This is a genomic window from Streptomyces sp. NPDC079020 (assembly GCF_044542225.1).
Taxonomy (GTDB): Bacteria; Actinomycetota; Actinomycetes; order Streptomycetales; family Streptomycetaceae; genus Streptomyces.
The window spans coordinates 47802-91819 of the sequence record NZ_JBITUB010000024.1; the positions used below are offsets into that span (position 1 = coordinate 47802).

The window sequence follows — 44018 nt, forward strand, 5'->3', positions numbered from 1 at the left end:
CGTTGATGACCGTGGCGGCGACCGTGGTGGCCGTTCGTTCGAGCGTCGTGACAACGACCGCCCGTCGTTCAGCCGTGACCGTCGTGACGACCGCCCCTCGGGCGGCTTCCGCTCCGGTGGCGGCGACCGTCGTGATGACCGTGGCGGCGACCGTGGTGGCCGTTCGTTCGAGCGTCGTGACAACGACCGCCCGTCGTTCAGCCGTGACCGTCGTGACGACCGCCCCTCCGGTGGCTTCCGCTCCGGCGGCAGCGACCGTCCGTTCAACCGCGACCGTCGTGACGACCGCCCCTCGGGCGGCTTCCGCTCCGGCGGCAGCGACCGTCCGACCGGCCGTCGTGATGACCACCGTGGTGCCAACACCGGCACCAACACCGGTTCGTTCGGCCGCCGCGACGACAAGCCGCGCTGGAAGCGCAACGGCTGATCGCGTAACGCCGACCTGTTGAGCAGCGGCTCGACGGCTCGGCCGACCTGCTGAAGCGGGCCCGTCCTTCACGGACGGGCCCGCTTTCTTTTCCTTTCCCATGCAAGCGGAACAGCCGTTAATAGCCGACGACTGTGGGGAAGCGCGGACACGGCACGCGAAGTCGGGCCGGGGGCCGGGCGCACGCGGTACGCATGTCATGCCCCCGGTGAGGGAATCGCTGGGGGCATGACAAACGACTCACCCGCGCCACAGACGGGACCACCGGGACCGTCCACGTCATCCGCCTCGTCCGGACCGCTCGCACCGTCCGCGTCGCCGCCCCCGTCCGGACCGTCGCCCTCTCCCGGATCGGACGAGGCGCGGCTGGCCGAACTCGGCTACACCCAGGTCCTGGCCCGCCGGATGTCGGCCTTCTCCAACTACGCCGTCTCGTTCACGATCATCTCGGTGCTCTCCGGCTGTCTGACGCTGTATCTGTTCGGGATGAACACCGGCGGACCCGCCGTCATCACCTGGGGCTGGGTCGGGGTCGGCCTGATGACGCTGTTCGTGGGGCTGGCGATGGCGGAGATCTGTTCGGCGTACCCGACCTCAGCGGGCCTGTACTTCTGGGCCCACCGCCTCGCCCCGCCGCGCTCGGCGGCGGCCTGGGCGTGGTTCACGGGCTGGTTCAACGTGCTCGGCCAGGTCGCGGTCACCGCCGGGATCGACTTCGGGGCGGCGTCCTTCCTCGGGGCGTATCTGAACCTCCAGTTCGGCTTCGAGGTCACGCCCGGCCGGACGATCCTGCTCTTCGCCGCGATCCTGGTGCTGCACGGCCTGCTCAACACGTTCGGCGTCGGCATCGTGGCGTTCCTCAACAGCGTCAGCGTCTGGTGGCACGTCGTCGGGGTGGCCGTCATCGTCGGCGCCCTGACCTTCGTACCGGACTCGCACCAGTCGGCGTCGTACGTGTTCACCGAGTTCGTCAACAACACGGGGTGGGGCAGCGGCTTCTACGTCGTGATGATCGGCCTGCTGATGGCCCAGTACACCTTCACCGGCTACGACGCCTCGGCGCACATGACGGAGGAGACGCACGACGCCGCCGTGGCGGGGCCGCGCGGCATCGTCCAGTCCATCTGGACCTCCTGGATCGCCGGGTTCGTCCTCCTGCTCGGCTTCACCTTCGCCATCCAGTCGTACGAGGGCGCCCTGACGTCCCCGACCGGCGCACCGCCCGCCCAGATCCTGCTGGACGCCCTCGGCGCCACCACCGGCAAGCTCCTGCTGCTGGTCGTGATCGGGGCCCAGCTCTTCTGCGGCATGGCCTCGGTCACCGCGAACAGCCGCATGATCTACGCCTTCTCCCGCGACGGCGCCCTCCCCTTCTCGCGCGTCTGGCACACGGTCAGCCCGCGCACCCGGACCCCCGTCGCGGCGGTCTGGCTGGCCGCACTGGGAGCCCTGGCCCTCGGCCTCCCGTACCTGATCAACGTCACCGCGTACGCCGCCGTCACCTCCATCGCGGTGATCGGCCTCTACATCGCGTACGTCATCCCCACCCTGCTCCGCCTCCTGCGCGGCGACGACTTCGCCCGGGGCCCCTGGCACCTCGGCCGCTGGTCCCGCCCGATCGGCATCGTCGCGGTGGCCTGGGTCGTGATCATCACGGTGCTGTTCATGCTGCCCCAGGTGTCCCCGGTCACCTGGGAGACCTTCAACTACGCCCCGATCGCCGTCCTGGTGGTGCTCGGCTTCGCGGCGACCTGGTGGCTGGCTTCGGCCAGGCGCTGGTTCCTGAAACCCGCCGACGCCACCGGGCCCTCCGCCACCACCGGCAGCACCGCCGCCCCCGCCACCCCCGAGCGCCCCGACGCCTCGGAAACCACCGGCAGCGCCGACACCTCGGACCACCAGCGCACGATCCCCCACGAATCCCCGCAGTGACCGCATCCTGACCGCCCTCCGACCGGGACGACAGCCCCCGGCACCCGATACCGGATCGGCCGCCGGGCTCCCGGGGGCTATGCTCGGGGGTGATGTGCCAGGGGCCGTTAGCTCAATTGGTCAGAGCAGCGGACTTTTAATCCGTTGGTTGTGGGTTCGAGTCCCACACGGCCTACCGAGTGCAGCTGGAGGCAGACTCCTCTGACCTGCACCGGAGCGCCTCAACCAGATTCTTCTGGCTGAGGCGCTCCGTCGTTTCCGGCCGCCCGGCGCGAGCGAAGTGTGAGCGCGAGGGTCACCAGGCCTCGGAAGACCGCCCTGGAGGGGCTGGCTCGCCTCTGGACTGGACGTGTGATCGCCGAGTCTTGGGCCGGGCCCAGAGCCTGAGCCACTGCGGTGCCAGTGGCGACGGCCGGGTGGGCGATGTTCAGCAGTCGGATGGGCGCTGCTTGCCGCCCGGCCGAACCTGCTGCGTCCTGGAACTCCCGACGGAGACGAACTACGCGCGGCCCTTCCCGTGGTGTTGGATGGCCGGGAGCTGTCGGCTCGGTCGCGCCGGGAGCTGAAAGGCATCCGGTACGCGATTCGCCTTGCCGAGGCGGAACTGGAGTGCCTGCTCCAGGGCATCGAGTACCGGTCGCAGGGGTACGAGAACGCTCAGCGGTGGATCGACAACAGCCGCGGCCGCCTGGTCACCGAGACCGCGAACCGGCTGGCCGATGAGCTTCTGTCGCAGGGAACCATTGACTGGCTGCGCACCGCCCTGGGCGAGAGCACGGGGTAACCCGCGGTCCCTGAGAGCCTGGCTCAGGACGCACGTCACCGCCCCTCCCGCGCGCCGCGGGAGGGGCGTGGTTCATGAGGGCGGGGTCGGTCGGCAGCCCAGACACAGTCGGGGACGGCGAGGAGTCCGGGGTGTTCGGTGCGTTGTCGCGGCGGCACCGGGGCATCCGGATCACTTGGCGGTGGCTGATCCGGTGGGTCGGACGATGCTGTGCGGTGGGCGCCGGCCCTGGTGCTCGCCCCTATCCCCTTGCGGCCCGGGGCGATTGGCTGTTCGTCCGACCGGGCAAGGCCACTTCCGCCGGATACGCTGACCGATCCGACCGACCTGTCGAAGGAGACGCATGGAAATATTGGTGACCGTAGTTCTCGGTGTCCTCGGAGCGGCGGCCTACCTCCTGCCGTCCCTGATCGCCTTCAACCGCCGGACGGACAACCGGTGGTTGGTCCTGGTCATCAACGTGATCTTCGGCGCGACCTTCCTGGGCTGGGTGCTGGCCCTCGTCCTGGCCCTGCGCAAGGCCAAGGAGCCCACTACGGCGTGAGTTCGGTGCTCAGCGGTTCCATCGGCGACGGGGCCGTGCCGTGGCCGAACTCCGGTGCTGTGGTGCCCCTTTCCGTCGTTCCCGGTCGCGCCGCCGTCGTATCTCCGCCGGTCCGGTGCAGCCCCGCCGCCCTTGGGGGGGACGGGAGCAGCCCTTCCCGCAGGTTCGGGAGGGGCTGTTCTCTTTGCGTCTGGGGTGAGTTGAGTGTCCTTGGGTGTCCGGAATCCGTCCCTGCCGCCGCCTCCCGGCCCTATGCTTCTACAGGCGTGTAGATGAAGTCCGGGACGGCTCGGACTTCCGGCTTCGCCGTGCCCGCGAGCAGGCGTTCCGGTGCGCGGGACGCCCGGCGGCCGGCGCCCGGTGGCCAGTGGTCTCCGGCCGACGGGCGCCGGTCGATCGTCGGCCGATCGCCGTTCCGGAACCGTCGCACGCACCATCCATCCGAATTCCGTAGGAGGACCGTCATGGCTTCGATCGACCTGGACAAGGTGCTGGACAAGGCGTGGGCGGACAAGGGCCTGCCGGAGATCCTCGCCGCCCCCGTGTCCGCCCTGAAGGGCGTCTCGGACCGGGACGGCGAGCTGCTTCAGGAGGCGTTCGGCGTCACGTCGGTCGCCGACCTGGCCGACCTGAAGTACGCGCACTGGGCGCAGGCGCTGGCCGCACTGGACACGGCCTCCAAGTAGGCGGCGCGGGAAACCGCACGCGGAGAAAGAAGGAGTGAACGCCACGATGGTGTTCAAACGGCTGCTCGGCTCGCTCGGTGTGGGCGGGCCCACGGTGGACACGGTTCTCGACCCCGGCGCGGTGCTGCCCGGCGGCAGCCTTGCCGGGCAGGTCCACCTCAGGGGCGGCGACGCCGACTTCACCATTGAGCAGATCACCCTGGAGCTGGTGGCCAGGGTGGAGGCCGAGCACGAGGACGGTGAGCGCGAGGGCGTGGTGGTCTTCGACCGCGTCGCCGTCGGCGGGAACTTCCGCCTCGCCGCGGGGGAGGAGCGCAGTGTTCCCTTCGGCATGACGCTGCCGTGGGAGACACCCGTCACCGAACTCCACGGTCAGCAGCTCGGGGTCGTCCTCGGTGTGCGGACCGAACTGTCGGTGGCGGGGGCCAGGGACAAGGGCGACCTGGACCCGCTCGCGGTGCGCCCGCTGCCGGTGCAGGAGGCCGTACTCGAAGCCTTCGGGCAGAGCGGTTTCGGCTTCAGGTCCGCCGATCTGGAGCTGGGGCGGATCCGCGGTACCGGCCAGCAGCTCCCCTTCTACCAGGAGGTCGAGCTCACGCCCTCGGCGCGCTACGCGCACGCGGTCAATGAGATCGAGGTGACCTTCCTCGCGCACCCGGGCGGCATGGAGGTGGTCCTGGAGGCGGACAAGCGCGGCGGCCTCTTCACCGAGGGACAGGACGTGATCACCCGGTTCACCGTGAGCCACCAGGACGTCGGCCACCGTGACTGGAACGCCGAGATCGACGCCTGGATGAGCCGGCTGGTGGAGCGCCGGGACTCGTACGGTTCCCACGGGGCGTACGGGCACCAGGACCCCTACCGGGGCGGCCACGTCGGCGACGCCGGGCATCAGCACGGTGGGCATCACCATGGCGAGGAGCACGGTCGGCGCTCCGGACCCGGTATGGGCACCGTCGTGGCGGCGGGGGCGGCCGGACTCGCCGTCGGCGTCGTCGGCGGAATGGTCGCGGCCGAGGTCGTCGACGAGGTCGGCGACTTCTTCGAAGGCGACGAGGAAGAGGGCGACGAGGGCTGAGGCCGTTTCGTCACCCCTGATAGCTTCTACGTAAATGTAGAAAAACCGGTCGTCCGGGCGCTCCATCCGGTCCGGACGGCCCTACACATACGGAGTTCTCATGGCCCTGTGGGACCGTTTCAAGGAATCTGCGTCGACGATGCAGACCCAGCTCATGGCGAAGAAGAACGACCTGAAGAGCGGTGCGTTCCGGGACGCGAGCATGGCGATGTGCGCGCTGGTTTCCGCCGCCGACGGCTCCGTCGACCCGTCCGAGCGGCAGCGCGTCGCCCAGCTCATCGCGTCCAACGAGGTGCTCCAGAACTTCGCCGCGGACGACCTCCAGCGCCGCTTCGACGACAACCTCAACAAGCTCGCCGCCGACTTCGCCTTCGGCAAGGTCAGCGTGATGCAGGAGATCGCCAAGGCGAAGAAGAAGCCGGCGGAGGCGCGTGCCGTCATCCAGATCGGCATTGTCATCGGCGGCGCCGACGGCGACTTCGACAAGGACGAGCAGGCGATCGTCCGCGAGGCGTGCTTCGCGCTCGACCTGCCGCCGCACGAGTTCGACCTGTAGGCACCGGAGAGCCCGGGAGGCGCTGGAGCCCGGGGAGGTGCAGGAGCCCGGGAGGTGCAGGAGTCCGGGGAGCCCGGGGAGTCCGGGGTCCTGGAGGCGCCGGGGCCGGGTCCGGGAGGCCGGAAGGCCCAGGGTCGCGGAAGGCCCAGGGTCCCGGAAGGCTGGAAGGCCCGGGAGCCTCGGAGGCCCAGGGCCCCGGGAGGCCCCTGCGGCCCGGCAGGTCCGTACTGGCCGCCGCGCCGTCCGCTCCGGCCCCGCACCACCGGTTACACCGGTTACATCGGTGTCGCCGCGTGCAGGACGAGATAGAGCGTGATCGCCGAATTCGCGGAGGACAGCGCCGATACGGTCGTGCCCGCCGCGGCTCCCCAGGCAGCCAGCCCCACCGTGGTGAACACGGAGGGCCATACGCGTGCGGCGGGGGCCGGCCCGAGCAGGGCCGCCATCCGCCGCGGCACCGGCCCGACCGCCGCGAAACCCGCCAGCGTGGCGATGGGCGCGCCGCGTGAGATCAGGGCCGTCTTGCCGATCGCGCGGGCCACGGTGCGCCGGCTGCCGACCGCCGCGGCCGCGTCCTCGTCCGCCCACCGTTCCGCTGTGTAGATCACGGCGGTACGCAGCGGCCGCAGGAACGGGTTGGCCCGCGCGGCGATCTGCACGGCCAGCAGGAAGCGGTGGTGGCGGCCGGACAGATGAGCACGTTCATGGGCGAAGAGGGCCCGGCGCTCCGGGGCGTTCAGGCCGGCCAGCATGCCGGTCGTCACGACGATCCGGTCGCGCCGTCCGCCCGGCAGCGCGTACGCGTACGGCGTCTCGTCCGGCAGCACCGCCACCGGCCGCGGGGGCAGCCACGCCAGCGCCCGGCCGGCCCGGCGCCGTACGCGATGGTGCCGCCACACCGTCCGCGCGCACGAGGCGAGCACGGCGATCAGGGCGGGGATGGCCACCTTGCCCGCCACCTCGTCGTACGGCAGTGCCTCGCGCACCTCCGGATCCGACCAGGCGTCCGGCAACGGGTTGCCCGGCAGCTGCGCCGTGCCGACGACCATCAGCAGCGCCAGGCACAGCGTGCTGCACACAGCGAGGACGGCGGCGACCGCCGTCAGCAGAACGGTGGCGGCGCGCGGATGCAGATGCTGCTCGGCCAGGCGCGCGATGGGCCACGCGCTCAGGGGCAGGACGAGCGGCAGGAAGACGAACACGCCCATGTCGGTCAGTCTTCCGCGTCGTCGGCCGTCTCGGCGAGCAGGCCGCGCAGCAGCTCCTCGTCCCCCGGGGACAGGGTGGTGACGAAACTGGCCAGGACCGCCTCGCGGTCCGACTCCCCGTCCAGCACCTTGCGCATCCGCAGCGCCGCGAGGCCGGCCTCGTCGGCGGCCGGGGTCCAGGCGAAGGACCGGCCGGTCCGCTCACGGGCCACCGCGCCCTTGGCGTGCAGACGCGTGAGGATGGTGATCACCGTGGTGTACGCGAGGTCGCCGGTGAGCCGTTCCTGTACCCAGGCGGCGTTCACCGGGCCCGGTGCCTGCCGCAGCGCCGCCAGCACCAGCGATTCCAGCTCTCCCTGGCCACGGCGGCGGGGATGCCGGGCGGCACCGTCCTGGTTCTGGTCGGTCATGCCGTCTCCCTCCCGCCTCGTGGCCCGCACACCGCTGCGGGGCGGTTCATCGTACTGGCCGGAAGCACCCGGTACGGCCCGATCGGCCCTCCCCCTGCTTTCTACAGTCCTGTAGATTTTGAGACTGTTACCGGGACCCGGGCAACGGACCCGGATCCTTTGCACGGCACATACGCGGGATAGGGGTACGACATGGGTGTCAGCCTGGCCAAGGGCGGCAACGTCTCGCTCACCAAGGAGGCCCCGGGGCTGACGGCCGTACTGGTCGGTCTCGGCTGGGACGTCCGCACGACCACCGGCACCGGCTACGACCTCGACGCCAGCGCCCTGCTCGTCGACGAGGCCGGGAAGGTCCTCTCCGACCAGCACTTCGTCTTCTTCAACAACCTCGCCAGCCCGGACGGCTCGGTCGAGCACACCGGCGACAACCTGACCGGCGAGGGCGAGGGTGACGACGAGGTCGTCAAGGTCAACCTGGCCGCCGTACCCGCCGATGTGGCGAGGATCGTCTTCCCGGTGTCGATCCATGACGCCGAGAGCCGCGGCCACAGCTTCGGCCAGGTGCGCAACGCCTTCATCCGCGTGGTCAACCAGGCGGGCGGCGCCGAACTCGCCCGCTACGACCTGTCCGAGGACGCCGCCACCGAGACCGCCATGGTCTTCGGCGAGCTGTACCGCAACGGCGCCGAGTGGAAGTTCCGCGCCGTCGGCCAGGGGTACGCGAGCGGGCTCGCCGGTATCGCCAAGGACTTCGGCGTCAATGTCTGACCTGTTGTAGCGGGGCAGCGAGCCGAAGGGCGCGGGGCGCCGGACGCGGGGTGCGGGCCCACGCTTCCGGCGCCCTCCGTTCCGTACGCCCCGGCCCCTTGTGCCCCCAAGCCCCAAGCCCCATGCGTCTCGTGCGTCTCGCGCGCCTTGCACGCCTCGTGTGTCTCGTCCTTCACGGCCACTTCAAGAGAGCGGATCCCGGTGTTCGGACTCAGCGAACTCGCCATACTCCTGATCGTCGTCCTGATCGTCATCGGCGCGAAGAAACTCCCGGACCTGGCCCGAAACGCGGGCAAGGCGGCGCGCATCCTCAAGAGCGAGGCCAAGGCGATGAAGTCCGAGGGCTCCGCCGCCGCGCAGCCGCAGCAGACAGCCCCCGGCGTCATCCGGGCCCAGCCGGTGGACAGCACCGGTGTGCGGCCGGGTGACGGCACGGGCGGTGTCACGGACGGCGGACCTGCCCGGCCCGTCTGAACCCGTCAGCATCACCCGTACGAATAATTCCCTGCGTAATGTACGAAGCCCATCCGAACCAAGGAAGAGGCGGCACATGTCCGTAAACCTGACCAAGGGCCAGCAGATCAGCCTCAGCAAGTCCGACGGCGGCGCACTGACCGTCGTACGGATGGGACTGGGCTGGAAGGCCGCGGCACGCAAGGGGTTCCTCGCCCGGCTCACCGCCCGCGAGATCGACCTGGACGCCTCGGCGGTGCTCTTCGCCGACAAGCAGCCGGTGGACGTCGTCTTTTTCCAGCATCTGGTGAGTGACGACGGTTCCGTACGCCACACCGGGGACAACCGCGTCGGCGGCGCGGGGCAGGGCGGCGACGACGAGTCGATCGTCGTGGACCTTCAGCGCGTCCCCGTCCACATCGACCAGATCGTCTTCACCGTGAACTCCTTCACCGGCCAGACCTTCGAGGAGGTCGACAACGCCTTCTGCCGGCTGATCGACGAGACCAACGGCCAGGAACTGGCCCGCTACACCCTCACCGGAGGCGGCCGTCACACCGCCCAGATCATGGCCAAGGTGCGGCGCAGCGGCACCGGTTGGGAGATGGCGGCCATCGGAAGCCCGGCGGACGGCCGCACCTTCCAGGACCTCATGCCTTCCCTCACCCCGCACCTCTGACAACACCCGCACCACTGTCAGGTGTCCGTAGCTGATCCTGGTTGTCCTTTTGCAGACCACAGCTTGATCCGTAGTGCTGTGTTCTGATCCGAAGCAAGAAGCGAACTGTGTGGGGGAACGGTGTCCTTCGATCAGGAATGGGCCGCGCACCAGAAGAGGCGTCGTGCGACTTCAGCAAGGTCGACGACGCCGACCGGGGCGCGCAGCTCGCGCTGACGAAGGCCGCCGTGGGTCAAGACCGGTCCGGAGGAGATCCTGCCGGGCTCGGCGCAGCACGGCTTCAACAGCACCGCTGTCGGGGACATCGTGGTCTACGAGGCGCGCGAGGCGAAAGTCGTACGCCGACAAGGTTCTCGGCGGCGACAGGCTCTCTGCGGAGGACCGCGCGAACCGGCAGCGGCTGAACCGCGACAACGCCGATAAAGCAGACAACGCCGGCACCACGGTCTACAGCCAGACCCTGCTGAACTCCCTCGGCTCCGAGGACACCATGAAGCTGGACAACAGGCTGCCCGACCTCGGTCACTTCGACGACACCGGCAAATAAGAAGGACACTGCGGTGATCAACATGCGTGACGAGGCGTCGCAGTCGCACATCACGTCCCGCACGACCGCACTCTCGGTGCTGGGCAGGGACTGAACCATATGGCGGAGAACGGATCGCTTCACGACGGATCGCGTCACGACGGCACGCCCCCGCCCCGGGGCGGGCGGCGTCGGCGGGTGATCTGGGCGTCGGCGGGTGTTGTCGCGCTCGCACCTCACCGATACGCGCGGTACGGACGGGGTGTACTGGACCACGGCGGACTGCCCGGACGGCGAAGCGCTCTACGCCGTCGAAACCGTCCGGGACGAGGAGGCCGGTGACTTCCGGGCCGCCGACCCGAAGCTCCAGCGGGCAGCGCTGAAGACCTTCGCCGCGAACTCGGCCCGCCGTCACGGCTGTCCGGCCCCGGTGCCCCTGGCCGCGCAGTAGGGCGGCGGTCCCGTCAGGCCGGGGCCACCCGGTTGCGGAGCGTTCCGATGCCCTCCACCTCCACCTCCACCACGTCGCCGGGGCGCAGGAAGCTGTCGGAGAACACCCCGGCGCCGCTCGGCGAACCGGTGCAGATCACATCGCCCGGTTCGAGGGTCAGATAGTGCGAGAGGTACGAGATCAGCTCGGGCAGCCGGTGGATGAAGCTGCTGGTCCGGTCGTCCTGGCGGGGTTCGCCGTTGACCCGGGTGCGCAGCCGCAGGTCGAGCGGCTCGTCGAACTCGTCCGGGGTCACCAGGCACGGGCCGAGGGGCTTGAACGTGTCGAAGCTCTTGGCGACGCCGATGGAGGCGGTCGGGTCCCCCGACATCGCGCGGCGCTGGATGTCGCGGGCGGTCACGTCGTTGGTGATCGTCAGACCCGCGAGATGCTGTCCGGCGTCGGCGGCGGACACGGCTGTCGCGGTGCGTCCGATGACCGCCGCCACCTCGCCCTCGTAATCGACCCGGGTCGCCGCGACCGCCGGGAGCACGATGTCCGCGCCGGGCGCGATCACGGCGGAGCCCGCCACGACCTGGAAGTTCGGTTCCTCGGGGAGGGGGAGGGGGCCCCGCCCCATGGAGGCGATCATCTCCAGCGCCTCGGTCGCGTGGCTGCGGTAGTTGAGGCCGACGATGAGCACCTTGCCCGGCCTGCCCACCGGTGCGTTCACCCTCACCCGGTCGAGCGGGGTGCGGCCGGTGACCGGCGCCGACCCGGCCGCTTCGACGCCGGGGCCCCGCAGGAGCGTGTCCAGGTCCGCGAAGGGCAGATCGAGCAGGGACAGCTCTCCGGGACTGTCCTCCCTGGCGATGCCCAGATCGGTGCGGTACAGACGCATCACGAACCCCTTTGTCCGGCCGGCCGATACTCTTGTTTCGAAAGCAAGAGTCTTCTTGTTTCAGAGTCAAGATGATGGGCGTCCGCTCGTCAAGAGGTGTTCACCGGCGGTGACCGGTGGGCCGGGTATTCGGCATAGGCTCTTCGGCATGCCACGTAACCGACAGCAGATCCCCAGGGCCGAGCGCGAGGCCGCCATGGTCGAGCACGCGTGGGAGCTCTTCGCGGCCAAGGGGTACAAGGCGACCAGCGTGGCCGAGGTGGGCCGGGCGGCCGGGGTCGCGGCCAATGCCGTGCGCTGGTACTTCCCGACCAAGGACGACCTGTTCGCGGCGGCGATCGACCGCTTCTTCGCGCAGGTGTGCGCCCGGGTGGAGGCGGACCCCGGGATCGGCGGCGATCCGCAGCGCGAGCTGGTGGCCCTGCTGGCCGAGATGGAGCCCTATCGGGGGCTGCATCGTGAGGCGTACGAGCGGATAGTCGAGTCGAAGGCGCTCGGCGAGACCTATGCCCGGATGCAGGAGTGGCTGGAGGAACGTCTGCTCGCGGCCATCGCGACCCGGCTGCCCGAGGGTGCCGACGTCGGGCTCGTCGCCGACACCGCGCATGTGCTGTTCGAGGGGCTGCTGGTCAGCGTGCGCAGGAGCGACCGTGGGACCGGTGAACTCGTCGAGCTGCTGACCGAGGCGCTGGTGGCGGCGGCCGCCGCCCGCACCGTGAGCTGACCCGCCCGCGCTGGGCTCCGCCGCTGCTTGCGTCGTGAGCTGACCTGTCCCGCGCTGGGCTCCGCCCACGCGTGCTGTGGGCTGGCCTGCCCCGCGCTGGGCTCCGCCCGCGCGTGCTGTGGGCTGACCCGCCCCGCGCTGGGCTCCGCCGCTGCTCGCACCGTGAGCTGACCCGTCCCGCGCGCCGGTCCTGAGCATCGGTATCGGGTGTCGGGTTCTGGGTGCCGGATGCCCCGGTGGGGTCGGGTGTCGTACGCCCTGGTGAGGCCAGGGCCCGGGTGCCGTTTGCCCCGAGGGGCCAGGTGCCGTACGTGCCCGGTGATGCCGGGGGCTCGGCCGCTTTCCGTACGCCGTCATCCATACTCCGCACGTCGTGAACGCCGTGAATGCCGCGACCGCCCCCGGCGGCCGGTGACCGGCGGCTTTCGCGCGTCCGCGGGGGCCCCTGCCCACTTCTCTTGACTGTCGCACAAGAGCGTCCCTATGCTCCTCTTGTATGGCAGCCAAGAAGGCTGTTTCTGCCCTCGATGAGGAGGTTGCTGTCATGGCTTCTCCAGGCAAACTCGCCCACATCGTTTTCCGGACCGGTCAGGTTCCAGCGATGACGGAGTGGTACGTACGGGTCCTCGAAGGCCGCGTCACGTTCTCCAACGGCTTCATCGCCTTCCTCACCTACGACGAGGAGCACCATCGGATCGCGCTCGTGGGCACCGGGGCCTCGGAGCGGCCGGGTGAGTCGCACACCGGTCTGCACCACGCGGCCTTCACCTACGACACGCTGGGTGACCTGCTGGGCACCTACCGGCGCCTGAAGGCGGACGGGGTGCATCCGTTCTGGTGCATCAACCACGGGCCGACCACGTCGATGTACTTCGCCGACCCCGACGGCAACCACATCGAGCTGCAGATCGACAACTTCGCCACGGAGGCGGAGCTCGACGACTGGTTCCGTTCCGGGGCCTTCGCCGACAATCCGATCGGGGTCGAATTCGATCCGGACGAACTGGTCCGCCGCTTCGAATCGGGTGAGCCCTTCGAGGAACTGGTCAAGCAGTCATGACCGTGACCGACACGCCCGTGGTCATCGTCGGGGCCGGCCCCGTGGGGCTGGCCACCGCGCTGGTGCTGGGCCGGCACGGCGTACGCAGCGTCGTGTGCGAGCGGTACTCCGGCGTCAACCCGCACCCCCGGGCCCACGTAGTCAACACCCGGTCCATGGAGCTGCTGCGGGCCTGGGGCATCACGGACGCGGTGCTCAGGGACGCGGTCGACCCGGAGTGGACGCACAACATCCGGTGGAAACAGACCCTGTCCGGGCGCGACCTCGGCCGCATCAATCTGGCCGACGGTCCCGCCGAGGACATCCTGCGCCGCATCGACGCCTCCCCCGAGGTGCTCACCTCCTGCGCCCAGGACCGCGTGCAGCAGCACCTCCTGGACGCGGTGGTCGCCCAGGGCATGGCCACGCTCCGCTACGACACCACCGTCCTCGACGTGACCGACCGGGGCGGCGACGTCGAGGTGGCGGTCGAGAGCGGGCAGCGGCACGAGACGATCCGGGCGCGTTACGCGGTCGCGGCCGACGGGGCGACCGGCGTGATCCGTGACGCGCTCGGGATCGGGCTCGAAGGTCCGCCGGTACTGGGCCACCAGCTCAACATCTACTTCCACGCGGACCTGTCCCCCTGGACGAGCCGCGATCCCGCGCTGCTGATCTGGGCGATCAACTCGGTCTCCCCCGGTGTCTTCATCGGGATGGACGGCGACCGCCGGTGGACCTTCCAGCGGAGCTTCGACCCGGCCACCGAGTCACTGGCCGACTATCCGCCGGAGCGGTGCGCGCAGATCATCCGCGACGCGGTCGGCGTCGACGAACTCGACGTGGAGATCCGGGCCGTGGGGCCGTGGATCATGGCGGCGCGGACCGCGAAGCGCTACCGCAGCGGCCGTGTGTTCCTGACGGGCGATGCCGCGCACCAGTTCCCCCCGACGGGCGGGCTGGGCATGAACACCGGCCTCGCCGACGCGGACAACCTCGCCTGGAAGCTCGCCGCGGTGATCAACGGGTGGGCGCCCGAGGACCTGCTCGACAGCTACGAGAGCGAACGCCGCCCGGTCGCCATGGACAACGCACGCCACAGCGTGAGCAACGCGCTCAAGATGGCCGACGCGGGAATCGGACCGGACACCGGCAGCATCGCCGCGCGCCTCGAAAGCCCGGACCCGGAGGTGGCGGCCGAAGAGCGCAGGCGGCTCGCGGCGGCCATCCCGGTCCAGCGGCCGCACTTCGACGCGCTCAACCAGGAGATCGGTTACGTCTACGGGCCCGTCCGGCCCGGGAACGGAGCGAGCGACACCCCGCCCTCCGCGACCGACTTCCGCCCGTCCGCGGTGCGCGGCGCCCGGCTCCCGCACGCCTGGGTCGAACGTGCCGACGCCCGGGTGTCGACGCTGGACCTCGTGATCCCCGGCTTCACGCTGATCGTCGGCCCCGCCGGCGGGGTCTGGGCCGACGCCTTTGCGGCGGTGGCCGAAAGCGTGCCGTCGCACACCGTCGTGGTCGGCCGGGACGTCGTCAGCACCGACGGCACCGGACTGGAACAGCTCGGCATCCCGGCGGACGGAGCCGTCCTCGTCCGGCCCGACGGCCACATCGCGTGGAGCAGCGCCGAGGGAACCGGCGAGGACTCCCTGAGCGCGGCGCTGTACGAGCTGCTGACCGCGAGCCGGGCCGCGGTCTGAGCCGGGCCGCGGCCTGAACCGGCCGCAGGCCCCGGCCACCCCGGGCCGGAGCCTGGGCCGGCCGGGGCCCGGGGTGGCCGCCCGTTCAGCAGCACACAGCTGTATTCCGGTACGAAACGTGCACAGGGGCCCGGCAGGCGGTGAGTACGCCGTCCGCCGGGCCCCCTCTCGCACGGCCCGTACGCCGTTGACCGCCGATGTCATCGCGGGAGGAAAGCACATGGACCACAAGGACGAGAAGGACAAGAAGGACCCCACGGACCCCTCGGACCACGCGGATCACGCCGGTCCCGACGACCGTACGGAGAAACCGAAAGCCGCGCGTCCGTCGCTTCAGGACCGGTACGTGCGCGAGGAGGGAAGCCTCCACCTCACGGGTATCCAGGCGCTCGCCCGGCTGACCCTCGACCTGCGCCGGGCGGACCGCCGGGCCGGGCGCCGTACCGCCGCCTTCGTGTCCGGTTACGAGGGCTCGCCCCTGGCCGGCTACGACATGGAGCTGGAGCGCTGCCGGGAACTGCTCGACGAGTACGACGTCGTCCTGCGGCCCGGTGTCAACGAGGAACTGGCGGCCACGGCCGTCCAGGGGACGCAGCTCGCGGCCATGCAGCCGGACAAGCGCGTCGACGGCATCACGGGCATCTGGTACGGCAAGTCGCCCGGCCTGGACCGGGCTTCGGACGCCCTGCGGCACAACAACCTGATGGGTACGCACCCCGACGGCGGTGCGCTCGCCCTGGTCGGCGACGACCCCGCCGCGAAGTCCTCGACCGTGCCCGGTGCCTCCGAACTGCTCCTGGCCGACCTCGGGATTCCCACGCTCTACCCGTCCGACCCGCAGGAGGCGCTCGACTTCGGGCTCCATGGCGTCGCCATGTCGCGGGTCAGCGGACTGTGGGTCGCGCTGAAGATCGTGACCGCCGTCGCCGACGGTTCCGGCACGGTCGACGTGGGCGCCGGGCGCGTCTCCCCGGTCGTACCGGATCTCTACGTCGACGGCACCCCGGTCCGGCACACCGTGGCCTCCCGGATGGTGCAGCCGGCCCTCGGCGAACTGGAACGGAGCAGGGACGGCGCCCGCCTGGAGATCGCCCGGCGCTACGCCGCCGTCAACGGCCTCAACCGGATCACCCGCACAGGACCGGACGACCGCGTCGGGATCATCGCCCCCGGCAAGACCTATCTCGATCTGCGCCAGGCGCTGACCGGCATGGGACTCGACGACGCCGGACTCGCCCGGCACGGCGTCCGCCTGCTGCACCTCGGCATGATCCATCCCCTCGAACCGACGGTGGTCGAACGGTTCGCGGCCGGGCTGCGCCACATCGTCGTGGTCGAGGAGAAGCGCCCGCTGATCGAGACGGCGGTCAAGGACCTGCTCTACGGCACCGAGGCCATGCCGACGGTCTCCGGCAAACGGGCCGCGGACGGCAGTGCCCTGTTCCCGCTGGACGGAGAGCTCGACCCCGACACGATCGCCGCACGGCTCGCCCCCACGCTGGCGGCCCTCGGCGTGCGGGCCGCGGGCACGCGGACCGGGGATGCGCGGTCCAAGGACACGCTGTTCGCGGGAGCCGCGGGAGCCGCGGGAGCCGCGGGAGCCGCGGGAGCCGCGGGAGCCGGGGGAGCCAAGGGAGCGCGTCCGCTCCTGTCGCTCCTGCCGCTGGTGACCCGTACCCCGTACTTCTGCTCCGGCTGCCCCCACAACCTGTCGACCAAGGCTCCGAAGGGGTCGACCGTCGGCGCCGGTATCGGCTGCCACGCCATGGTCACGCTCATGGACCCGGCCCAGGCCGGAGACGTGATCGGCATGACGCAGATGGGCGGCGAGGGTGCCCAGTGGATCGGCATGGAACCGTTCCTGGAGCGGAACCACCTGATCCAGAACCTCGGTGACGGCACTTTCCACCACTCCGGGAGCCTCGCCGTCCGGGCGGCGGTGGCGGCCGGGGTGAACGTCACGTACAAGCTGCTGTACAACTCGGCGGTCGCCATGACCGGCGGTCAGCAGCCGGCCGGTGTGATGACGGTGCCCGCCATCGCCGGGGGACTCCTCGCGGAGGGGGTCGCCCGGATCATCATCACGACCGAGGACGTGAAGCGGTACCGGAAGGTGAAGCTCCCCAAGGGGGTACGGGTCTGGCACCGTGACCGGCTGACCGAGGCGCAGGAGACCCTCGCGGCCGTCCCGGGCGTCACCCTGCTGATCCACGACCAGGAGTGCGCCACCGAACTCCGCCGCAAGCGCAAGCGCGGACTCGCCCCCGATCCCGTGGAACGGATCATGATCAACGAGCGGGTGTGCGAGGGGTGCGGCGACTGCGGCCGCAAGTCCAACTGCCTGTCGGTCCAGCCCGTCGAGACGGAGTTCGGCCGCAAGACGCGCATCGACCAGTCCTCGTGCAACAAGGACTTCTCGTGCCTGGCCGGCGACTGCCCCTCGTTCCTCACCGTCGTCCCGGCCAAGAAGAAGTCCGGCGCGGCTCCTGGAAGGCCGGGTGCGGCCCCGGGCACGTCCGGTGCGGCTGCGGGGAGGCCGGGCGCGGCTCCGGCGGCCCGGACCGTCCCGATGCCTGACGCCGCCGACCTGCCGGAGCCCGCGCACCGGCCCACCGCGTCGCACACCACACGCATCACCGGAGTGGGCGGTTCCGGTGTGGTCACCCTGGCGCAGATCCTGAGCACCGCCGCCGCACTCGCCGGACGCCATGTCAGGGCCCTGGACCAGACCGGGCTCGCGCAGAAGGGGGGCGCGGTCGTCTCCGACATCAAGATCACCGAGGAGCCCGCCCTGCAGGCCGGCAAGGCGGCCGAGGCGGAGTGCGACCTCTACCTCGGCTGCGACCTGCTCGTCGCGGCGGACGCCGGGAACCTCGCGGCGGCGGCCCCCTCCCGTACGGTCGCCGTCGTCTCCACGGCGGAGGTCCCCACCGGGCAGATGGTGATCGACCCGCGGGCGTCGTTCCCGGCCGCCGGACCGATCAGGGACCGTATCCGCGGGGCCACGCGCACGGCCGTGTTCCTCGACGCCCGGCACCTGGCCAACACCCTGCTCGGGGCGGACCAGTACGCCAACCTGCTGCTCACCGGTGCTGCCCACCAGTCCGGCGCACTGCCCCTGCCCGCCGAGGCCGTCGAGGAGGCGATCACCCTCAACGGGGTGAAGGTCGAGGAGAACCTGAAGGCCTTCCGCTACGGCCGTCTGGCCGTCGCGGACCCTGCGGGGTTCGCCGAGGTCCTGGCGGCGGCGGAAGGGCCGAAGGCTCCCCCGCAGTCCGTGTCCGCCGTCGCGGCCGGGCTGATCGCCCGGGTCGGCGCGGCACCGGGCTCGGAGCTGGCCCGGCTGCTCGGCATCCGGGTGCCCGACCTCATCGCGTACCAGAACGCCGCCTACGCCACCCGCTACGCACGGTTCGTCGAGCGCGTGCGGCGGACCGAGGAGGAGAAGGTCCCCGGCTCGGCGGAACTCACCGGGACCGTGGCCCGGCATCTGTACAAGCTGATGGCGTACAAGGACGAGTACGAGGTGGCGCGGCTCTCGCTGGACCCCGCCGTGGAGCAGGAGGTGAAGGACCGCTTCGGGGAGGGCGCGCGAATGTCCTACCGTCTCCACCCGCCGGCGCTCCGGGCGCTGGGCATGGAACGGAAGATCGTGCTCGGCCCGTGGTTCAAGCCGGCGTTCCGGCTCCTCGCCGCGATGCGCCATGTCCGGGGCACCCGGCTCGACCTGTTCGGCGCGGCGTCCGTCCGTCGTACGGAGCGGGCGCTGATCACCGAGTACGAGGCGATGATCACGGAGATCTGCCGCACGCTGAGCCCGGCGGACCTCCCGCTGGCCGTGGAGGTCGCGGCACTGCCCGACGTGGTGCGCGGGTACGAGGGCATCAAGATGGAGTCGGTCGGGGAGTACCGCGCGAAGGCGGACGAACTGATGGGCCGTTTCGCCGGACGGGATTCCGCCCCGGCGCACGCGGGCACTCGCTGACGCCCTGCGCGTTCAGCCGGGTGAGCGGGGGACTTGCCCCCGCTCACCCGGCCGCTGTCGCCGGCTCACCTGCCCGTACGGTGCCGACCGCACCTGCTCGTACGTGTCGGCTCACCTGCTCCTGCGGTGTCGGCTCATCTGCCGTACGGTGCTCGGCTCAGCCGGCCGGTTCGATGTTCTGGTTGGCGTGGAACAGGTTGTGCGGGTCGTACGTGTGCTTGATCTCCGCGAGCCGGTCGTAGTGGTCGCGGTAGGTGGCCCGGACGCGCTCCTGGCCTTCCCCCGCGCCGATGAAGTTCACGTACGCACCGCCCATGGAGTACGGGTGCAGTTCCTCCCAGTAGTCCACCGCCCACTGCCGGATCGCCGAGGCGTTGGCCGGGTCGGGGTCGATACCGCCGATGACCCCGGACCAGACGGCGTCGCGGTAGGCCCACGCGGTGTCGTCCGGGGGGACGCGGCCGGCCGCCGCGTCGACCGGATAGAGGTGCATGGTCGTCAGATCGGTGGGGAGATTCTGGGCGTACTTGGCGTGCACGTCGATCGCCTCCTCCGTGATCCGGTCGAAGAACGCGCCGCGCCAGTACCACTGGAGCCCCTTCGGGATCAGCTCGTCGAACATGGTCTGGAGCGCGGGGTAGGGCATCGGCGTCGTGAAGTGGAAGACGGGCGGGCCCGGTTCGTTCACGGCGGTCAGGGCCTCGTCGAGTCCGTCGGGGTCGCCGGTCGAGCACCAGACGACACCGCACATCGGCAGACCGTGGATCTCCTCGGGGAAGGGCGGGCCGGGCGGGACGGTCAGCGTGGCGAAGAAACCGTTCAGTTCGTCCGGTGCCGCAGGCAGGAACTCGCGGTACCACCGCAGCACTTCGTGCAACAGGTCGAGCGGCCACAGCGTGACCGCGACGCCGACGGTGTCCACCGGGTGCAGCCGGAAGCCGAACGAGGTGACGATGCCGAAGTTCCCGCCTCCGCCGCGCAGCGCCCAGAACAGGTCGGCGTTCTCGGTCCCGCTCGCGGTGACGAAGCTGCCGTCGGCGAGCACCACGTCGGCGGAGAGCAGACTGTCCACGGTCAGCCCGTACGCACGGGTGAGGTGGCCGTGCCCGCCGCCGAGCGTGAGGCCGCCGACGCCGGTCGTCGACATGATGCCCGCCGGGGTGGCGAGGCCGAAGGCGTGGGCGGCGTGGTCGAGGTCGCCGAGCTGGGCGCCGCCGCCGACCTGTGCCGTCCTCGCGGCCGGGTCGACGCGCACGCCGCGCATCGGCGAGAGGTCGATGGTGACCCCGTCGTCCACCAGGCACAGGCCCGCACCGCTGTGTCCGCCGCCCATGACGGCCGCTTCGAGACCGTGTTCCCGTACGAAGTCCACCGCGGCCATGACGTCGGCCGCGTCGGAGCACCGCACGACGGCCGAGGGCCGACGGTCGATCATGGCGTTGTAGATGGTGCGCGCCTGCGTGTAGTCCGGGTCCTCGGGGCCGATCACCGGTCCGCGCAACGCGGTTCTCATGGTTTCGAGCGTGGCACCGTCCATGGCCTTCTCCTCGGTGTGGCGCGGACCGCGACACACACCCGGCTCCTTCCCCCGCCGTCTGTCGCTGATCGGCCGGACGTACGCCGGCGATTCGGCACCCCGGGAGCCGCGGGTGCGGTCGGACACCGCAAGGCTGTATCACCAGCCTCTCGCCGGTCCACGGGTCCCGCAATTCTCCGGCCCCCCGGGCACGGCGATCACCCCGGCACGGCCGATCACCCCGGGCGGTGGCGGCACATGGACGTCCGGCGCACTGGGCGCGCGCACGGCGAGGTCCGCGGCGAGGGCCGCGGCGAGGGGGTCGTGCCGGAGGTCCGAAGTGCCAGGTGGTCAGGAGCGCGTCCGGCATGCCGTAGAGTTGCATTCAACGACGCGGGGTGGAGCAGCTCGGTAGCTCGCTGGGCTCATAACCCAGAGGTCGCAGGTTCAAATCCTGTCCCCGCTACTGAAGGACCGGGCCCGGTACGCATACAGCGTGCCGGGCCCGAGTCGTTTCCGGACCCGTGTGCCGTATCCGGGTCCGTGCGTGCCGCATCCGCCGGGTCCGTGCTGCGTATCCGCCGGCTTCGAGCGTGCCGCGTCCTCCGGCTTGACCTTGACGCAACGTAAGGATCTAGCTTTTCCCGCATGGAGTGGTCCATCCAGGAAATCGCCAGAAAGGCCGGCACCACGAGCCGCACGCTCCGGCATTACGGGGACCTCGGTCTCCTCATGCCGAGCAGGGTCGGGAGCAACGGCTACCGCTACTACGACCAGGACGCCCTCGTCCGGCTCCAGCGCATCCTGCTGCTGAGGCAGCTGGGGCTGCCGTTGCCCGCGATCAAGGACGTGCTGGAGGGGCAGCGGGACACGGCCGTGGCTCTGCGGACGCATCTGAGGCTGCTGGAGCAGGAACGGGAGCGCATCGGGCGGCAGATCGCGTCGGTGCGGACCACTCTCCACAAGACGGAGGAGGGGAGGGAACTCATGGCGGAAGAAGTGCTCGACGGCTTCGATCACACCGTCCACGAGCAGGAGGTGACCGAGCGCTGGGGCCGTGACGCGTACGAGCGCGGCGACCGGTGGTGGCGCTCGCTGGGCGCGGCGGGGCGGAAGGCGCACCTGGCGGAGCACGAGTCCATCGCCCGGGACTACGGGCGGGCCAGGGAGGACGGCCTCGCCGCCGGCAGCGGGGCGGTGCAGGACATCGCGCGGCGGCACTGCGCCTGGCTGGCGGATGCGGAAGCGCCCGGCAGGGCGTATGTGAAGGGGCTGGGCGAGATGTATGCCGCCGATCCGCGTTTCGCGAAGAACTACGATCGGTACGGGGACGGCACCGCCGCCTTCGTACGGGATGCGCTGACGATCTACGCGGAACACCGGCTCTCCGACTGACCTCCGGAGGCCCCGGCCCCGCACGCTCCCCCCTTTGGCCGATGAGGAGTCGCCGCACGGCGCGGCTCCGGCAAGCCTGGACGGGGCGCGGTACGGTCCGCAGCCGTGGATGGACCGGGCAGGAGTGCACAGGTGGGGAAGCGGGACAGGCGGCGCGGGAGACCTGTCGGGCTGCCCGGCGCCCGGAGCCGTTGGCGTTCGGCCTTTCCGGTGCGCGGGCGCGTGCTCCCCTCCTTCGGTTTCCCGGCCCGCGGTGGTGGCCGGGGGCCGGCCGGGGGCGTCGGGGCTCGCCGGTTCGTCCGCGCGCTGCCCGCCCTGATGATCGGCGGCGGGCTGCTCTTCGACGTCGGGACCCCGCCGACCTTCACCGCCGTACCGCTGTTCGTGGCGGCGCCGCTGATGGCCGCCCCGTTCTTCAGCCTGGCCAGCACCGTCCGGACCGGCGTGGCCTCGGTCCTGGCCGTCCTCGTGCTGCACCTGTACGCGGGGACGCTGACCCGGGCCGCTCCGGTCACCGAGCTGATCACCGTGCTCACCGCCTCGGTGCTCGCCCTCGTCATCAACGGTGTCGTGCGGCGCGGCAACGAGCAGCTGGCCTCGGCGCGCTTCATCGCGGAGACCGCCATGCGGGCCGTGCTGCCGACACCGGACGACCGCATCGGCGGACTGCATGTCGCCGCACGGTACGAGGCGGCCCAGGCGGACGAGTTCGTCGGCGGTGACCTGTTCGCCGTGGCGGACACCCCGCACGGCGTACGTCTGGTGCTCGGGGACGTACGGGGCAAGGGGCTCGACGCGGTCGAGGCGGTGGCGGTGATCATCGGCGCGTTCCGGGAGGCCGCCGAGCAGGAGCGTTCGCTGGAGGGGGTCGCCCAGCGGCTGGAACGGGCGCTGGCGCGGGAAGGCACCCGGCGCGGCGGGCTCGACGCGATGGAAGGGTTCATCACGGCGGTGCTCGTCGAGATTCCGCGCGGCTCCCTCTCCTTGCGCATCGTCAACCGGGGGCACCCCGAACCGATCCTGCTCCACGCGGACGGGGCGCTGGAGGTGCTGTCGCCGACCGTGCCCGCGCTGCCGCTCGGGATGAACCTGGGTGCGTGGCCGGACCGGGCCGACGAGTGGGGGCTGCCGCCGGGGGCGACCCTGCTGCTGTTCACGGACGGCCTCTCCGAGGCGCGGGACGCGTCCGGGGCCTTCTACGACCCGGCGGCCCGGCTGCGGGGCCGGATCTTCCCCGGGCCCGAGGAGCTGCTCTCCGCGCTCACCGACGACGTCCGGCTGCACACCGGCGGCCGGTCCACTGACGACATGGCACTTCTCGCGGTGGGAAGGCCCGCTGAGGGACAGCCGGAACGCCGGACGACCGTGAGGATCGTGGGCCGGGGCGATGAATGAGCGGGGCATGCGGACGGGACGCGGGGGCGGGTCCTGTGGGCGTGACATGCGGACGGGACGCGGGGACGGGCGCGCGCCGGTTGCCGGGCGATACCACGGTGCGTAGTCGAAGGACGCCGCTCCGCATAACATTTGACGCAATGTCAGAAACCAAGTAGTGATCCAATCGTGCTCTACTCGTCCGATTCGAGCCGGTTGCACCCTGTAAGTCCATGCCAAAGTCGCGAACGATCAACGGGAAGAGCTTGGAATAGGAGCCGTCCGTCTATTAACGTTCGATAACGCAGCGCGGTCGTCCCAGTCGTCGCAAGAGGCGGCACCGTGCGCGAGCGCCGAATCCCGCAAGGGAACCGGGGAACCACCTACATGGGGTGAATCGGACACCTGTGTCTCGTCAGAGACGGAGGGGCCCGTAGGAGACCTTCCTGCTCCGAACCCGTCAGCTAACCCGGTAGGCGAGAAGGAAGGAAAGGAGTGCGCCCACGTGGCGTCCAACAAGCCTGCCCCCGAGGCCCCGTCACCCTTCGCCACCGGCAACTTCGGTGACCCGGACAGGACCTGGGAGGAATGGAATCCCACCGAGGAGTCCATCCGGCCCGTGCGCGGCAGGCACCGCGTAGCCAAGCAGCGGGGACTCGCCCGTAGCTCCACCGTCCTCGGGGTCGGTGTCATCGCGGCCGTCGGAGCGGGCGGCATGGCCACCGCGCAGAGCAAGCCGCCGGTCTCCATATCTCTTCCCGATTCCCTCGCGGCCAGTCTCCCCGACGCCAAGTCCCTTCCCGGCGTGGGTTCCTTCCTCTCCGACGAGGAGGACAAGAAGCCGGTCGCGACCGCGCCGCTCACCTCCGCAGGCATCACCGACGCCGAGGCGGAGCAGGGCGCGACCGACCCGGGCGAGGCACTCCGCGCCCGCATCCTCCAGCAGGCCGAGCAGCAGCAGGCCAGCGCCGACGCCGAGGCCAAGGCCGCGGAGGAGAGGGCGGCAGCCGAGAAGGCCGCCGCCGAGGCCAAGAAGCAGCAGGACAAGGCCGAGGCCAAGGTCGCCGCCGAGAAGAAGAAGGCGGAGGAAGCGGCGAAGAAGAAGGCGGAGGCCGAGCGCCTCGCCAAGCTCGCCGCCAGCTACGCGCTGCCGACCTCCTCGTACAGCATCACCTCGACCTACGGTCAGTCCGGCACGATGTGGTCCTCCGGCCACCACACCGGGCTCGACTTCGCGGCGCAGAGCGGCACCCCGGTCAAGGCCGTGCACAGCGGCACGGTGAAGTCCGCCGGATACTCCGGCGCGTACGGCTACCGCACGGTCCTGGTGCTCGATGACGGTACGGAGGTCTGGTACTGCCACCAGTCCTCGATGAACGTGTCGGCCGGTCAGAAGGTCAGCACGGGCGACACCATCGGCCGTGTCGGCGCCACCGGCAACGTCACCGGCGCCCACCTCCACCTGGAGGTCCACACCCCGGGCGGCTCGGCCATCGACCCGATGAGCTGGCTGCGCAGCAAGGGACTCACGGTCTGAGGACCCGTTGGGTGACCTCCGGTCGGAGGTCGCCCGGCAGGCTCCGGGCCCCGTCCCCGCTTCCGCCCCCGCATCGCTCTCCCACCGCGCCCTCACCGGGCGCCCCCGAACCCCGGCAGCCCTGACGCACACCCCCCGACGTCAGGGCTGCCGGTCCGTTGTCGTGGAATAGCGTCACAGGGTGCTCTCGTTGAACTCTGCATGACTTCTGTGACGTCTCTTCGCCCGCTCGGTTCCTCCGGCCTTCAGGTCTTCCCCCTCGCCCTCGGCGGCAATGTCTTCGGCTGGACGGCGGACGAGGCACAGTCCTTCGCGGTGCTGGACGCGTACGCCGCGGCCGGCGGCAACTTCATCGACACCGCCGACTCCTACTCCGCCTGGGTCCCCGGCAACGAGGGCGGCGAGTCGGAGACCGTCATCGGCAAGTGGCTCGCCTCGCGTGCCAACCGGTCCGACATCGTCGTCGCCACCAAGGTCGGCGCCCACCCCTCGTACAAGGGGCTCTCCGCCACCACCGTCAAGGCCGCCGCCGAGGAGTCGCTGCGCCGGCTCGGCACCGACCACATCGACCTGTACTACACGCACTTCGATGACGAGACCGTCCCGGTCGAGGAGATCATCACGGCCCTCGACCAGCTGGTGAAGGACGGCAAGGTGCGCGAGATCGCCGCCTCCAACATCAGCCCGGAGCGGCTCCGGGCGTCCCTGGACTTCTCCGAGCGCGAGGGCCTGGCCCGTTACGTCGCCCTCCAGCCGCACTACAACCTGGTCTCCCGCGACACCTACGAGGGCGCCCTCCAGGACACCGCCGCCCGCGCCGGGCTCGCCGCCGTCCCGTACTTCGCCCTGGCCTCGGGCTTCCTCACCGGAAAGTACCGTCCGGGTACGTCGGTCGACAGCCCGCGGGCCGAGGGCGCGGGGCGGCACCTGGAGTCGGAACAGGGCCGCAGGGTGCTGGCGGCGCTCGACACGATCGCGCGGGAGCGCGAGGCCGAGATCGCGACGGTCGCCCTGGCCTGGCTGGCCGCGCGGTCGACCGTCGTCGCACCGATCGCCTCCGCCCGCACGGTCGAGCAGCTGCCCGCACTGGTCGCGGTGGCCGGCCTGCACCTGACGGACCAGGAAATCGCCGCGCTCACCGAGGCGTCGGCCTGATCCACGGCGGGACCGGCCGGGCCCGGCACCCGGTCCGGCACCCGGCCGGTCCGGCACCCGGCTGGCCCGGCACCCGGCCGGCCCGGTCCCGCCGGCCGGGTGCGGGGGCGCCGACGGTTACTGCGGGGGGCGCAGATACGGGTTGGGGCCGCCGTACTGCTGGGGCGGGGTCGCGTGCGGTGCGGGCCCGTACTGCTGGGGCGGGAACCGACCCGCGTACGGCTGTCCCGCGTGCCCGTACTGCTGCGGATCCGGTGTCGCGTACGGCCCGGGTGTCGCGTACGGCCCGGGTGTCGCGTGCGGCCCCGGTGTCGCGTGCGGATACGGACCCGGCCCCGGAGACGCGTACGGACCCGGCTCCGCAGACGCGTACGCGGGCCCGTACTGCTGCTGCGGGAACTGCCCGCCGTGCGGCGCGACCGGGTGGCGGGGGTATGTGTGCGGCCGGACGGTGGCGTGGGCCGCGTACGTCAGAGCCGGACCGGCGATCTCCCGGCGCTGCCACAGGTGGTGCAGCAGCTCCCGCTCCCGCCCGGCGAAGTCCGGGCCCGCCGAGTCCAGGCGGGCCCTGCGGCGCAGCCCGGCCAGGGACGTCGCGAACGACTCGTACTCGGCGACCGCCCGCGCCGCCGCCCGGCCGCGGGCCCGGTCGGGGTGGCCGTGCCAGTGGCGGGCCAGATCACGGGCCATGCCGCGCGCCCGCATCGAGGAGAGCGCGAGCGGTTCGACCGGGGTCAGCCAGCCGGCCGCCGCGTACGCGGGCAGCTCGGCGGAGAGCGTGCGCAGCTCGCGCCGGCGTGTGAAGACGGCCAGCCAGGTCACCAGCCCGAACGCCGGGACCATGAAGATCCCGTACACCGCGTAGAAGCCGTACGGCCCGAAGGCGGAGGAGCCGTTCCACAGGGCGTGCATGCCCATCGCGAGGAGCAGGCCCAGCGCCGGCAGCAGGATCCGGCGGACCCGGTGGCGGCGCGCGCCCACGGCGGCGAAGCCGAAGCCGATGCCGGTGAGCACCGTGAACAGCGGATGCGCGAACGGGGACATCACGATCCGGACGAAGAACGTCCCGGCGGTCATCGAGCCGAGCCCCGTCACCCCCAGCTGCTGGTCCTCGCCGAAGGCGTTGCCCAGATAGAGGATGTTCTCGGTGAAGGCGAAGCCGGTCGCGGTGAATCCGGCCACCACGATGCCGTCGACGATGCCGCTGAACTCCCGCCGCCGGAACAGGAAGATCAGCAGTACGGCGGCCGCCTTGGCGCTCTCCTCGACGATCGGGGCGATCACGGTGGCGCCGAGGGTGTCGGCGCTCGCCGGGTCGGCGGTGGCCGTGGCGATCCAGCGCGTCGCGAACGAATTCGCGATGATCGCGACGAGCGCGGCGGCACACGCACCCCAGGCGAAGGAGAACAGGAGATTGCGCCAGGGGCCCGGTTCGACCCGGTCCAGCCAGCGGAAGGCCGCCATCAGCAGCGGCACGGGCAGCACGGCCAGCCCCAGCCCGACGAGGAATCCCTCCGAGCCGGTCTGCTCACGGACCAGGGACAGGATCACCAGCCCGCACAGCGCGAGCGCGACGATCACCGCACCGGCGCGGAACGCCTTGCTCCGCCACACCATGCCGACGCGGCGCGGCGCGTACCGCCACTGGCCACGCTCCGGAACGGCGCCCAGGATCTCGCCGAGCCGTCGCTCCTCGAAAACCGGGACGGCCGGCTGCGGCTGCTGGTGCTGCACGGACCCGTCGGACACCCCATGACCCTAACGACCGGGACTGACACCTGACCATCCGCGCCGGGGCACGCGGCCGGTTCGCAGCGGTCACCGCCCGGCCGCGGTCACCGTCCGCCTCCCGGCGGTCCGGCCGCCGGTTCGTCGGGTCCGGCCGCCCGCGGTCACGGTCGGCCCGCGGTCACGGCCGCCCGCAGTCACGATCGGCCCGCGCCCGCGGTCACCGTCGGCCCGTGGCCACGCCGACGCCTAGACGCGGGCGAACAGCAGGTCGTGGACCACGTGCCCCTTGTCCAGTCCCTGTCCCTCGAAGCGGGTCAGCGGGCGGAACGCGGGCCGCGGGGCGTATCCGCCGTCCGCCTGGGTGTTCTCGAAGAGCGGGTGCGCGGTGAGGACGTCCAGCATCTGCTCCGCGTACGGTTCCCAGTCCGTCGCGCAGTGGACCACGGCGCCCGGCCTGAGCCGCTGGGCCACCAGGTCCAGGAACTCCGGCTGGATCAGCCGCCGCTTGTGGTGGCGCGCCTTGGGCCACGGGTCGGGGAAGTACACCCGGAGCCCGTCGAGCGAGTCCGGCTTCAGCATCTCGCGCAGCAGGATGACCGCGTCACCGTTGGCCACCCGTACGTTGGACAGGCCGGCCCGTTCCGCGAGCCCGAGCAGATTGCCCTGGCCGGGGGTGTGCACATCGACGGCCAGGATCCCGGTGCCCAGGTCGTCGGCCGCCATCTGCGCCGTGGCCTCGCCCATGCCGAAGCCGATCTCCAGGACGACCGGCAGTCCGTCGAACAGCTCGGCCGTGTCCAGGACGCGCAGCCCGTCGATGTCCAGGCCCCACTTCGGCCACAGCCGCTGGAGGGCCTCCTCCTGACCGGTGGTGACCCGGCTGCGGCGCGGCTGGAAGCTGCGGATACGGCGCTCGTGGTGGGAACCCGCCGGATCGGCGGCGGGCCCGCCGGGGAAGCGCGGCTCCTGGCGCAGCCTGCGCTGCCGCTCGAAGGAGGCCGCACGCCGGGCGGCCGCGTCGTCCGCGGCACTGGCGTCGTCGGCCGCACCGGCTTCGTCGGCCGCACCCGGAGCACGGGGCGCGTCGGACGCGGGGGACGCGTCGGAGGCACGGGAAACGTCAGGAGCGTCCGCGACGTCGGAGGCGTCAGGGACATCAGGCGTGGGGTTCAGAGGCTGCTCAGACACAATGACCCGATTCTACGGCGGGTGGCTTCCACCCCGTGCCGCGTGCCCGCAGCAGTGCCCGCCGTGCCACCTCCCTGCCGATGGGCAGCGATGCCGTGGCGGCCGGGGACGGGGCGTTCAGCACATGCACGGTGTGCGGGGCCTCGCGGATCAGGAAGTCGTCCACCAGCGTGCCGTCCCGCAGGACCGCCTGGGCCCTGACCCCGGAGGGCGACGGCCGCAGATCGTCCTCGGTGACCTCGGGCAGCAGTCTCCGCACGGCCAGGGTGAACGCCCGCTTCGACAGTGAACGGTGCACCTCGCCCGCCCCGTAGCGCCAGTGTCTGCGGGCGATCCGCCAGGACCCCGGCCAGCTCAGCGTCTCCAGGAGCTCACCGGGGCGCACGACCGGCCAGCCGTACCCCTCCCGGGCCAGGGCGGGCACCGCGTTCGGTCCGACGTGGACGGAGCCGTCGAATCCCCGGGTCAGATGCACACCGAGGAACGGGAACGCCGGGTCCGGCACCGGATAGACCAGTCCGCGCACCAGCTCCGGCCTGGCCAGCTCGTAGTACTCCCCGCGGAACGGCACGATCCGCACACCGGGGTCGTCGCCCGCGAGCCGCGCCACCCGGTCGCAGTGCAGCCCCGCGCAGTTGACCAGCACCCGGGCCCGGACGACCGGACCGCCCGCCGTCCGCACCGCCACACCCCAGGGACGCCGGTCGATCGCGGTGACCTCCGCCCCGTAGCGCACGATGCCGCCGGCGGCGGTGACCTCCTTCGCGAGACGGGCCGCGACCGCCCCGAAGTCGCACACCCCGGTCGTTCCGACGCGGATCGCCGCGAGTCCGCGCACATGCGGTTCGTACTCCGCGATCTGCGCCGGGCCCAGCTCCCGCACCGGCAGCCCGTGCTCACGGCCGCGCTGCACCAGGCCGTGCAGCCGGGGCAGCTCGCACCGCTCGGTCGCCACGATCAGCTTGCCGGTCACCGCGTGCGCGATGCCGTGCTCCGCGCAGAAGGCGGCCATCTCGGCGGCGCCCCGCACCGCGTACCGGGCCTTGAGCGAACCGGGGCGGTAGTAGACGCCGCTGTGGATCACACCGCTGTTGCGCCCGGTCTGGTGCCGGGCCGGGCCGGGCTCCTTCTCCAGCACCGTCACCCGGGTGCCCGGAGCGGACCGCGTGATCGCATACGCGGTCGACAGACCGACGATCCCGCCACCGATCACCAGCACTTCGCAGTCGTACGCCGCGTGCGTCATCATCACGCCACCTCCCACCCCGATAGTGCACTGACCCACTGACAACCGGCTCAAACCCGGACCGGCCAGGACGTGCCACACATCCGGCACCGCGGGCCGGGGCGAAGGCCGGGATCAGACCGGGGCCACCAGCAGCGGACGGGCACGTTCGCGCAGCTCAGCGACGCGCGGCTCGTCCCCGTACGGTTCGAGCCGGTGCAGCAGATCGCGTACGTACTCCGTGGTCCGCGCCGAGGAGATCCGGCCCGCCACCTCGACCGCGCGGGTCCCCGCCGCGCACGCCGCGTCCAGATTGCCCGACTCCAGCTCGGCGACCGCGGACACGACGAGCCGCAGCCCGTGCGAGCGGACGAACTCCTCGGTCGGTTTGGACAGGGCCTGCTCGGTGAAGCGCCGCACCTGCCGGGGCGCCTTGAGGTCGCGGTAGCACTCGGCGGCGTCGGCCGCGAACCTGTCGTACGAGTAGAAGCCCAGCCACGACGGGTCGGCGTCGCCCGCCCTGGACCGCTCCAGCCAGCCCTCGGCGGCCTTGAGAGCGGCCCCCGCGGCCGCTGCGTCGCCCGCCTTCGCGTGGGCCCGCGCCTCCACCAGCCGGAAGAAGCTCATGGTGCGGGCGGTGGCGAGGCCGCGGTTGCGCTCGACGGCCGCCTGCGCGAGGTCGACCCCCTCGTCGGCGAAGCCGCGATAGGTCGCCTGGAGGGACATCGAGACCAGGACATATCCGCCGAGCGGGACATCGGCGGCGGCCCTGGCCAGGCGCAGGGCCTGGATGTAATAGCGCTGGGCGGCTTCCTGCTGGCCGGTGTCGAAGGCCATCCACCCGGCGAGCCTGGTCAGTTCGGCCGAGGCGCCGAAGAGGGCACGGCCCACCTCGTCGGTGTACGAACCGAGGAGCAGGGGCGCGGCGTCGACCCGTAAGCACTCCGGGACCATTGAGGAACGCCAGTCCCCGCCGCCGTACTTGGAGTCCCAGCGGCGCGCGTCCTGGGCGGCCTCGCGCAGCTTGGCGACATCGCTGTGGCCGACCCGCAGGGGCGAGGCGTCGGCCGCGGACTCCGGGCCGGGCTGCACGGGCACCGATCCGACCGGCACGGACAGCCCCTGCGCCCCGTGTGCGAGCAGTGCGCCGGGTACGCCCGGCGCGGCCGTCGAGCCGTGTGCCCTCTGTGCGCCGTGTGCGCTCTGCGCGCCCAGGATCGCGGCACGTGCGGCCGTCGAATCCCGTGCCACCGACGGATCGGCGGGGGTTATCAGCCATCGGGAGGCGGGGGTCGCGTACGCGCTGACCGCGAACGACCCCGCCAGGGATTGCCAGATTCCGCCGCCGCCCCGCCGTCCGGCGAGATCCAGCCGGTACAGCTCGGTCGCCGACCGCACGGCTTCGCCCACGTCGCGCGGGAAGGCGAGCCCGACCTCGGGCGCCGGATCGGCGTCCGCGAGCCCGATCTCGTGCAGCGGGACCGGCCGGCCGAGCTTGGCGCCGATCGCCGCGGCGATGAGATGGGGCGCGGCGCCCTGCGGCACCATGCCCTTGGCGACCCACCGGGCCACCGAGGTCTTGTCGTAGCGAAGTGTCAGACCGCGCTGTGCTCCGAGGTCGTTGACCCGCCGGGCCAGCCCGGCGTTACTGATTCCCGCGAGGGCGAGAACCGTGCCGAGCTTCTCGTTCGGCCCGCGTTGCTCCCTGGACATGCGCCACCCCTCGACACACAGACAGCCGTCGCATCACCGAGGACGGCGCGCGGCATTCGTACCGATGCCTCCCCAGGTTCGAACCCCGTCACTCCGGCCGCACACGCATTTGGCCGAGCCCCGGGGAATATGCCGCCCTGCTGGGAACATCAGTAAACCCAGCGTAGTTCGCCGCATCCCTACCGTTAAGGGGCGGGCGTCCCTATGGCGGGATTGTTGTCCGTGCGGGCGGTCGGTGTTCGATTCCCGGCCGTGTGCCGGGCGTGGTCGTGCGTGCACCTGGTGTGTGGCCGTGCGCCCGGCCGTGCGCTCTGGCCCGGCCCGGCGCGGGAGCGCTTCCATGGATGCTGCGTGGGTCGGCCCGCTGGACTGGACTCAGTGGGCTGGGGGATGCCGCCGCCCCATTCCCCGCGGGCGGCGGACCGGTCCGGGAGGTGAGGCCCACCTCCCGGGCTGTGCGTGGAGCCGCTCGGCGCGGGGGTGAAAGCGGACAGTCGCCGGTTGCGGCGCGCGCCGAGATTGGCTCAATGACGACGGTCGGGTGAGGCTCTGGTCAACGGTCGGACTATGGCTGGATTTCGACCGTTCGCCCGGGTGGTCAACCGGGCGGCCGGAACGCCGCACCGGCCATTCGTGGCTGACGCCCCGGCTCCGCAACACCCGGAAGCCCGCGTTCCGTTGCCAATACGCCGTAGTTCGCGCCCTGGAAGCGCTGCCGGGCCCTTGCCAGGGGCGCATGCCCTTCCGGTGTGCGCTGCCCGTACCCCCTCCGGCCGGCCGTTGTCGTGGCAGCATGTCCCGCAGCGGTGTCCCCGTTCTCCCTGTACGCCGCTTTGTCCACAGCCTGTGGAGGCGGCGATGCGTTGGTTGGTGGGGTGGAGCAGTATCGCCGCGAGCTTCGGCACCGTGGGCGCGGTCGGCGTCGGCGGAGAGGGGCGCACGGTCCACCCCGTGGGGTCCCAACTCCTGTGGGGGGACCCGGATCCGCTCTGGGCGGTGGGCGACTGGCGGCCCGACGAGATCCGCGTCATCAACGCCCCGACCCCCGAGGGCGCCCCCACCACCCGCCTCGCCGTCCTCGGCTGCTGCGGGGCCACCGACGAACAGCTGCGCGTCGGACTGCTCGCCGCCCGCGGCGGGGCGATGCGCCATCTCACCGCCTGGCCGGGCAGTTACACCGCGGTCGTCCAGATCGGCCGCCGGATCACCGTGGCGGGGGACCTGGCCGGAGCCCGCCCCGTCTTCCACACCCCCTGGGCCAACGGCACCGCCTACGCCACCGCTGCCCTTCCCCTCGCCGACCTCATCGAGGCCCAGCTCGACATCGGACACCTGGCCGCCCTGCTCGCCTGCCCGGAGACACCGGAGGCGCTGGGCGACGGCACCCCGTACGTCGGTGTGAAGCGGGTCCCACCGGGGCACGCGCTGATCCTGCGCGAGGGATCGCGCGAGATCACCGGGTACGAGGCGGTGGCCTCGCTCGCCGTCGCGGCACCCCAGGCCGACCCGGTACACGCCGTGGAGGGCGTGCGCGACGCACTCGTCGAAGCCGTACGCGCCCGGCTCACGGCCCCGCGCCACGCCCCCGAGACCCTGCCGCCCGACCCCGGCCCGGTCCCCGGCATGGGCCCCGCCGAACGCCGTGCGGCCCGCGGCGCACCCGTGCCCGGCATCGGCGCCGATCTCTCCGGAGGCAGCGCGTCCGCCACCCTCGCGCTGCTGGCCGCCGGACTGCCCGGACTCCCCGGCACCCTCCTCGGCCACGGTACGGAGGCGGGGGAGCGGCTCCTCGCGGTCACCTTCAACGACCTCACCGCCCGCGGCCACGAGGACGAACTCGAACGCGCCCGCGCCATCGCCGCCAACCCGCGCCTGCACCATGTGGTGGTCCCGGCGGGCGAGGAAGCGCTGCCGTACGCCGGGCTGCTGGAGAACGGCCCGATCACCGACGAACCGGCCCCCTCCCTCGTCGTCGCCGAGCGCCACCGCCGCCGCCTCACCGCGGGCAGCGCCGACCATCTCGTCGGCCATGGCGCCCGGCAGGTGCTGGACGCGCACCCGGCCCGCCTCGCCGACCTGCTGATGGACCGGCGCAGACGGCATCTGCTGCGCCCCGTCGCCGCCCTCACCAAGGCCGAAGGCGCCACGGCGCACTCCCTGCTGGTCCCGCTGGCCCTCTACCGGGCGGCCCGGCGCCTGGCCCGTACGTCGTACCGCACCGGCCTCGAAACGGCGGCCGGACTTCTGCCCGACGCCAACCGGTACGCCCCCGACCTCGACACCCCCGCCGACGCCTCCCTCGCCGCCCTCGCCTGGTCACGCCCGGGACCGGCGGCGCGCTGGCTGACGGGGGAGGCACTCGCAGAAGTATCGGTTCGCCTTCAGGAGGCGGCGATCCGGCCGAACTCCGCCCAGCGCCCGGGGGAGGCACGCGCCCGTGCCGCGCTCGCCCGCAGCGCCGCAGGCCACCGCATCCTGGAACAGGCCGCCGAGGTGCGCAGCCAGCGAATCCACGCGCCGTTCCTCGACAACCAGGTCGTCCGGGCCGCCCGCGCGCTTCCCGAATCCCTCCGCGTCCAACCCGGCGCACGGCCCGCGATCCTGCGCCGGGTCCTGGCGGGCGCGGGCATCCACGACCTCCCGCCCGGCTGGGGAGTGCCCTCCCAGGCCACCTCGGCCGCGGCCACCCGCATCGGCCTGCGCACCGCGCTCCCCGAGCTGATGGCACTGTTCGACGCCCCGCTGCTCGCCGACGCCGGGCTGGTGGAGGCCCGGGTCGTACGCAAGGCGCTGCGCGCCGCCTCCGAGGGGGAGCCCCTTCCCCTGGACGGCCTGGCCGATCTGGCCTCCACGGAACTCTGGCTGCGGCGTCTCCTCGGACGCCGGGGCACCTGCTGGACGGGCACGGCGGCCCCGCGTCAGCGCGCCGTCGCGGGTGGGGTGGTCCCCTCCGGGCGAACCCTTCAGCCGTGACCGCACGCCGTCCGGTGCGCCGCCCCGGACTCAGCGGCAGCTGATCCTGGACTCCGCCCAGTTGGCCAACGCCACCCCGCCCAGCGGCGACTGCGCCTCCACGACGAGCCGGATCGTGGACTGGCCGCCGATGCCGACGTCCACCGGAACGGCGGGGTCGCCGCCCTCCATGACGGGGGACTGCCACAGCCGGACCCCGTCCCCGTTGAAGACGGAGAAGCGCACCGAGCCGAACCCCATCGTCAGATCGTCGATGCCGGCCATCGCCCGGTAGCGGGTGCACTCCCGGTTCAGCTGGATGACGACCGAGGAATTGGCGTGCACGGTCACTCCGGGTGCGTACCGGGTGGACGCGATCGACAGATTCTGGCGCTGCCAGAGCCAACTGCTCTCGCCGAACACCACCTCCGGATCGACATGGTCCCCGAGCAGGGTGTAGCCGAGCTCACTGACCTGATAGACGGTCGGATCCGGCGGTTCGGGGGGCGGCGGCGGCGGAGTGGGAGTGGGAGCCGGGGGCGGGGTGGGCGCGGGCGGCTTCGGAGCCGGAGGCTCGGGCTTCGGCGTGACCTTCGGGGGCGGCGGCGGAGTGGGCGTCGGCTTCGGGGTCGGCTTCGGCTCGGGCGGCGGAGCCGGCACCGGTGCTGCGGGTGCCGTCGGCGGTTCGGGCTTCGGCCTGGGCGGCGGCGGGGGAGCGGGCACCGCGGGTGCCACCGCCGGCGGCTTGGCCACAGGCTTCGGCTCCGGCTTCGGCTGGTCGTTCCCGACCAGCGCCCAGGCCAGCCCGGCCGCCGCCGCGACGGCGACCGCCGCGGCGATCCCCGCCTTCGCCGGTGCTCCGAGCCCTTCCGCCGCGGCACCCCCGGCCGTACCTCCGGACGCACCCTGGCCGGTCGCCGCGGCGGCGACCCCGACTCCGGTCGCGCCCGCCGCGCCGCCCGCCACGATGCCCGCGGCCTTGAGCGAGTACCCGACGGCGAACCAGCCGATGACCGCGACCGGGAGCAGTGCCGGAATCCCGGCGTTCACATGGTCCAGCTCGCCCGCGGCGATCCGGCACTTCGCGCACTCGTCCAGATGCTTGCGCAGCCCGCGCTCGGCCCGCATCCGCAGCCCGCCCCGGGCGTAGGCGCCGAGCCGGTCCGCGTACTGGGCGCAGTCGCCGCCCGTCACGAGGGCCTGGCTCACATGCGCCTGGAGGTAGGCCTGCTTGAGTCCTTCGCGGGCCCGGCTGGCCAGTACGGCCGTGGCGTTGGCGGTCAGGCCGAACAGCGGGGCGATCTCGCTCGGCGACTCCTCCTCCACGGTGGTGTGCCAGAGCACCGCCTGCCAGCGCTCGGGCAGACTGCGGAACGCCTGCATGGCCATGGACTGTTCGGCCTCGTGCATCGCCAGCACATCGGCGCCGAGGTCGAGGGTGTCGTCGTCCGACAGCTCCGACGTACGTACCGCCTGCGCGGCGAACACCGCGAAGTCGTCGACCAGATGCTCCCGCTTCGCGCTCTTCGTCCAGGCCGCGGCGACATGGCGGACGGCGGTCATGAGGTAGGCCCGGACGGCTTCCTGCGGCCCCTTGCCGCCGCGCACCGCCTGGAGGGTCCGCGCGAAGACCTCGGCCGTCAGGTCGTCGGCGGTGTGTGTGTCCCGGCAGCAGCTGCGCGCGTAGCGGCGCACCGCGCCCGAGTGCCGGCGGAACAGCTCCTCGTACGCGTGGTCGTCACCGGACCGCATGCCCTCGATCAGCTGGGCGTCGGACTGTCCGGCCTCGCCGGCCCCGCCGCGGCCCTCCCGCTGCGGCGGAACGGCGAATCCGGTCCCGGCACCACCGCCCGCGGGGCTGCTGTCCGGGCCGGCCGGGGGGCTGTCGGCCACGGACCGGCCGTCGACGGACGAAGGGCCCTCCACCTGCGCGGGCCACGGACCGGGCAGGACGGTGCCGCCCTCGTCGTTGTCCTCGGCGTCGTCCTTCGGCGGAGCGGGGCGGGCCTGTCCCGGCATCCGCCCCACGGGCGGCCCACCGGCCTCCGTGCCCCCGGCCGCAGTGGCGATCCCGTCGAGCGACTCATGCTGTTGCCCGTCACCGCTCATCGCGGAAGCCCCCGTATGCACCCTTCGGACCGAACTCCGAGCAAGAGTGCCACACGGCCCGAAGGCGGCGAACGTTGAGTCCCGCCAACCACTCATCCGGGGCTTTTTCCCGAATGGGAGCACTAGACATCCCCCTTTCGGGGAATGCTTCATCGCGATTTCAGCCGCCGAGGGCGGTCCCGTCAGCGCCCACCCGACCGGGCGGACCGGCCGGACGGAGCAGTCGGTCCCGTCGGCCGGACGGAGCGGTCAGCCGGACCGGCCGGACCGGCACCCCTCACGCCGGGCGGGACCGCAGCCCCTCCAGCAGGATGTCGAGCAGCCGGGCCGATGCCGCGGCCTGCTGAGCTGCGTCGGGCAGCGAAGGGGCGGCCGTGGCGATGACCAGGAGCACATCGGCCACCGTCACATCACCGCGCAGCTCACCCGACTCCCGCGCCCGGTCGACCAGACGGCCCACGACCTCCAGCAGCTCGGCCGCTCCCGTGTCGTCGTCGTCGAGACCGTCCACGGCGGCGGAGCGCTGCGGGACCACCCGGAGATCGGGCTGCCCCGCACTCTGCCGCTGCTGCGGAACACGCCGCTCGTCGACGGCGTCACCGGACACCGTGCCCAGGACGGGAGCCGGTACCGGCTCGTCCGTGTCGACCCCGACCCGCAGCACCTGCGGCGGCAGCAGCCGTCCCGCACCCGACGCCACGGACGTCCGCAGGAAGCGGGAGAGAGCCGACCAGGGCTCCTCCTCCAGTCCCAGAGCGGTGTGCGCCTGCTCGGTCAGCCGGGAAGTCTCCTCCTCGGCTATCCGGCGCACCAGCACGTCCTTGCTCGGGAACCGGCGGTAGACGGTGCCGACGCCGACCCTCGCCCGACGTGCCACGTCCTCCATCGGAGCGCCGTAGCCCAGCTCGCCGAACACCTCACGTGCGGCGCGCAGGACATGTTCCAGATTGCGCTGTGCGTCCACGCGGAGCGGCGCCGAGCGCGCTGTCATGCCGGTCCCTCCGGCCGAGGAGACCGCCGCGGCCGGTCCGACCGGGCCGGCGGAACTCACGGTTCCGACCGCTCCCACCGCGCTCAGCCGCCCGTTGCCCTCGGCCGAGGACGAGACAGCGGCCTGCCAATGCGAATCCTGAATGTGCATAACTTCCCCCGGTTATGACGTCTCCCCCCGGAGACTTCCCGCCGTGTCAGCCGGGGAGCGGATCACACGTCATCCGAACCCGACACCCCGACGGGTTACGAACATAGTTGAGCCCGGGTCAATTCAGAAGGGGGTAGTTCCGCACGGAGCGCCCCCCGATCGGAGCAAGGGCCGGGTGGTTCCTGATTCCGCCCCATCCCGGCACCCCTTCCGCAAGGCCTGACCTGCACGGCTGTCGCATCCCGAGGCACACCGGACCCGATGGATCGTCAGGATCCTCCGGTCACACAATTTGCCGGGGCTGTGGACAAACCCCTGTCGCCGTTGCGTCATGGGGTGGTGATGGCTCCAGATACCCGGGGAACGACCCCCGGCACCCGGCCAGGTGTCCGCATCCTCGTCGTCGGCGGCGGCTACGTCGGGATGTACACAGCGCTGCGTCTCCAGCGGAAGCTGAAGCAGAGACTGAAGAGCGGTGACGCCGAGATCGTGGTCGTCACGCCCGAGCCGTACATGACGTACCAGCCCTTTCTGCCCGAAGCGGCCGCCGGGTCGATCTCACCCCGCCATGTGGTCGTGCCGCTCCGCCGCGTCCTGCGCCACTGCCGGATCGTCATCGGTGAGGCCGAGAGCATCGACCACGCCAAGCGGACCGCCACCGTCATCACCCTCGCCACGGCGGAGGACGGCACCGGAGCCCTGGAGATCCCGTACGACGAGATCGTCATCGCCCCCGGCTCCGTGTCGCGCACCCTCCCGGTCCCCGGCCTCGCCGAGTTCGGCATCGGCTTCAAGACCGTCGAGGAGGCCATCGGCCTGCGCAACCACGTCATCGAACAGATGGACATCGCCTCCGCCACCCGTGACCCCGCCATCCGCGACGCCGCCCTGACCTTCGTCTTCGTCGGCGGCGGCTACGCGGGCGTCGAGGCACTGGCGGAGCTGGAGGACATGGCCCGCTACACCTCGCGGTACTACCACAACATCAAGGCCACGGACCTGAAGTGGATCCTGGTCGAGGCCTCCGGGCGCATCCTCCCCGAGGTCGGCGAGGCGATGGGCGGATACGCGGTCCGCGAGCTGCGCGGCCGCAACATCGACGTACGCCTCGAAACGCGCCTGGACACCTGCGAGGACCGGGTCGCCGTCCTCAGCGACGGCTCCCGCTTCCCGACCCGCACGCTCGTGTGGACCGCGGGCGTCAAGCCCGCCCCGCTCCTGGCCGCCACCGGCCTGCCGCTCACCGGACGCGGCCGGCTCCGGTGCACCACCACGCTCGGCGTCGAGGGCAGCGAACACGCCTGGGCCGCGGGCGACGCCGCCGCCGTACCCGACCTGACCGCCGCCGGACCGGGCGCGGAAACCGCGCCCAACGCCCAGCACGCGGTGCGCCAGGCCAAGGTCCTCGCCGAGAACGTCCTGGCGGCGATCGACGGCCGGCCGCTCACGGAGTACCGCCACGGGTACGCGGGATCGGTCGCCTCGCTCGGTCTGCACAAGGGCGTCGCCCATGTCTACGGCCGCAAGCTGAAGGGCTATCCGGCCTGGCTGATGCACCGCGTGTATCACCTCAGCCGGATCCCCACCTTCAACCGGAAGGCGCGCGTTCTCGCCGAATGGACGCTGGCGGGGCTCTTCAAGCGCGAGATCGTCTCCCTCGGTTCGCTGGAACACCCGCGGGCCGAGTTCGAGATCGCGGCGGGCGGCACCGGAAACCGCCCCCGGCCGGGCGCCGGCCCGCCGGACCGCGGCACCGACCCGCCACCCCCCGGAAGCAGCCCTTCCCCGGGCGACGGACCGCCGAGGACGTCCGGCTGAACGGCCACTGTCAGTACGGTCGGTCACACTGGACGTGTGACCATAGGTGGGCCCACACCTGCACAGAGTGACCCCGGCCGGCAGTGACCAACAGCGACCAGCAGCGACGCACCAGCAGCACGATGAGGCCCGGCTGCGCCTTCCCGGGGGACCGGCCCCCGGTACCCCCGACCCAGGCAGAAGAAGCAGCCCGCCCGAGCGGACCAGACCGACACACGAGGCCAGAAATTCCGTGAACTTCACGCGTTGGAGCGCCCGCCTTCCCGGAACGCAGCGTCGCGCCGCCGCGCGGGACGACCGCAGTTCCGTGCCCGCGGCCCGAGCCGAGTACGCACAGCCGGAGAGCCGGTCCGCCCCGCCCGACGGCGAGTCCGCCCCGCCCTCCGGTCCGTCCCCCGAAGGCACCCCGGCCCCCGGGGCCGCCCGCCCCCTCGCCCTCGACGACCTGTCGGCCCGCGACATCCTCGGCAGGCTCCCCGCGCCCGTCGCCCTCCTCCACGGCCCCGATCACCGCGTCGTGTACGTCAACGACGCCTACGAGGCCGCGTTCGGCCCCCGCCCCGCCGGGGTCCCCGCCGCCGAGGCCATGCCCGAGTTCGCCGAGATCGGCGTCCTGCCACTGATGGACCAGGTGTTCCGCAGCGGCACGCCCCGCACGGTCAAGTCGCGCAGGACCGCGGACGGCGGTTCGTACACCGTGACCTGCACCCCGGTGGCCGCCCGGGACGGGGAGAGCGCGGAAGAGGGCACAGCGGGAGAGAAGAAGAAGGCGAAGGAGCAGCCGAGGACGGACGAGCCGGCGAAGGAGAAGGCGAAGGAGAGGGACGGCGCGGACAAGGGCGTGGGAGGCGTCCTCGTGTACGCCGCCGATGTCACCGACCACGCCGAGGCCGCCGAACGGCTCCGCACCAGCGAGCGCCGCCACCGCGAAACGGCCGTCACCCTCCAGCGCTCCCTGCTCCCGCAGGAGCTGGAGCAGCCCGACGACCTGCGGATCGCCGCCACGTACCAGCCCGGCGGCACGGACGCGGCCGTCGGCGGCGACTGGTACGACGTCATCACCCTGGGCGCCGGCCGCACCGCCCTGGTGATCGGGGACGTGATGGGCCGCGGGGTCCGCGCCGCCGCCGTCATGGGCCAGCTGCGCACGGCCGTGCGGGCGTACGCGCGCCTGGACCTCCCGCCCCACGAGGTTCTCCAGCTCCTCGACGGACTCGCCACGGAGATCGACGCCAGCCAGATCGCGACCTGCGTCTACGCGGTCCACGACCCCAACGAGGGCCGGCTCGTCTACGCCTCCGCGGGCCACCTCCCGATCCTCGTGCGCGACGAGGACGGCACGGTCCACCGGGCGGCGGACCCCACCGGACCGCCGCTCGGCACCGGCGGCTGGGTCCATACGTCGGACACGATCCCGCTGCCGCCCGGCTCCACCGCGGTCCTCTACACCGACGGTCTGGTCGAGCGGCGCAGCGAGGACATCGACGAAGGTGTGGCCGCCCTGGCACGGGCGCTGTCCGGCGCCAAGGGCGCGCCGCAGGTGGTCTGCGACCGTCTGATCCGCTCCCTGGGCGTGACCGCGGAGCACGACGACGACGTGGCGGTGCTGGTGGTCCAGCACCCCGCCCGCACCGGGTCGAACGCGGAGCTGTTCCACAACGCCGCGCTCGACCTGCTCGGCGGCATCGAGGCGGCCCCGAGGGCCCGCGCCTTCGCCACCGGAGTCCTGACGTCCTGGCGCTTCCCGGTCGAGCTGTGCGACCTGGGCGTGCTCGCCGCGAGCGAGCTCGTCGCGAACTCGCTCCAGCACGGGACCCCGCCGATGCGCCTGGGCCTGCGCCGCACGGACCGCAGGCTGATCATCGAGGTGACGGACGGCGCCGACCACCTGCCGCGCCGCCGCCGGGCCGAACCGGCCGACGAGGCGGGACGCGGCATCTCGATCGTCGCGACGATCGCGTCGTCGTGGGGCAGCCGCCGCACACCGGGTGGCGGCAAGGCGGTCTGGTGCGAGTTCGCGCTGCCTCAGTGAGCGGCGGCGGGCACCGCGGCGGGCTCGGCCTCCGGCACGGACACGGCCACCACCCGTGAGGGCACCGCGGCGAGCGAGGGCTGGTCCTGTACGGGGGTGAGCCGACGGCCCAGCCGCAGTGCCAGCACGGTGATGCCCAGCGAGAACAGCACGAACGTCACGATGTACGGACCGTGCAGGGCCGCCCCCATCGGCCCGCCCACCGCCGGACCGACCGCCAGCGCGAGCTGCTTGCACAGGGCGAACGCCGAGTTGTACTGCCCGACCATCGACTCCGGTGCCAGATCGGCGACCAGCGGGGCCACGGTCGGCGACAGCATCGCCTCGCCCAGCCCGAACAGCGCGTACGTCGAGATGAACGCGGCCGTCGCCATGGTCTGGCTGCCGTGCCCCAGCCCGGCGTAGCCCGCCACGATCCAGGCGAACGCCCAGATGAGCCCGACCCAGGCGATCACCCGGCTGCGCCGCCGACGCTCCACCAGCCGCAGCACGACGAACTGCGCCACGACGATGACGGCGGTGTTGGCGGCCAGCGCGATACCCAGCGTCGAGGGCTCGATCCCGGCGGCCTCGGTCCCGTACGCCGCGAGCCCGGACTCGAACTGTCCGTAACAGGCGAAGAACAGGACGAAGCCCAGGACGCACAGCTGGACCATCGCCCGGTGCGAGAGCAGCGCCCGCAGCCCGCCCTTGGCGGCGGACCCGTCACCCGGCCGGACGCCGGAGAGCGAAGCGGGCCGGGCCATCCGCACGGTTCCCGCGACGACGCCGAGCACGACGAACATCACGGCCTCGATGCCGAACAGCAGAGTGAAGCTCGCGGGCCTGCTCGTGTCGACGATCTGCCCGCCGACGAGCCCGCCGAGGCCGAGGCCCAGGTTCTGCAGGAAGAACTGCATGGCGAAGGCGCGCGTACGGGTGGCGGTGCTGGAGCACCAGACCAGCATGGTGGCGAGCGCCGGCTGCATGACCGCCGTGCCCGCACCGAGGATCGCCGCCGACAGTACGGCGGTGGTCACGCTGCTGGAGAAGCCCAGCGCGACGGCGCCCACGGACGCCACACCGGAGGCGAGGACCAGTACGGGCAGCGGCCCGCGCCGGTCTATGGCCCGCCCGGTGAACGGCAGTACGGCCAGTGCTGCCATGGCGAAGACCGCCAGCACGACTCCCGCCGTACCGGCACCCAGATCCCGCACCTGCGCCACGTACACGTACAGATACGGAACGGTGAACCCGAGGCCGAACGCGCTCAGCGCGCTCCCCACCTGGATCCGCCGCAGCGCTGCGCCCATCTCCCTGGTCACACTCACCTACCTCAAGATCTTGAAGGAATCAGACTCGAAGACTTTAGCACTAAAGTTAGAACCTTAACAATGTACATTGAAGGACTTCGATGGTGATGAAAGGCATGCCATACTGCCCGCCATGTCTGACACCACCGAGCAGCCCGGCCCCCAGGAGCCGAGCCTCGACGAGCAGATCGCCGCCTACCAGCGCGAGTTCGGCGACCTGGACCCCCAGGTCGAACAGGTCGTCTCGGCCCTCGGCCGACTGAACCGGCGCATGAACGTCGCGTACGGACGACAGGTCGCCGCCCTCGGCATCAGCAACGCGGAGTGGGAGGTGCTCAAGACCCTCGTCCTGTCCGGCACGCCCTACCGTCTGGGCCCCGGCGAACTCGCGAAGCGCCTGGGCCTCACCCCGGCGGCCATGACCCACCGCATCGACCGCATGGCCGGCGAGGGCCTGGTCACGAGGGACCGGGACGAGAACAACCGGGTCCGCGTCATCGTCGAGCTGACCGACGAGGGCCGTACGAAGTGGCTGGAGGCGATGCGCATGGCCTCCGACTTCGAGGAGGATCTCCTCCAGGACCTCTCCGGTGACGAGCGCGGAGTACTGGGCGAGATGCTGATCCGCCTCCTGCGCCGCGTGGAGCACGCCCAGCCGGACGCGGGCGGCCGCCTCACGGACCTGGACTGAGGGCGCCGGCGGGTGCGCACGGGCGAGGTTGACACGGTGCCACCCGATCCGTAAGGTTCTTCGAGTTGTCACGGGGCCGGAACGGTTCTGCGACAGCCGATCCCGCCGCGAACGCGGCAACCAAAACTCAGCACGATCTCCCACTCGGGAAGATTTCGGCATGCCGGAATTCATTTCGAGGCTCGATTATGAGTCGCCGGGAGAATCCGCTAGAGTTTGAGCGTCGGAACGGCCCAACAGCCGGGAAGACAAACCCCGCTGACTGGGAATCAGGCCCGAAAGGATCTGATAGAGTCGGACTCGCCGGAAAGGGAAA

Annotated in this window: 32 protein-coding genes, 2 tRNA genes, 2 pseudogenes and 1 riboswitch; of the genes and pseudogenes, 25 read left to right on the plus strand and 11 right to left on the minus strand. The window is 71.9% G+C overall.

The annotated features are described in order from the left end of the window. From ACIGJO_RS32940 to ACIGJO_RS32975, 8 genes and pseudogenes are all read left to right on the plus strand, one after another. Positions 1-427, plus strand: a pseudogene (locus ACIGJO_RS32940) (RNA helicase); the annotation flags it as partial. Between the two features lie 228 nt (positions 428-655). Further along, positions 656-2359, plus strand: a complete 1704-nt coding sequence (locus ACIGJO_RS32945; RefSeq protein ID WP_399964552.1) for an amino acid permease — start codon at positions 656-658, stop codon at positions 2357-2359. Positions 2360-2460: 101 nt separating this feature from the next. After that, positions 2461-2534 (plus strand) — tRNA-Lys (locus ACIGJO_RS32950). Between the two features lie 423 nt (positions 2535-2957). After that, positions 2958-3143: pseudogene (locus tag ACIGJO_RS32955) on the plus strand (HAD family hydrolase); the annotation flags it as partial. A 343-nt stretch (positions 3144-3486) separates the two neighbouring features. Further along, on the plus strand, positions 3487-3687 hold the full coding sequence (locus tag ACIGJO_RS32960) for a superinfection immunity protein (protein ID WP_399964554.1): 201 nt from the start codon (positions 3487-3489) through the stop codon (positions 3685-3687). A 464-nt stretch (positions 3688-4151) separates the two neighbouring features. Beyond that, positions 4152-4373 carry a hypothetical protein gene (locus ACIGJO_RS32965; RefSeq protein ID WP_399964556.1) on the plus strand — a complete coding sequence of 74 codons (222 nt, stop codon included), beginning with the start codon at positions 4152-4154 and terminating at the stop codon, positions 4371-4373. A 46-nt stretch (positions 4374-4419) separates the two neighbouring features. Then, positions 4420-5451 (plus strand): sporulation protein, encoded by a 1032-nt coding sequence (locus ACIGJO_RS32970; RefSeq protein WP_399964610.1) that lies wholly within the window; start codon positions 4420-4422, stop codon positions 5449-5451. Positions 5452-5551: 100 nt separating this feature from the next. After that, entirely contained in the window at positions 5552-6007 is a 456-nt protein-coding gene (locus tag ACIGJO_RS32975; protein WP_399964558.1) for a tellurite resistance TerB family protein, read from the plus strand. A 275-nt stretch (positions 6008-6282) separates the two neighbouring features. On the opposite strand, the gene ACIGJO_RS32980 is transcribed toward ACIGJO_RS32975, so the two are convergent. Next, a complete protein-coding gene (locus ACIGJO_RS32980; protein ID WP_399964560.1) occupies positions 6283-7215 on the minus strand; it encodes a M56 family metallopeptidase in 933 nt (310 codons plus the stop codon). A 5-nt stretch (positions 7216-7220) separates the two neighbouring features. After that, entirely contained in the window at positions 7221-7625 is a 405-nt protein-coding gene (locus ACIGJO_RS32985; RefSeq protein WP_399964562.1) for a BlaI/MecI/CopY family transcriptional regulator, read from the minus strand. A 192-nt stretch (positions 7626-7817) separates the two neighbouring features. Between ACIGJO_RS32985 and ACIGJO_RS32990 the strand changes: the two genes are divergently transcribed. The 4 genes from ACIGJO_RS32990 to ACIGJO_RS33005 all read left to right on the plus strand — a co-directional run bounded on the left by ACIGJO_RS32990 (position 7818) and on the right by ACIGJO_RS33005 (position 10502). Further along, positions 7818-8393, plus strand: coding sequence for a TerD family protein (locus tag ACIGJO_RS32990; protein ID WP_399964564.1), 576 nt, complete (start codon positions 7818-7820; stop codon positions 8391-8393). Positions 8394-8594: 201 nt separating this feature from the next. Beyond that, positions 8595-8867: a twin-arginine translocase TatA/TatE family subunit gene (locus tag ACIGJO_RS32995; RefSeq protein ID WP_399964566.1), complete on the plus strand. Its 273-nt coding sequence runs from the start codon at positions 8595-8597 to the stop codon at positions 8865-8867. A gap of 76 nt (positions 8868-8943) precedes the next feature. Continuing rightward, positions 8944-9525 carry a TerD family protein gene (locus tag ACIGJO_RS33000; RefSeq protein WP_399964568.1) on the plus strand — a complete coding sequence of 194 codons (582 nt, stop codon included), beginning with the start codon at positions 8944-8946 and terminating at the stop codon, positions 9523-9525. 746 nt (positions 9526-10271) lie between these two features. After that, on the plus strand, positions 10272-10502 hold the full coding sequence (locus ACIGJO_RS33005) for a hypothetical protein (protein ID WP_399964570.1): 231 nt from the start codon (positions 10272-10274) through the stop codon (positions 10500-10502). A 13-nt stretch (positions 10503-10515) separates the two neighbouring features. Here the strand turns inward: ACIGJO_RS33005 and ACIGJO_RS33010 are convergent, their stop codons facing one another. After that, a complete protein-coding gene (locus tag ACIGJO_RS33010; protein WP_399964572.1) occupies positions 10516-11382 on the minus strand; it encodes a fumarylacetoacetate hydrolase family protein in 867 nt (288 codons plus the stop codon). A gap of 148 nt (positions 11383-11530) precedes the next feature. On the opposite strand from ACIGJO_RS33010, the gene ACIGJO_RS33015 reads away from it, so the two are divergent. The 4 genes from ACIGJO_RS33015 to ACIGJO_RS33030 all read left to right on the plus strand — a co-directional run bounded on the left by ACIGJO_RS33015 (position 11531) and on the right by ACIGJO_RS33030 (position 18833). Next, positions 11531-12106 carry a TetR/AcrR family transcriptional regulator gene (locus tag ACIGJO_RS33015; protein WP_399964574.1) on the plus strand — a complete coding sequence of 192 codons (576 nt, stop codon included), beginning with the start codon at positions 11531-11533 and terminating at the stop codon, positions 12104-12106. A gap of 544 nt (positions 12107-12650) precedes the next feature. After that, complete coding sequence (locus tag ACIGJO_RS33020; protein ID WP_399964576.1) at positions 12651-13166, plus strand: VOC family protein; 516 nt, start codon at positions 12651-12653, stop codon at positions 13164-13166. Next, on the plus strand, positions 13163-14848 hold the full coding sequence (locus ACIGJO_RS33025; protein WP_399964578.1) for an FAD-dependent monooxygenase: 1686 nt from the start codon (positions 13163-13165) through the stop codon (positions 14846-14848). Before ACIGJO_RS33020 ends, ACIGJO_RS33025 begins: the two co-directional genes overlap by 4 nt. A 220-nt stretch (positions 14849-15068) precedes the next feature. After that, positions 15069-18833, plus strand: a complete 3765-nt coding sequence (locus ACIGJO_RS33030; RefSeq protein ID WP_399964580.1) for an indolepyruvate ferredoxin oxidoreductase family protein — start codon at positions 15069-15071, stop codon at positions 18831-18833. A gap of 157 nt (positions 18834-18990) precedes the next feature. Here ACIGJO_RS33030 and ACIGJO_RS33035 read toward each other — a convergent pair whose 3' ends face one another. Continuing rightward, complete coding sequence (locus ACIGJO_RS33035; protein WP_399964612.1) at positions 18991-20370, minus strand: FAD-binding oxidoreductase; 1380 nt, start codon at positions 20368-20370, stop codon at positions 18991-18993. A gap of 371 nt (positions 20371-20741) precedes the next feature. Between ACIGJO_RS33035 and ACIGJO_RS33040 the strand changes: the two genes are divergently transcribed. The 5 genes from ACIGJO_RS33040 (at position 20742) to ACIGJO_RS33060 (ending at position 25810) form a co-directional block, all read left to right on the plus strand. Then, positions 20742-20815: transfer RNA gene (locus tag ACIGJO_RS33040), tRNA-Met, on the plus strand. 182 nt (positions 20816-20997) lie between these two features. Further along, positions 20998-21744, plus strand: coding sequence for a TipAS antibiotic-recognition domain-containing protein (locus tag ACIGJO_RS33045; RefSeq protein ID WP_399964582.1), 747 nt, complete (start codon positions 20998-21000; stop codon positions 21742-21744). 222 nt (positions 21745-21966) lie between these two features. Further along, a complete protein-coding gene (locus ACIGJO_RS33050; RefSeq protein ID WP_399964584.1) occupies positions 21967-23139 on the plus strand; it encodes a PP2C family protein-serine/threonine phosphatase in 1173 nt (390 codons plus the stop codon). Positions 23140-23459: 320 nt separating this feature from the next. Further along, positions 23460-23612, plus strand: a riboswitch (cyclic di-AMP (ydaO/yuaA leader). Positions 23613-23623: 11 nt separating this feature from the next. Continuing rightward, a complete protein-coding gene (locus ACIGJO_RS33055) occupies positions 23624-24655 on the plus strand; it encodes a M23 family metallopeptidase (protein ID WP_399964586.1) in 1032 nt (343 codons plus the stop codon). Positions 24656-24865: 210 nt separating this feature from the next. Beyond that, positions 24866-25810, plus strand: coding sequence for an aldo/keto reductase (locus ACIGJO_RS33060; protein ID WP_399964614.1), 945 nt, complete (start codon positions 24866-24868; stop codon positions 25808-25810). Between the two features lie 117 nt (positions 25811-25927). On the opposite strand, the gene ACIGJO_RS33065 is transcribed toward ACIGJO_RS33060, so the two are convergent. The 4 genes from ACIGJO_RS33065 to ACIGJO_RS33080 form a co-directional block, all read right to left on the minus strand. Further along, positions 25928-27559, minus strand: coding sequence for a PrsW family glutamic-type intramembrane protease (locus ACIGJO_RS33065; protein WP_399964588.1), 1632 nt, complete (start codon positions 27557-27559; stop codon positions 25928-25930). Between the two features lie 228 nt (positions 27560-27787). Continuing rightward, complete coding sequence (trmB, locus tag ACIGJO_RS33070; protein ID WP_399964590.1) at positions 27788-28729, minus strand: tRNA (guanosine(46)-N7)-methyltransferase TrmB; 942 nt, start codon at positions 28727-28729, stop codon at positions 27788-27790. Next, positions 28722-29978: an L-2-hydroxyglutarate oxidase gene (gene lhgO / locus ACIGJO_RS33075; protein ID WP_399964592.1), complete on the minus strand. Its 1257-nt coding sequence runs from the start codon at positions 29976-29978 to the stop codon at positions 28722-28724. Before lhgO ends, trmB begins: the two co-directional genes overlap by 8 nt. Before the next feature lie 111 nt (positions 29979-30089). Then, positions 30090-31667, minus strand: a complete 1578-nt coding sequence (locus ACIGJO_RS33080; protein WP_399964594.1) for a sporulation protein — start codon at positions 31665-31667, stop codon at positions 30090-30092. 858 nt (positions 31668-32525) lie between these two features. Here ACIGJO_RS33080 and ACIGJO_RS33085 point away from each other — a divergent pair. Further along, positions 32526-34640, plus strand: coding sequence for an asparagine synthase-related protein (locus ACIGJO_RS33085; RefSeq protein ID WP_399964596.1), 2115 nt, complete (start codon positions 32526-32528; stop codon positions 34638-34640). Between the two features lie 30 nt (positions 34641-34670). On the opposite strand, the gene ACIGJO_RS33090 is transcribed toward ACIGJO_RS33085, so the two are convergent. After that, on the minus strand, positions 34671-36728 hold the full coding sequence (locus tag ACIGJO_RS33090; protein ID WP_399964598.1) for a sigma-70 family RNA polymerase sigma factor: 2058 nt from the start codon (positions 36726-36728) through the stop codon (positions 34671-34673). A 277-nt stretch (positions 36729-37005) separates the two neighbouring features. Then, positions 37006-37869, minus strand: coding sequence for a TetR/AcrR family transcriptional regulator (locus tag ACIGJO_RS33095; RefSeq protein ID WP_399964600.1), 864 nt, complete (start codon positions 37867-37869; stop codon positions 37006-37008). A gap of 342 nt (positions 37870-38211) precedes the next feature. Between ACIGJO_RS33095 and ACIGJO_RS33100 the strand changes: the two genes are divergently transcribed. Both ACIGJO_RS33100 and ACIGJO_RS33105 read left to right on the plus strand, forming a co-directional pair. Then, positions 38212-39687, plus strand: coding sequence for an NAD(P)/FAD-dependent oxidoreductase (locus tag ACIGJO_RS33100; protein ID WP_399964602.1), 1476 nt, complete (start codon positions 38212-38214; stop codon positions 39685-39687). Between the two features lie 232 nt (positions 39688-39919). Further along, positions 39920-41719: a SpoIIE family protein phosphatase gene (locus ACIGJO_RS33105; RefSeq protein ID WP_399964604.1), complete on the plus strand. Its 1800-nt coding sequence runs from the start codon at positions 39920-39922 to the stop codon at positions 41717-41719. On the opposite strand, the gene ACIGJO_RS33110 is transcribed toward ACIGJO_RS33105, so the two are convergent. Continuing rightward, entirely contained in the window at positions 41713-43011 is a 1299-nt protein-coding gene (locus tag ACIGJO_RS33110) for an MFS transporter (RefSeq protein ID WP_399964616.1), read from the minus strand. The genes ACIGJO_RS33105 and ACIGJO_RS33110 overlap by 7 nt on opposite strands. 133 nt (positions 43012-43144) lie before the next feature. Here ACIGJO_RS33110 and ACIGJO_RS33115 point away from each other — a divergent pair, with 133 nt between their 5' ends. Then, the gene (locus ACIGJO_RS33115) at positions 43145-43702 is read left to right on the plus strand and encodes a MarR family winged helix-turn-helix transcriptional regulator (protein ID WP_399964606.1); all 558 of its coding nucleotides are present in this window, start codon (positions 43145-43147) and stop codon (positions 43700-43702) included. The last annotated feature ends 316 nt before the right edge of the window (positions 43703-44018 follow it).

Coding starts and splice junctions, on each gene's coding strand:
- ACIGJO_RS32945 (WP_399964552.1), top strand. CDS start 656: ATGACAAACGACTCACCCGCGCCACAGACGGGACCACCGGGACCGTCC.
- ACIGJO_RS32960 (WP_399964554.1), top strand. CDS start 3,487: ATGGAAATATTGGTGACCGTAGTTCTCGGTGTCCTCGGAGCGGCGGCC.
- ACIGJO_RS32965 (WP_399964556.1), top strand. CDS start 4,152: ATGGCTTCGATCGACCTGGACAAGGTGCTGGACAAGGCGTGGGCGGAC.
- ACIGJO_RS32970 (WP_399964610.1), top strand. CDS start 4,420: ATGGTGTTCAAACGGCTGCTCGGCTCGCTCGGTGTGGGCGGGCCCACG.
- ACIGJO_RS32975 (WP_399964558.1), top strand. CDS start 5,552: ATGGCCCTGTGGGACCGTTTCAAGGAATCTGCGTCGACGATGCAGACC.
- ACIGJO_RS32980 (WP_399964560.1), bottom strand. CDS start 7,215: ATGGGCGTGTTCGTCTTCCTGCCGCTCGTCCTGCCCCTGAGCGCGTGG.
- ACIGJO_RS32985 (WP_399964562.1), bottom strand. CDS start 7,625: ATGACCGACCAGAACCAGGACGGTGCCGCCCGGCATCCCCGCCGCCGT.
- ACIGJO_RS32990 (WP_399964564.1), top strand. CDS start 7,818: ATGGGTGTCAGCCTGGCCAAGGGCGGCAACGTCTCGCTCACCAAGGAG.
- ACIGJO_RS33000 (WP_399964568.1), top strand. CDS start 8,944: ATGTCCGTAAACCTGACCAAGGGCCAGCAGATCAGCCTCAGCAAGTCC.
- ACIGJO_RS33010 (WP_399964572.1), bottom strand. CDS start 11,382: ATGCGTCTGTACCGCACCGATCTGGGCATCGCCAGGGAGGACAGTCCC.
- ACIGJO_RS33015 (WP_399964574.1), top strand. CDS start 11,531: ATGCCACGTAACCGACAGCAGATCCCCAGGGCCGAGCGCGAGGCCGCC.
- ACIGJO_RS33020 (WP_399964576.1), top strand. CDS start 12,651: ATGGCTTCTCCAGGCAAACTCGCCCACATCGTTTTCCGGACCGGTCAG.
- ACIGJO_RS33025 (WP_399964578.1), top strand. CDS start 13,163: ATGACCGTGACCGACACGCCCGTGGTCATCGTCGGGGCCGGCCCCGTG.
- ACIGJO_RS33030 (WP_399964580.1), top strand. CDS start 15,069: ATGGACCACAAGGACGAGAAGGACAAGAAGGACCCCACGGACCCCTCG.
- ACIGJO_RS33035 (WP_399964612.1), bottom strand. CDS start 20,370: ATGGACGGTGCCACGCTCGAAACCATGAGAACCGCGTTGCGCGGACCG.
- ACIGJO_RS33045 (WP_399964582.1), top strand. CDS start 20,998: ATGGAGTGGTCCATCCAGGAAATCGCCAGAAAGGCCGGCACCACGAGC.
- lhgO (WP_399964592.1), bottom strand. CDS start 29,978: ATGATGACGCACGCGGCGTACGACTGCGAAGTGCTGGTGATCGGTGGC.
- ACIGJO_RS33080 (WP_399964594.1), bottom strand. CDS start 31,667: ATGTCCAGGGAGCAACGCGGGCCGAACGAGAAGCTCGGCACGGTTCTC.
- ACIGJO_RS33085 (WP_399964596.1), top strand. CDS start 32,526: ATGCGTTGGTTGGTGGGGTGGAGCAGTATCGCCGCGAGCTTCGGCACC.
- ACIGJO_RS33090 (WP_399964598.1), bottom strand. CDS start 36,728: ATGAGCGGTGACGGGCAACAGCATGAGTCGCTCGACGGGATCGCCACT.
- ACIGJO_RS33095 (WP_399964600.1), bottom strand. CDS start 37,869: ATGCACATTCAGGATTCGCATTGGCAGGCCGCTGTCTCGTCCTCGGCC.
- ACIGJO_RS33100 (WP_399964602.1), top strand. CDS start 38,212: ATGGCTCCAGATACCCGGGGAACGACCCCCGGCACCCGGCCAGGTGTC.
- ACIGJO_RS33110 (WP_399964616.1), bottom strand. CDS start 43,011: ATGGGCGCAGCGCTGCGGCGGATCCAGGTGGGGAGCGCGCTGAGCGCG.
- ACIGJO_RS33115 (WP_399964606.1), top strand. CDS start 43,145: ATGTCTGACACCACCGAGCAGCCCGGCCCCCAGGAGCCGAGCCTCGAC.